Annotated in this window: 43 protein-coding genes and 3 tRNA genes (1 of these 46 running past the window's edge); 33 read left to right on the top strand and 13 right to left on the bottom strand. The window is 39.2% G+C overall.

Features of this window, described 5'->3' with window-relative positions:
* From QNI15_RS28010 to fdhD, 3 genes are all read right to left on the bottom strand, one after another.
* A protein-coding gene (locus QNI15_RS28010; protein WP_314001404.1) for an FdhF/YdeP family oxidoreductase crosses the window boundary here: on the bottom strand, positions 1-1,995 show its 5' portion. Its footprint begins 258 nt before the window's first position; the window shows 1,995 of its 2,253 coding nt (coding positions 1-1,995); the start codon lies at positions 1,993-1,995; its stop codon lies off the left edge, out of view.
* A gap of 21 nt (positions 1,996-2,016) precedes the next feature.
* The gene (locus QNI15_RS28005; protein WP_314034995.1) at positions 2,017-2,427 is read right to left on the bottom strand and encodes a DUF6368 family protein; all 411 of its coding nucleotides are present in this window, start codon (positions 2,425-2,427) and stop codon (positions 2,017-2,019) included.
* A gap of 209 nt (positions 2,428-2,636) precedes the next feature.
* A complete protein-coding gene (gene fdhD, locus QNI15_RS28000; protein ID WP_314001406.1) occupies positions 2,637-3,446 on the bottom strand; it encodes a formate dehydrogenase accessory sulfurtransferase FdhD in 810 nt (269 codons plus the stop codon).
* Positions 3,447-3,829: 383 nt separating this feature from the next.
* Between fdhD and QNI15_RS27995 the strand changes: the two genes are divergently transcribed.
* The 8 genes from QNI15_RS27995 to QNI15_RS27960 all read left to right on the top strand — a co-directional run bounded on the left by QNI15_RS27995 (position 3,830) and on the right by QNI15_RS27960 (position 12,893).
* Complete coding sequence (locus tag QNI15_RS27995; RefSeq protein WP_314001408.1) at positions 3,830-4,312, top strand: DinB family protein; 483 nt, start codon at positions 3,830-3,832, stop codon at positions 4,310-4,312.
* Positions 4,313-4,422: 110 nt separating this feature from the next.
* On the top strand, positions 4,423-6,870 hold the full coding sequence (gene thrA / locus QNI15_RS27990) for a bifunctional aspartate kinase/homoserine dehydrogenase I (protein WP_314001410.1): 2,448 nt from the start codon (positions 4,423-4,425) through the stop codon (positions 6,868-6,870).
* Between the two features lie 140 nt (positions 6,871-7,010).
* The gene (locus tag QNI15_RS27985; RefSeq protein WP_314001412.1) at positions 7,011-7,370 is read left to right on the top strand and encodes an endonuclease domain-containing protein; all 360 of its coding nucleotides are present in this window, start codon (positions 7,011-7,013) and stop codon (positions 7,368-7,370) included.
* Positions 7,370-7,828: a hypothetical protein gene (locus QNI15_RS27980; RefSeq protein ID WP_313982589.1), complete on the top strand. Its 459-nt coding sequence runs from the start codon at positions 7,370-7,372 to the stop codon at positions 7,826-7,828. The genes QNI15_RS27985 and QNI15_RS27980 overlap by 1 nt, the downstream gene beginning before the upstream one ends.
* A gap of 51 nt (positions 7,829-7,879) precedes the next feature.
* Complete coding sequence (locus QNI15_RS27975) at positions 7,880-8,806, top strand: homoserine kinase (protein WP_314001414.1); 927 nt, start codon at positions 7,880-7,882, stop codon at positions 8,804-8,806.
* 76 nt (positions 8,807-8,882) lie between these two features.
* Positions 8,883-9,950, top strand: coding sequence for a hypothetical protein (locus QNI15_RS27970; protein WP_314001416.1), 1,068 nt, complete (start codon positions 8,883-8,885; stop codon positions 9,948-9,950).
* Positions 9,951-10,065: 115 nt separating this feature from the next.
* Complete coding sequence (locus QNI15_RS27965) at positions 10,066-11,859, top strand: DUF885 domain-containing protein (RefSeq protein ID WP_314034937.1); 1,794 nt, start codon at positions 10,066-10,068, stop codon at positions 11,857-11,859.
* Between the two features lie 167 nt (positions 11,860-12,026).
* On the top strand, positions 12,027-12,893 hold the full coding sequence (locus QNI15_RS27960) for a hypothetical protein (protein WP_314034935.1): 867 nt from the start codon (positions 12,027-12,029) through the stop codon (positions 12,891-12,893).
* A 110-nt stretch (positions 12,894-13,003) separates the two neighbouring features.
* On the opposite strand, the gene QNI15_RS27955 is transcribed toward QNI15_RS27960, so the two are convergent.
* The 3 genes from QNI15_RS27955 to QNI15_RS27945 all read right to left on the bottom strand — a co-directional run bounded on the left by QNI15_RS27955 (position 13,004) and on the right by QNI15_RS27945 (position 19,246).
* Entirely contained in the window at positions 13,004-16,453 is a 3,450-nt protein-coding gene (locus tag QNI15_RS27955; RefSeq protein WP_314034933.1) for a PQQ-dependent sugar dehydrogenase, read from the bottom strand.
* Positions 16,454-16,749: 296 nt separating this feature from the next.
* On the bottom strand, positions 16,750-18,630 hold the full coding sequence (locus QNI15_RS27950) for a CocE/NonD family hydrolase (RefSeq protein WP_314034931.1): 1,881 nt from the start codon (positions 18,628-18,630) through the stop codon (positions 16,750-16,752).
* Positions 18,631-18,715: 85 nt separating this feature from the next.
* Positions 18,716-19,246 (bottom strand): class I SAM-dependent methyltransferase, encoded by a 531-nt coding sequence (locus tag QNI15_RS27945; protein WP_314034929.1) that lies wholly within the window; start codon positions 19,244-19,246, stop codon positions 18,716-18,718.
* Between the two features lie 120 nt (positions 19,247-19,366).
* On the opposite strand from QNI15_RS27945, the gene QNI15_RS27940 reads away from it, so the two are divergent.
* The 11 genes from QNI15_RS27940 to QNI15_RS27890 all read left to right on the top strand — a co-directional run bounded on the left by QNI15_RS27940 (position 19,367) and on the right by QNI15_RS27890 (position 31,109).
* A complete protein-coding gene (locus QNI15_RS27940; protein WP_314034927.1) occupies positions 19,367-20,224 on the top strand; it encodes a helix-turn-helix domain-containing protein in 858 nt (285 codons plus the stop codon).
* A 586-nt stretch (positions 20,225-20,810) separates the two neighbouring features.
* Entirely contained in the window at positions 20,811-22,061 is a 1,251-nt protein-coding gene (gene fabF / locus QNI15_RS27935) for a beta-ketoacyl-ACP synthase II (RefSeq protein WP_314001429.1), read from the top strand.
* Positions 22,062-22,100: 39 nt separating this feature from the next.
* Positions 22,101-22,703 carry a TetR/AcrR family transcriptional regulator gene (locus tag QNI15_RS27930; RefSeq protein ID WP_314034925.1) on the top strand — a complete coding sequence of 201 codons (603 nt, stop codon included), beginning with the start codon at positions 22,101-22,103 and terminating at the stop codon, positions 22,701-22,703.
* A 441-nt stretch (positions 22,704-23,144) separates the two neighbouring features.
* Complete coding sequence (locus tag QNI15_RS27925) at positions 23,145-23,897, top strand: SDR family NAD(P)-dependent oxidoreductase (RefSeq protein ID WP_314001433.1); 753 nt, start codon at positions 23,145-23,147, stop codon at positions 23,895-23,897.
* Between the two features lie 61 nt (positions 23,898-23,958).
* Positions 23,959-24,567: a TetR/AcrR family transcriptional regulator gene (locus QNI15_RS27920; RefSeq protein WP_314034923.1), complete on the top strand. Its 609-nt coding sequence runs from the start codon at positions 23,959-23,961 to the stop codon at positions 24,565-24,567.
* A gap of 443 nt (positions 24,568-25,010) precedes the next feature.
* The gene (locus tag QNI15_RS27915; RefSeq protein WP_314034921.1) at positions 25,011-27,662 is read left to right on the top strand and encodes an ABC transporter permease; all 2,652 of its coding nucleotides are present in this window, start codon (positions 25,011-25,013) and stop codon (positions 27,660-27,662) included.
* Positions 27,663-27,998: 336 nt separating this feature from the next.
* Positions 27,999-28,071: transfer RNA gene (locus tag QNI15_RS27910), tRNA-Gly, on the top strand.
* Positions 28,072-28,141: 70 nt separating this feature from the next.
* Positions 28,142-28,227, top strand: a tRNA-Leu gene (locus QNI15_RS27905).
* A 188-nt stretch (positions 28,228-28,415) separates the two neighbouring features.
* Positions 28,416-29,861, top strand: coding sequence for an MBOAT family O-acyltransferase (locus QNI15_RS27900; protein WP_314034919.1), 1,446 nt, complete (start codon positions 28,416-28,418; stop codon positions 29,859-29,861).
* Between the two features lie 107 nt (positions 29,862-29,968).
* A complete protein-coding gene (locus QNI15_RS27895) occupies positions 29,969-31,015 on the top strand; it encodes a hypothetical protein (RefSeq protein WP_314034917.1) in 1,047 nt (348 codons plus the stop codon).
* Positions 31,016-31,023: 8 nt separating this feature from the next.
* Positions 31,024-31,109 (top strand) — tRNA-Leu (locus tag QNI15_RS27890).
* 173 nt (positions 31,110-31,282) lie between these two features.
* Here QNI15_RS27890 and QNI15_RS27885 read toward each other — a convergent pair.
* Positions 31,283-31,756 (bottom strand): hypothetical protein, encoded by a 474-nt coding sequence (locus tag QNI15_RS27885; RefSeq protein WP_314001489.1) that lies wholly within the window; start codon positions 31,754-31,756, stop codon positions 31,283-31,285.
* 143 nt (positions 31,757-31,899) lie between these two features.
* The gene (locus tag QNI15_RS27880; protein WP_314034915.1) at positions 31,900-32,244 is read right to left on the bottom strand and encodes a hypothetical protein; all 345 of its coding nucleotides are present in this window, start codon (positions 32,242-32,244) and stop codon (positions 31,900-31,902) included.
* A 129-nt stretch (positions 32,245-32,373) separates the two neighbouring features.
* Here QNI15_RS27880 and QNI15_RS27875 point away from each other — a divergent pair, with 129 nt between their 5' ends.
* Positions 32,374-33,264 (top strand): PhzF family phenazine biosynthesis protein, encoded by an 891-nt coding sequence (locus QNI15_RS27875; RefSeq protein ID WP_314034913.1) that lies wholly within the window; start codon positions 32,374-32,376, stop codon positions 33,262-33,264.
* A gap of 60 nt (positions 33,265-33,324) precedes the next feature.
* Positions 33,325-33,909 carry a GrpB family protein gene (locus QNI15_RS27870; RefSeq protein ID WP_314034912.1) on the top strand — a complete coding sequence of 195 codons (585 nt, stop codon included), beginning with the start codon at positions 33,325-33,327 and terminating at the stop codon, positions 33,907-33,909.
* 574 nt (positions 33,910-34,483) lie between these two features.
* Here the strand turns inward: QNI15_RS27870 and QNI15_RS27865 are convergent.
* The gene (locus tag QNI15_RS27865) at positions 34,484-35,089 is read right to left on the bottom strand and encodes a TetR family transcriptional regulator (RefSeq protein ID WP_313982624.1); all 606 of its coding nucleotides are present in this window, start codon (positions 35,087-35,089) and stop codon (positions 34,484-34,486) included.
* Positions 35,090-35,513: 424 nt separating this feature from the next.
* On the opposite strand from QNI15_RS27865, the gene QNI15_RS27860 reads away from it, so the two are divergent.
* From QNI15_RS27860 to QNI15_RS27840, 5 genes are all read left to right on the top strand, one after another.
* A complete protein-coding gene (locus QNI15_RS27860) occupies positions 35,514-38,741 on the top strand; it encodes a SusC/RagA family TonB-linked outer membrane protein (RefSeq protein WP_314034911.1) in 3,228 nt (1,075 codons plus the stop codon).
* Between the two features lie 12 nt (positions 38,742-38,753).
* Positions 38,754-40,553, top strand: a complete 1,800-nt coding sequence (locus tag QNI15_RS27855; protein ID WP_314001503.1) for a RagB/SusD family nutrient uptake outer membrane protein — start codon at positions 38,754-38,756, stop codon at positions 40,551-40,553.
* 37 nt (positions 40,554-40,590) lie between these two features.
* Positions 40,591-41,823 carry an alkaline phosphatase family protein gene (locus QNI15_RS27850; protein WP_314001505.1) on the top strand — a complete coding sequence of 411 codons (1,233 nt, stop codon included), beginning with the start codon at positions 40,591-40,593 and terminating at the stop codon, positions 41,821-41,823.
* A gap of 17 nt (positions 41,824-41,840) precedes the next feature.
* A complete protein-coding gene (locus QNI15_RS27845; RefSeq protein ID WP_314001506.1) occupies positions 41,841-42,119 on the top strand; it encodes a CBU_0592 family membrane protein in 279 nt (92 codons plus the stop codon).
* A gap of 262 nt (positions 42,120-42,381) precedes the next feature.
* Positions 42,382-44,751, top strand: coding sequence for a TonB-dependent receptor (locus QNI15_RS27840; protein ID WP_314034909.1), 2,370 nt, complete (start codon positions 42,382-42,384; stop codon positions 44,749-44,751).
* A 169-nt stretch (positions 44,752-44,920) separates the two neighbouring features.
* Here QNI15_RS27840 and QNI15_RS27835 read toward each other — a convergent pair whose 3' ends face one another.
* Together QNI15_RS27835 and QNI15_RS27830 are read right to left on the bottom strand one after the other, a co-directional pair.
* On the bottom strand, positions 44,921-45,448 hold the full coding sequence (locus QNI15_RS27835; RefSeq protein ID WP_314034907.1) for a hypothetical protein: 528 nt from the start codon (positions 45,446-45,448) through the stop codon (positions 44,921-44,923).
* A 146-nt stretch (positions 45,449-45,594) separates the two neighbouring features.
* The gene (locus tag QNI15_RS27830) at positions 45,595-45,996 is read right to left on the bottom strand and encodes a hypothetical protein (protein ID WP_314034905.1); all 402 of its coding nucleotides are present in this window, start codon (positions 45,994-45,996) and stop codon (positions 45,595-45,597) included.
* A 346-nt stretch (positions 45,997-46,342) separates the two neighbouring features.
* Here QNI15_RS27830 and QNI15_RS27825 point away from each other — a divergent pair, with 346 nt between their 5' ends.
* The 5 genes from QNI15_RS27825 to QNI15_RS27805 all read left to right on the top strand — a co-directional run bounded on the left by QNI15_RS27825 (position 46,343) and on the right by QNI15_RS27805 (position 54,589).
* Entirely contained in the window at positions 46,343-46,942 is a 600-nt protein-coding gene (locus QNI15_RS27825; RefSeq protein WP_314001511.1) for an RNA polymerase sigma factor, read from the top strand.
* A 261-nt stretch (positions 46,943-47,203) separates the two neighbouring features.
* Entirely contained in the window at positions 47,204-48,313 is a 1,110-nt protein-coding gene (locus QNI15_RS27820) for a FecR family protein (RefSeq protein WP_314034903.1), read from the top strand.
* Between the two features lie 251 nt (positions 48,314-48,564).
* On the top strand, positions 48,565-51,846 hold the full coding sequence (locus QNI15_RS27815) for a SusC/RagA family TonB-linked outer membrane protein (RefSeq protein WP_314034901.1): 3,282 nt from the start codon (positions 48,565-48,567) through the stop codon (positions 51,844-51,846).
* Positions 51,847-51,875: 29 nt separating this feature from the next.
* A complete protein-coding gene (locus QNI15_RS27810; RefSeq protein ID WP_314034898.1) occupies positions 51,876-53,558 on the top strand; it encodes a RagB/SusD family nutrient uptake outer membrane protein in 1,683 nt (560 codons plus the stop codon).
* A gap of 194 nt (positions 53,559-53,752) precedes the next feature.
* Complete coding sequence (locus tag QNI15_RS27805) at positions 53,753-54,589, top strand: DUF5694 domain-containing protein (RefSeq protein WP_314034896.1); 837 nt, start codon at positions 53,753-53,755, stop codon at positions 54,587-54,589.
* A gap of 72 nt (positions 54,590-54,661) precedes the next feature.
* On the opposite strand, the gene QNI15_RS27800 is transcribed toward QNI15_RS27805, so the two are convergent.
* Positions 54,662-55,129 carry a zinc-ribbon domain containing protein gene (locus tag QNI15_RS27800; RefSeq protein ID WP_314034894.1) on the bottom strand — a complete coding sequence of 156 codons (468 nt, stop codon included), beginning with the start codon at positions 55,127-55,129 and terminating at the stop codon, positions 54,662-54,664.
* Between the two features lie 396 nt (positions 55,130-55,525).
* Here QNI15_RS27800 and QNI15_RS27795 point away from each other — a divergent pair, with 396 nt between their 5' ends.
* Together QNI15_RS27795 and QNI15_RS27790 are read left to right on the top strand one after the other, a co-directional pair.
* A complete protein-coding gene (locus QNI15_RS27795) occupies positions 55,526-56,089 on the top strand; it encodes an SMI1/KNR4 family protein (RefSeq protein ID WP_314034892.1) in 564 nt (187 codons plus the stop codon).
* Complete coding sequence (locus QNI15_RS27790; RefSeq protein WP_314034890.1) at positions 56,086-56,544, top strand: hypothetical protein; 459 nt, start codon at positions 56,086-56,088, stop codon at positions 56,542-56,544. The genes QNI15_RS27795 and QNI15_RS27790 overlap by 4 nt, the downstream gene beginning before the upstream one ends.
* 53 nt (positions 56,545-56,597) lie before the next feature.
* Here the strand turns inward: QNI15_RS27790 and QNI15_RS27785 are convergent, their stop codons facing one another.
* Entirely contained in the window at positions 56,598-57,485 is an 888-nt protein-coding gene (locus QNI15_RS27785; RefSeq protein WP_314034888.1) for an MBL fold metallo-hydrolase, read from the bottom strand.
* Positions 57,486-57,671 lie beyond the last annotated feature (186 nt).

Below are 57,671 nucleotides of genomic sequence, written 5' to 3'. Positions count from 1 at the left end.
CCGCTCTCCATGAATATTCCGGTAGCGATCCTCCAGTCCATAAATCGTTGTATTAAACTGATCATGTGATCGGATGGTTGCCATAGTTAGTTGACCAGGCTGCAATTGCAGATTGGGTAGCGCACCTGAAGTGAACTGAGCTTTTCCTGACTTTGTATTCCAGACGCGTTTGGATGAGGCCGGACGCAAATAAAACCCACCTGGTTGCTGAATCAATTGATTGTAGTTGGTAAACTCTGGCAATACCTCTGCAATTTTGGTTCGGATCAGGCTATAGTCCTTCACCAGAGTATCCCAGGAAACTTTTGATTGAGGAAGGGTTGCTTGTGCCATACCTGCAATGATCGCACATTCTGATTTCAGGTGTTCAGAGGCAGGTTTATTGTGTCCTTCACTGGCATGGACCATACAATTGGAATCTTCAACAGTAATCTGTTGTGGTGTACCATTTTGAATATCAATTTCTGTTCTGCCAAGGCACGGAAGAATCAAAGCTTCCTTACCTGTCACAAAATGGCTATGGTTGGGTTTTGTGCTGATATGAACAGTCAGATCACATTTACGCATACCTGCTTCTGAATAGGCCGTGTCTGGTGTGGCAGAGATAAAATTACCTGCTAAACCAATAAAAACACCCGCTTTACCTTCATACATAGCATTCATAGCTTCTACTGTATTGTAGCCCTTCTGCGCAGGAGGAGTAAATCCAAAGACTTTTTGAATACCCTCCAGTAATTTTTTAGGAGGATTGTCTGTAATACCAACGGTTCTGTTGCCCTGCACATTGCTATGACCGCGAACAGGTGCAAGTCCCGCACCCGGACGTCCTATATTGCCTTTCAGCAACGCCAGATTAACAAGATACTGAATCGTAAGCACCGCATGTTTGTTTTGAGTGACTCCCATGCACCAGCAGAAGATTGTATTCTTTGAGTTGAGATAAGTCTGAGCCGCTTTTACAATTTCTTCTCTGGATATACCTGATTGAGACAGAATCTCTCCCCAGGATGTATTCTCAATATCCTCTTTCAATGCTTCAAAACCGACTGTATGCTGCTCGATAAATTCTTTGTCGATCTGACCGGGTTGCTTGGCTTCTGCTTCTAACACATATTTAATCAGGCCTTTGAGCAATGCCAGATCACCACCAATATGTACCTGCATATATTGAGTAGCAATCTTTGAAGATCGCTGCAGCAATAGTTCAGTTACGTGTTGAGGGTGAATGAACGATTCCAGTGCTGCTTCTTTGAGCGGGTTTACCGCAATGATATTACATCCCCGTTGATTGGCCTTTTCCAGGTCTGTAAGCATACGTGGATGATTAGTACCAGGATTTTGACCAAAAATAAAGATGGTATCCGCTTTTTCATAGTCTTCCAGCTCAATAGTACTCTTACCAACTCCTACCACATCTGCCAATGCTACACTGGTAGCCTCATGACACATATTGGAACAGTCCGGCATGTTGTTGGTGCCATACTCGCGGGCAAACAACTGGAATAGGAAGGCAGATTCATTACTAGCTCGCCCGGAAGTATAGAATAGTGCCTGATTGGGATCTGGTAATTTATTCAAATGCTGGGCAATTTTTTGAAAAGCATTTTGCCAGCTAATAGGTTCATAATGGTCTGTGGCTGCATTATACCACATAGGTTCAGTAAGCCGACCTTGTTGTTCAAGCCAGTATCCATCTTTTTTGTAAAGTTCAGATACTGTATACTTCCGAAAGAAATCTGCATTGGCTCGGATTTTCGTTGTCTCAGAAGCTATGGCTTTGGCTCCATTCTCACAAAACTCAGCAAAGTGAGTCTTCTTCGGATCTGGCCATGCACAGCTAGGACAATCTACACCTCCATGTTTATTTAGCTTTGCCAATACCGGAGTAGCTGTCAACAAAGATTTATTCTCTGACAGTCTTTTCAAAACTGTCGTTAATGCGGCAAAATTTCCTGCTGGATGTTTATACGGATGAGGTTTATTTGTGGCTGACATAATTTATTGCTCTTTAAAATCTTATTTAATTAATTGAAATTCTGGATGATTTACCCAGTTTTTCATAAAAAGGACATCACATATATTGTAAACCAAGTGACGGTTGTTCTCAGTCTGATAGTGAATACAGGTTATAGTACCTGGTATGTCTCTAATCATGTCAGTATAGTAGTGCTCAACTTCCTCCCAATTTGCTTTTTCAATAATCCACCAGAAATCATTTTCCTTGTAGGCTTTCTCTGGTAATAATGCTCCTCTAAAGTCAATGATACCATTTAACTTGTCAGCAATGTATAACACAATTTCACCAAGCATCCTTAAGTTTGTTCTGTTGGTTGTTGCAGAGAAATCTATTGCAGTTACAGGTATACTATGAAACACTTCATTAATCTGATTGCATTCATCTGAAGAATAACTTGCCTCGTCATTGATGTTGAAAATAGTATATGTAAAGGATTGGTATTCTTCGTGTTGTTTTCCTCCAATAGCAAAGGTGTTATTAACAACAAATAGTTGTTATCCTCTATAATTATTGCTGTTTTACTAAGCATATCATCCAATATCTTTTGTTCAGAAGATGTCCATTCTCGATCAATAAGTATTGTCGCACTTGCACCTGCCATCGTGATCTTTTTCTAATTCTAAATGAGAGTACTTGTTTTAACTCTTTCTGTATGTGTATACACTGTAGCTCGGTCATTCCTGCAAAAGGCAATCAACGTTATTCCTTTTTGCTGACAGGTTTCTACTGCTAGTGACGAAGGCGCCGACACAGAAAGCAGAAAGGGGATACCTGCCTGCACACATTTGGCTACAATCTCATACGAAATACGTCCACTCACACACAAGATTCTGGCCTGTTCCAATGTTTGTTGAGTAAGCAGTTCTCCAATGGCTTTATCAACCGCATTGTGTCTTCCAATATCCTCCTGAGCAGATAGTAGTAGTCCCTCTGAGTTAAAAATACCTGCTGCATGAGAACCTCCTGTCTGATCAAAAAGGATCTGATGGGTGCGTAGTTGCTCAAATAAGGACGGGATCAAATCCATAGTCAATTCACCTGTTGCCAAAACGCCTGTTGGAATTTCAATGTCACAGAGTTCTGTTTTACCACAGATGCCACAGGACGAACTGGAAGCAATACTACGGTTAAAAATATGCTTCTTTGTTACGATTTCTTCCGGGAGACCTATATCTATAGATTGAACCAGCCCATTGGCTCCCATAGTCTCCTGAAGAGACAAAATATCATTCATTCCTGTAATGATTCCTTCTGTAAAGAGTAAGCCAGTTGTTAACCAGGCTTCACTTCCTGGTGTCCGCATGGTAACAGTATATGGCCTGTGATTAATCTTAATTTGCAAAGCAGCCTCTGTTAGCAGTTTTTCTTCTGTTTCCTGATATTTTCCTGCTTCAAATCGATAGGCTGGTATAGATGGATATAGTGTCATGTCTTACTCAGTTGGTTGCTTGTTATACTGTAAAGCTACTTTTTTGGTAAAATGTTTGAACGATTGTCTTATAATATTTTGTAATTTGGAAAGATAGACCAAATTTTCTCTTAACAATTGTTTGATTTTTAGAATCAGGTTTCGTAATCTTGCGCCATGAAAAATTGTTCTGGCAACATATCTTCATTTACTGGCATTTTTTCAATAGCAATAACCATTGCTATCACTACTATTATTACTACAATCCGCCCCTAGGCGGAACTATACTACATATTGCCCCTTCCTTTATCTGCTTAATCTAAGCAAAGATTTACTGATTAAATCGGATTGTCTACATAGTATATATCTGATCTGTATTCTTTCCATCTTATTAACTCACTAATATGCAAAATGTTGCAGATGATCTGTTGACTATTGTGCAACAGGCAATACCTTTACTTCTGGCTGTTTCAGCGGAACAGGCTTCGTATAAGCCATCACCTGAAAAATGGTCGAAGAAAGAAATTCTGGGTCATTTGATCGATTCAGCTTGCAATAACCAGCAAAAGTTTGTCCGGACAATGGCACAAGAGCATCTGGATTTTGTAGGTTATAAACAAAATTTCTGGGTAAGTGCCCAACAGTATAATAAGGCGGAATGGAATAGTTTGGTGACATTCTGGAAAGAATACAATCACCACATTGCTCATATTATTGCATTTGTAGATCCAGGTGTTTTATCTCATACTATTTCGATTGAAGGCACCGGGCCATTCACACTGGAGTTTATTATGAAAGACTATGTGGAACATCTGAAACATCATTTAAAGCAGATTTTACCTGAAGGAGATTGGAAGAGTGGCTTTATAAATGTATACAACGCTTGATCACAGACTAAAAATTAAAATAGTTAACAGAAATTAACGTGGTATATGGATGAAGTGTAACTACAATAGCTAAACCATCCATAAATTATTTCACTCACTCATTGAATTTTATGAAAGTTCTCAAATTTGGTGGTACCTCAGTAAAGTCGGCTGAAATGATGAAGCAGGTCGGCGAGATTGTTAAAAATGCGCGTGCAGAAGGTCAGGTGACAGTAGTGGTTTCGGCTATGTCTGGCATTACAGATCAACTGATCAATGTCAGTACACTGGCTTCTCAGGGAAATGATACATATCAGCAGACACTAAAGGAGATTGAGAAGAAGCACTTACAGTGTATTCAGGAATTGCTGCCCCCTCAGCACCAGACACGTACTGTGGCAACCATCAAAATGACATTGAATGAACTGGAAGATGTATTACAGGGATTATTTCTTCTAAAAGAAATTTCTCCCAAAAGCCGTGACTTTGTCATGAGTTTTGGTGAACGTATGTCATCGGCTATTATTACTGAATACTTTAAAACGATCGGGTTAGACGCATTATTGGCAGATGGCCGTGAGTTGATTGTTACAGATGATAACTTTGGCAATGCGGTTGTTGATTTTGAAGAAACAGACAAACGCATCCGCAAGTATTTCTCCCGTACAGATAAATTGATTGTGATGGGAGGATTTATTGGTGCTACTGTCAATAATGAAACTACTACATTGGGTCGGGGTGGCTCTGATTATACCGGATCTATTATTGCAGCAGCTTTACAAGCTAAAATGCTGGAAATATGGACAGATGTAGACGGAATGATGACCGCTGACCCACGGAAGGTACGTAGAACCATGGTATTGAAACAGTTGTCATACATTGAAGCACTGGAACTGTCTCATTTTGGGGCTAAAGTATTGTATCCACCTTCAGTACAACCTGTCCTTGCCAAAAATATTCCGTTAAAGATCAAAAATACATTTAATCCTGCTGCTGAGGGAACACTTGTAGCACGAGAGAGTGTAGACAACGGTTCACCGATCAAAGGTATATCCTCAATTGATACCGTTGCCTTGATCTCCCTGAATGGTAGTGGTATGGTGGGTGTATCCGGATTTGCTAAACGTTTGTTTAGTGCTCTGGCTTCTGGACGTATCAACGTAATTCTGATTACACAGGCATCATCAGAGCATTCTATCACTGTAGCTATCAATGCCAGTGATGCTGCTAAAGCCAAGACCTTAATTGAAAGCGAATTTGTACAGGAACTAAAAAGCAATGCATTGGAACCTGTAGTTGTTGAGCAGGATCTAAGTATTCTGGCTATTGTAGGTGAAAACATGCGCAATACCCCTAACGTATCAGGAAAGCTGTTTTCATCACTAGGCCGGAATGGGGTGAACGTTCGTGCCATTGCACAGGGTAGTTCTGAGAATAATATTTCGTTTGTAACACAAAATGCAGATTCCCGCAAAGCACTGAATATTGTACATGAGGCCTTCTTCCTGTCAGACACACGAGTGCTTAATATTTTCCTGGTTGGAGTAGGTACAGTGGGAGGGACGTTACTACGTCAGATGCGTGAGCAACAGGAATATTTCCTGCATGAGTATAATCTGGAACTCAGAGTAACTGGTGTCGCCAACAGCCGGAAAATGTGGTTTGATGAAAATGGTATTCACCTTCCTGACTGGAAAAATGTACTGGATAATAATGGAGAGGCTATGTCTCTGGGTGGCTTCGCAGGCAAGATGCATGAAATGAATCTACGTAACTCTATTCTGGTAGATTGTACCGCCAGTGAAGATGTAGTAGATCTTTACGAAGAATCACTACAACGAGGTATTTCTATTGTCACTCCCAATAAGGTAGCTTGTTCCGGAAGATATGATTTGTACAAACGTCTGAAACAAACTGCTACGCAGCGTGGAGCTAAGTTCTTGTTTGAAACAAACGTAGGGGCAGGCTTACCCGTAATCAAAACCCTGAATGACTTGACTCAAAGTGGTGACAAAATTCTGAAAATTGAGGCCATTTTATCAGGTACACTAAACTTCCTGTTTAATGAGCATAAAGCAGGTGTTTCATTTAGTTCCGTAGTAAAGCAAGCAAAAGATTTAGGTTATTCTGAACCAGATCCACGGATTGATATGAATGGACTGGATGTTGCCCGTAAAATATTAATTCTGAGCCGCGAGGCAGGGGCAAAGAAAGAAGCAAAAGATGTAGTGAGTGAAAACTTCCTTCCAGAGGAATGTCAGAAAGCTACTTCTATCGAAGAATTCTTTACTGTTCTGCCTAAATATGATGACCATTTTGAGAAGATTCGTTCGGATGTAGAGAAAGCAGGAAACCGTCAACGATATGTCGCTGTCTATGAAAATGGAAATCTGAGTACAGGATTACGTGTAGTAGGGCCAGATAGTCCGTTCTATCAAGTAGAAGGTAATGACAATCTGGTATTGTTCTGGACAGAAAGGTACAGAGTACGACCTTTGATTGTAAAAGGGGCTGGTGCAGGAGCGGAAGTAACTGCTGCCGGGATCTTTGCCGACATTATTCGTATTGCTAATTTCTAATAATCTATACATTTTGTAGACTTAGTAAAGCCCGAATAAGAGTAAATAGTATCTTTGGCAATAGATAGTTCTCTGGAAGCTTGATTTTCAGGCTTCCAGAGATTGTTTAGATACCAGGACGCTATAAATACATAATCTATATGGATGAAAGCAATAAACTTCCCTTTAATCCGGCTTTACAGGAATTGACTCAATACCTGCGTGATTTCAGTTCAAATCCTGAGATTGTGCTTTGGAATCGTATCAAAGATAAGCAGCTGGGTGTTGACTTTTCCTGGCAGCATCCCATCGGCGATTTTGTCTTTACCTTCTTTTGTGAAGAGAAAAGGCTGGCAATTGAAATTGAATCCGATGCTCATACACATCCGGATGCTTATTTCTCCTCAGTACAGAAGCAGGAAGCTCTGAAAGATTATAATATTCGAGTGATACAGCTTAGAGAAGAGGACATTGTGAAAGATGTGGAAAAAGCAGTTGAGTCTATTAAGAAAGAATTATAATGATAGGAAATCGTTCTGGTTCTTTATTGGAAAAAGTAGTAGGAATTGTTTTACTACTAATTGGTATATCCCGTCTGGCTTTTTTACTATACTCTTATACTGGTTATACCCTTGCTCAATTGAGTTTTTTGAATCAAGCAAAAGGTTTTATAGTGCATCTGATTCATATAATTGCAGGTGTGCTACTCTATAAAGAACGAAAAACAGGTTATTGGCAGGCTGTGGTGATTATATTTTATATGATATTGAATGTGTTAGGATGGATATTTATTATGCTGGTCAAAAAGTGGTTTGCCATACCTGTTTTGATAGTATATATATTTTTGATAAGTGTTTTACTTTTGCCTTCTATTCGTCGAAAGTATGCCTTCACTGTGTCTGGAATTGCGATTTGCTTCGGCATTAGTTTTCTCTTTACAATCTCAAACCTTATAGTTTCTTTCATTCAGAAACTATAAGCAGTGCTTTTATAAAATAGATTATTCTGTTTATCACTTACTCATTTACCATTGGATAGCTTACATATTTTTGCCCCTGCAACTGTAGCCAACGTCGCTGCCGGATTTGATATTCTGGGTTTTGCCCTTAATGCCCCTGGCGATGAAATTACCATTCGTAAAACAGACACTCCAGGTATTACGATCCATAACAAAACTGAATTTGCCAGCATGCCGTTGGCACCTGAAAAAAATACAGCAGGGGTTGCATTACAGGCATATCTGCAACATCTGGGTAGTGAACAAGGATTTGAAATTACCTTTCTCAAGAAAATAAAACCAGGTAGTGGCATTGGAAGTAGTGCTGCCAGTTCAGCTGCGGCTGTTTTCGGAGCTAATGAATTGTTGGGACGTCCGTTAGAACGGAAAGATCTGGTGCAATTTGCTATGCAGGGAGAGAAGCTAGCCAGTGGCTCTGCCCATGCTGATAACGTAGCACCTGCCCTGATGGGTGGATTTGTATTGGTTCGCAGCTACAATCCACTGGATCTGGTGACTATACCTGTACCAGAAAATCTGTATGCCAGTGTGATTCATCCTCAGATTGAATTAAAAACAGAAGATTCTCGTCGGGTATTGCGTAAACAGATTTTACTGAAAGATGCCGTAGTACAATGGGGAAATACGGCAGGGCTTATTGCTGGTTTGTTTAAAGGTGATTATGAACTGATCGGTCGGTCACTACAGGATGTGATTATAGAGCCCATTCGTTCGTTATTGATTCCAGGGTTTGAATCTATTAAGACAGCCGCTTTACAGGCGGGTGCTTTGGGGTGTAGCATCTCTGGTTCAGGACCCTCTATCTTTACATTAAGTACATCAGAAGCTACAGCCCAGACTGTCGCAAAAGCCATGCAGCAGATGTGTAGCCAGCAAGGCATTGAAAGCGAAATTCACGTTTCGCCTATTAATACACAAGGGCCGAGGATTGTACAATAATTCAGGCACTGGATTATTTGTCTGACTCAGCTTTTGTATATTCTTTAGAACTAGCAATAATCCTTTAGTAAGACCTATGCCTCTGGAAAAATATCTTATCTGTATTACGTGGTTATTTCTTCAACTAAATAATAGTTTTGCCCAGGTTCCAAACGATAATATTGAAAATCGTTTGGAACTTACTCTGAATCAGTGGCATTCTTCCCGAACAGATAAATGTACTGTACAGTGGAAATGTGTAGATGAAGCTTTAACAGGAAAATGTATTGACTATCATAATGATCAGTGGTTTTATTTTACTACTTCACAGGTCAAAGGTCCTGTTTTTGTCAATATTTCAAAGCAGGCATGTGAAGATATCCGGGGGGTGCAGCTTGTAGTAATAGATGGTACACCTTGCGAAACCAAAACGTATCAGATATTGGCTTGTGCCTCTATGGCTAATCAAGATGATATCTATGTTCAATTAGATTCCTTAAAACCTAATCATACGTACCTGCTCAATGTGGACGGGTATCTTCACGATTATTGTAAGTTTGACATTCAGGTAAGTGATCATTCCATTGGAATTCCTATGAATCACAAAGCAATGGGAACTGCGAAGGGGGAGGTCCAGGGTAAAGTCGTCAATCTATCGTGGACCGTAGATGAAGATATCGCTGCTCAGGTAAATGAGTTTCATATTCTCCGGCGTCGACAGGCAGATGTACGCTCCCAGATTGTCCAAAAGATACCTCTAACAAAAAATGCTGCAGGTGGTTTTGTTGATCATTACGAAACACAGGATACCCTAACTAAAGCAGGTACCTATGCCTATAAGATTCTCGGCCTGACTACAGAGGGAAATACAGTATTGATTGGTTCATCGCAACAGCAGATTGATCAACGGAGTGTCAGTAATACCTATGTATCTATTCCTCTTCCGTTTAAGAAAAACAGCAATGTTACCCTCCTTATTTACAATGCTGTCAATCATGTGCTGCTAGATAAGACGGGGCTAACCTTGTCTGAAAACAATCAGACTGTTCGTTACTTTGCTGGTTATCTGACTGAAAAAGGCATCCATAAGATACAAGTGAGAGCCGTTGATAGCAAAACCGGGCAGGCTCAGGATTTTTCTTTTGACATTACTTCTTCTCAATAGTATATTTCCAGAATAAAGGTGCTCAATAGAAGTTTGCAGGATTACTTTGTATTTCTGTTTCGCTCCAAATATCATTGCCTAAACTAAAAACCAATCCAACCTCAATCTATCCTGTATGAAAAAACGTTATCTGATCTGGTTCGCTGCCCTTACATTGGCAGCCTGTACCTCTAAATCGACTGATACCAGCCAAACCACTGCTATGACAGAAACAAATCCCAAGTTAACCAAGCTGTTTGACGAGTATTACGAAGAACGGCTCAAGTTTTTCCCTCTGGAAGCTACTTCTCAGGGTGATAATCGCTACAACGATCAGCTTCCTAATGATATATCACAGGAGTTTATCGGACAGACCAAAAGCTTTTATGAAAAGTATCTGAGTCAGCTACAAGCAATCTCCCGCGATTCGCTGAGTGACCAGGATAAGATTGGCTATGATGTATTAGAACGTGATCTGAAAATTCAACTGGAAGGCATTCCATTTCATACAGAAGAAATTCCTTTCCAGCAGTTCTGGGGACTTCCTCTGCAAATGGGTATGCTGGGTAGTGGAGATGGGTCACATCCTTTTCATTCTGTGAAAGATTATGATGACTGGTTAAAGCGGGCTGCCTCGTTTACTGTGTGGGCAGATACGGCTATTGGTAACTTCAAAAAAGGAATGGCTGACGGTGTGGTGTTACCTAAGTCACTGGTTGTAAAAATGATTCCTCAGATGAATGATCTGGTAGTAGCTGATCCTACCAAAAGCATTTTTTATGGACCTGTCAATAAATTTCCGGAAGATTTCAGCGACGCAGATAAAACGCGTTTGACAGAAGCCTTTAAGAAAGCCATCACGACTCAGATTGTACCTGCATATAAAAAGATGGGTGATTTTCTCAAGAACGAATATCTTCCCAAAGCCCGTACTACATCCGGTATTGGAGTATTACCTAAGGGCAAAGAGTTGTATGCCTATTATGTACGCTTCTGGACTACTACTAATAAGACACCAGAAGAAATATTTGAGTTAGGAGAAAAAGAAGTTGCCCGAATTAAGGGAGAGATGGAAGCTGTAAAGAATCAGGTTGGTTTCAAAGGTGACCTGAAAGCTTTCTTTGACCATCTGAAAGATGATCCCAAGTTTTATCCATATAAAACACCTGAAGATGTACTAAAGGCTTTTCAGAACATTCATGACAGAATCAAACCTAATGTGGCAAAGATATTCAACAAGACTCCTAAAACCCCTTTTGAGATCCGTCGTACAGAAGCGTTTCGTGAAGCTTCTGCCAGTGCAGAATATCAGCCTGGCTCAGCAGATGGTAGCCGTCCGGGTATCTTCTATGTACCTATTCCGGATGCAAAGAAGTTTAATATAACCTCAGGTATGGAGTCATTATTCCTGCATGAGGCCATTCCCGGACACCATTATCAGATGTCTTTACAACAGGAGAATACAGCCCTTCCTAAGTTTATGCGTTTTATGTTTAACAGTGCCTATGGGGAAGGCTGGGCATTGTATACAGAATCTTTGGGGAAAGAACTGGGAGTATACACAGATCCGTATCAGTACATGGGTGCGCTGGGAGATGAAATGCACCGGGCTATTCGTCTGGTAGTGGATGTGGCTATTCATACCAAAGGCTGGACACGTGAACAAGCCATCAAATACATGATGGACAACGAACCTATTGCTGAACAAGGCGCTGTTGCCGAGATTGAACGCTACATGGCTGTTCCCGGACAGGCATTATCCTATAAGATTGGTGCATTGAAAATTCGTGAGTTGCGCGCGAAATACGAAAAAGAACTTGGCAATAAGTTTAGTCTGGCAGCCTTCCACGATGAGTTTCTGAAAGATGGCTGTCTGCCACTGGATGTACTGGAACGAAAGATGGATGCTTGGGCTGCTGCTCAGAAATAATTTTGATCTTATTTGATTAGAAGAGCCTCAGTTTTGCTTAAGCAGAACGGGGCTTTTTTATTTGCAAAATAACCTATAGATTCTGGCATGTTTTAACTTGATCTACTATGAGATATATATGTATGGTTTGCTTGTGCTTGATGTACGGGGCACTGTCTGCTCAAACAATGGAAACAATATATCGTACATCAAAAGATACTACCCAGAACTATTACCTGGTTCTAAAACCTTTGGTTCCTGTTAAGGGGCTTTTGGTAATTCTGCCAGGGTTTGGGACAATTCCCAAAGAAGTATTACAGGAAACAAAGTTACCTGAGAAAGCTGCCAAAGCAGGATTTGTAGTAGTGATTCCTTTATTGGTAGATTATTTTGTGGTTGATACTACTAATTTGTTTGAAAAGAGATTAGCAACCTTGATTCCTGAAGTTGTTAAAAAATATGCTATCCCCATCAATGCATTTATCATTGGTGGGCATTCACTGGGCGGCCATCAGGCTTTACGTTATGCTGAAAAAGCCTATGAGTCAAAACTTGGTGTACTTATAAGGCCAAAATCTGTTTTTGGTGTAGACCCACCACTAAATATGAAAAGGCTATGGAATAGCTTTGCTTATAATGTCAGGATTAATTTCTCAAAGGTAAGTGTAGAGGAAAGTAAATTCATGTTGCAACGGTTTCAGGTGTTGTATGGAGGATCGCCTAGCCAGAAGCCTGTAGTCTATGAATCTGTATCATCCTATTATCCGGAAGCTCCAGATGGAGGAAATATATGCTATCTGAAAGATATCCCTGTTCGGTTGTATTGTGACCCGGATATTAACTGGGTTATCGCAAATCGTAGAGGAAGCTATGAGTATATGAATGCATCAGATTTATCCGGATGTATTTCGCAGCTTAAGAATTTAGGAAATAACAAGGCTGAATTTATCAATTGTCTTGGCAAAGGATATCTGCCAGATGGCAGACGTCATCCTCACGCCTTCTCTATCCTTGATCCAGATGAGTTTATTGAATGGGCAATACAATGTCTTTAGAATTGGTTAGGAAATTCCTTTCTAGGAATGAAAAAAAGAACACCTCGTTTTAGCAACTACTGCTAAAGCGAGGTGTTTTCATGACCAAGCAAATATATTTTGTTACTCGGTTAATTCTTAATCAGCTTCTGAGTAGTAACCCGACCACCTGATTCCAACTGGATAAAGTATATACCAGTTGCATGTTTACTCAAATCATAGCCTACTGTGTATTGGCCTTTTGTCATATTTTTATGTAATAGTACAGTTCGGTTTCCCTGCACGGAATACAATGCCAGGGTTACTGGACCTGATTGATTTATCGTGTACTGTATAGTGACCTGTCCAGAAGAAGGATTAGGATAAAGTGTTACAAGATTATTGGTATTACCTTCATTCATGGCTATTCGGGCCGAACTGCTGGTTCCATATACTTCAAGTTCATATATAGAGTAGCCATACTGAGTAGATCGTTTGGTGCCATATATCCGGATGTACCGGCCAGTACCATTCAAGCCTGTATGATCATTGATCAGCTGTGTATTACCCACAATAGGTGCTTTCAACGATTGCCAGTTTATGGTATCATTAGAGATTTGAAGTCCATAATCCACTGCACGGGCATTTTCCCAGGTTATCTTTACGCGATTGATCGAATAGACCGCTCCCAGATCTACATAGATCCATTGCGGGTCACTAAACGCGCTGGACCATCGGGTACCTGTGTTTCCATCTACGGCTTTTGCTCCTAACAATGAGCCATTCTCTGTAGAAGAGGTCGTTGTTTTTTTATTGAGTGCCAGATTGCTCGCTCCGTTACTTACAATTGTGAGAGTCACTGGTGATGAGGTAGAAGTAGACCCTGTGTTATCAGTAGCCTGAGCTGTAAGTGTATACGTACCTGCACTGATATTGGTCCATGTATAGGTATAAGGTGCGGAGGTAATAGTTGTTAGTGGCGTTGTACCATTGTAGAAAACAACTTTTGTTATACTTCCATCTGTATCAGATGCTGTTGCTGTCAGGGTTGCACTTCCTGGTGCTACTACTATAGTATTTGTAGTCGCCAGACTTACAGATGGTAAGTTGTTTCCAGAAGCTGATGTAAATGCTATATAATTCAGGTTTATATCATTGCTTTCAAAAACAACCCGAAGCACTTTTGTACCAACTGTAAGGGCAGGCGTGGTAACAGATACAGTTTGCCAGCTTTGAAATCCGCCTGTATTGGGAACATTGATTGTACCAGATATATTCTGTCCATCCAGTTCAATGTGCATAGTTTTTCCAGCTGCTGTAGTGGCTATACGTGTCTGTAGTGTATAAACACCTGCCGACGTTATATTTACGGTATATTCCAGCCATTCGCCAGTTGCTACCCAGCCAATATTGAAACCACCTTCAGAGCAACCTTCTATATCTACATCTTCAGTTGTTCGATATCCATTGCCCGAATTACCTGTACTTAGGTCATTATAGGCAATAGATTGTCCTCCTGTATCAAAGTCTTCAGCTTCGATCTTACCGGGAACAGACCAGGGTAACCCTCCATATGGATTTTGAATAGAAGAAGTGACAGCATAGTTGGCCGTATAGGTTGTATTTACTGCTGGAACACGAATTGTCTGACTGGCCTGACCTCCATGTGTCCAGCTCGAGAATGCATAATTATTATTGCCAAGAACCTGAGGTGTGATGGCTTGTAAATTGATTAGGCTATTGACAACCAGTGTTTTGGTAAATGGCGTAGTGCCTTGAGCTGCTAGCACAACCTGTAATCCTGGAATATTGGCTACAGCAGTTATATCTACCTTATTCGGATAGACATCTACGGAGTCCTGTCCTTTACGTCCGTTAGCATCTGTTGCTGTCAGGATAATTCTGAGCCAGATATTAGGGGATGTTTCACCACCATTGTCAGCAACAAATGATCCGGATGTTACACCTGATGGGACTACAGGCCCAGGATGCCAGTGTTCGCTGGTAGGACTGTCTTTATGAAAGAAACGAACTTCCCAGGAAAGGGCTGATGCAGGCAAGTTTCCATCTTCCTGATCTGTGGCAGTACCTGCATAATTGATTACATCCCCCACACTCCATTTGGTGGTTGTTAATGGCAGAGTAATGTCTGCAACAGGTTTGGCATTGAAAGGTTGTATAGTTAAGGTGGCATTGTTACTAGTTGCGCTACCATTGGCATTGGTCACAATACATCGATAGGAAGCTGCATCCGCCAGTGTTGTTACTGAAATGGTATAGCTGGCAGAGGTTGCACCGGCAATATTTACTGCATTTTTTTGCCATTGATAGGTGAAAGGTGTAGCTCCAGAGGCACTTACAGTAAAGGTTACCGGGTCACCAGCGGTAATAGTCTGACTGGTGGGCTGGTTAACAATAACAGGTACTTGTGTATTATCATATTCCAGCCGCCATAGACTACCTGTGTTACCATATTTAAAATAATAGATATTGCCATCTATACCTACACTAGTGCCCAGTATAGATCCAAAGCCTGATGGTGCAAATTCTTGCCATTGGCCTTGTACTGGATTAGCTGCATCAATGCTACGCATCCAGCCAGAACACCAGTCTGTAAAGTAAAATCTATTCCTGTACTGGGCCGGATAATTTGTGGATGTAGGATTGAAAAATGTTCCGGATGTAATAGCACATCCCCAGTTTGAGTGGCCGTAATAAAAGGCAGCTGTGATCGTATTAGCTGGTTGCTCTGGTCCTGAGCGTCCATTCTGATCCCACCCATAATTATAGTTTTTGGCTGGATCCGGATTCGTCACATCATCAATCTCTTCATAGTTGCCACCCACATTCATGACAAATATTTTTTGAGAAAGCGGGTCCAGACTCATTCTCCAGGGGTTTCGCATCCCAATGGCCCAGATACTTTTTTTTTGTCGGCTGGCTCCTGCTTCGTTGTAATAAGGATTTCCGGGAGCTGGCTGACCATCTTCTGTTAGGCGAAGAATTTTACCTCTGTAAGTATCCAGTTTGGCAGATTCTGCGGAAGAGTTACTTTCTCCTATCGCTATATAAAGTAGTCCGTTTTTAAATAACAGAGCACCACCATTATGGAAACCATTAATGATTGGATCAAACTCCATGACTCTGTTTACAGAGGTCACTTGATTGGATGCATTAATGACAATAACATCCAGATAGTGGAGGGTCATGGCAGCATTAGTGTAGAATATATAACACTTGCCATTCTGAGTAAAGTTGGGGTGTAAGGTAATGCCTAACAGACCTTGTTCGGAGGCTGTGGTTGTCGAAACGGTATGAACCGTACTTACTGTATTATTCTGAAAAACCTTGACAATACCTGCCCGTTCTGCAATAAAAATCCGTCCGTCTGGTGCGTGTGCCATGGCAGTTGCTTCCCGGATATTATCAGCAGTCAATTTCTTCGCTGCAAAACCTGTTGGTAATTGAGCAAATGTGTGATGATTATACAGTATTGAGAGCACAATCAGTAGGTAAATACTTTTCCTGAAAACATGTGTTGTTGAAAAAAGTTGTCTTGGGGTATGACGTGAGCATCCCATGACTTTGTAAAAAAGACTCATAGATTTTACTGTTAAAAAATGAAAAGATAGAATGAGGATACCACCCTGTTTCCAGAGAGTTCATATTCCTTTTTAAAAAATGAAAAATGGAACAGCTAAATGAAAAAAATGTAACTTCTTCTACGGGGATATAAGTACAAAAGTTTAACCCAAAGACTTTATGTAGAAAAATAATAGTGAGTAGTTTCTAACTATCTTATGCATATCAGATAGTTACACAGATTGATAGATATAAAAATACCTCTGCTACTTTACTGGTAACAGAGGTACATGCAAGATTGTGATTATGGATTGTTTTACTTTCCTACTACATTCAACTCTATATAGGTAGCCTTATCAGGTGAATGATAAATCCGTTGTGTAGCTTTCTGATAGTCTGAATCTTTAGCATCATAGATATTATCTACATATTTCTGTGGATTGCGATCTACCAGCGGGAACCATGTACTTTGAATCTGAACCATAATGCGATGCCCTTTCTTAAAGGTATGATTGATGTCAGGCATCACAAAGCTTACTTCTGTAGGTTGATTGGCTGTGAGAGCTTCTGGTTTCTCGTATGAGTTACGGAAACGGGCACGGAATGGCTCACCACGGACCAGCATCTGATAACCAGCCGTAGGGATTTTGGACTCTTTAAACTGGGCTGCTGTGTCCGGATATACATCAATTATCTTTACAATGAAGTCAGAATCTGTTCCGGAAGTAGATACGTGCAGACTAGGCTTTACCTGACCTGCTATGGTAATATCTTCTGTCAAAGCATCTGTTGTATATACTACTACATCCGGGCGACGGGTGGCAAACCGTTGATCATCTGTCATGTATTCGCGTGTCATACCTGTTTTAATTTCTTCAATAAATGGAACAGGATGAGCCGGATCACTTACATATTCGTCATAACCACCATCACCGTCGGCTGTTGGGGTAGCAAAGGCTAGCTTATGATCTCCCTGTAAATACAGCCGTTTAGCTTGTGTATTTTTAGGAGGCCACTGATCATAGGTACGCCACTGATTGGAGCCTGTTTCAAATACATATGCTTCTGGTAGTTTTGGATCAGTCTTTCCTTTGAGATGGTATTGAAAGAATTTGAATTCAATGTTTTCACGATAGAAAGGAGATGTCTTTTGTACAAACGATGCATTACCTAAGAAAGAACCATCTGAACGAGCCCAACCGCCATGAAACCAAGGACCCATTACCAGCATATTGTTAGCTCCCGGATTATTCTTTTCAATTGTTTTATAGATTTCCAGTGCACCAAACAAATTTTCTGCATCAAACCAACCTCCTACAGTCATCACAGCTGGCTTTACATTTTTCAGATGCGGACGTACATTTCGTGCCTGCCAGAATGGATCGTAATTGGGATGTTGCCTGAATTCGTTCCAGAATGCTACACTATCTTTGTAAAAGACAGAATTGATATGACTCAGCGATCCCAGGTTCAGGAAAAACTGATACCCATCCGGTGTACCATGATTGAACCGGTAAGGGCTAGTTGGACGGGGTTGTGGACGAGGCTTTCCAAAGTTAGCCATGAAATTGAAAAAGTGAGGCAAAAAGAAAGCGCCATTGTGGTGAAAGTCATCTCCAATGAACCAGTCTGTAACAGGTGCCTGTGGCGACGCAGCCTTCAACGCCGGGTGATTACTTAGCACCCCCATGGTGGTATAAAACCCAGGATAGGAAATACCCCACTGACCAAACTTTCCATTATTATTTTTTACATTTTTCAACAGCCATTCAATAGTATCATAGGTGTCCGAACTTTCATCAATATCCTTCTTACCCTTCTTGGCAGGATTGTGGGGGCGAACATCCATAAACTCGCCTTCTGACATGTATTTCCCCCGTACGTCCTGATAGGCAAAGATGTACCCATCTTTTACAAAGAAGTCAGAAGGTCCCATAGATGTTTTATATTCATTTTCTCCATAAGGCCCCACACTGTAAGGTGTACGATTCAGCATGATGGGATATTTTTGTGACGCATCCTTAGGACTGTAAACAATGGTGCACAGCTTTATCCCATCCCGCATGGGAATGTAGTAGATTGCCTTTGTGTAGTTGTTTTTTATATAGGCCGCTATATCTTCCTGTGCATACACATCAGATGGTATACATAAGATACTTACAAGAAGAGCAATAAGTAAGTAGTAGGTTTTTTTCATATGCAGTTAGTGGTGTATGGTTGTTTGCAAGCCACAATATACACTTTTGTGTGAAAAATATCCTAATCCACAATAAGACGCTGACTTACTTTGTTATTAACGCTCCATACAGATTTGCTCTGCCATATAAAGATGCCTTGGTACCTAATTTCTCAATTGTAGTATATCCTGCTTTTGTAGCCAGTTTTTGGAGAGATTGAAAGCTGACAGGATAAGGAACCCAGGGATTGGCTTTGTCCGTATCATATTCAACAAGTAATAGCTTATGAGAAGGTTGCAGAAGAGAAGACTGAATGGTGTGGAGAAATGATAAATGATCCCCTACATAGTGTAATGAGTTAGCCATGAGTATGCCATCCAGTAGGGATGGAAGAAAGAATGACTGAGTAAAGTCTTTTACCAGCTTTTTTACCAGAATATTCTGGTAGTTATCAGGGATTGTATCTAAAGCCATCGCATCTTTATCAATGGCATAAATGGTGCTTTGGGGAGGTAGTAGATGAGTCAAGGCTTTGGTAAACAATCCTGTTCCACATCCCAGATCAGCCCATATTTGAGGTTCTGTTTGACGAATAGCTGTTGTATGAATCAGGTCAATGGCTTCGGAAAGTTCCATAGGAATTAGTAGTTTGATTAAAGCTAGTCTTGCCAGTATATATACAATTCTGATGTATATATACTGGCAAGACTAAAAGTAATAAAGGAAACGAATACACCTATATCATATTTTATACCTTTGTCAGATACCTTATTATTATCTTTGAAACCACAGGAATATATACCTATTTATCAATTGGACAGAGATACAATCTTTGTCTATACCTCTGATGACCCTGCATTTCATGGGTTTGGAGGGAGCCACCGGAATGACTTTTTTGAAATAATCTGGTTTACTTCAAACGCTGATGTTCACTATATTGATTTCACACCTCATCCAATTCTAAAAGATACTGTATATCTTTTGGGTCGCAATCAGGTCCATGCTATTCCAGGCAGTAAGCCAGCTGCACGGGTTATTGCTTTTTCTCGTGAGTTGATGTATGCTATTGAAGAAGATCATCTGCGTTATCTGTTTTTGCCATTTACCAATGACGGAATTACTATTCCTCCGGATATGGTTGAGCCAATGGCACATCTGTTTGACCTGATGTATCTCGAATGTAAAACGAAAGCAGATGTTGGTGTACTACACCTGTATTTGCGACTCTTTTTGATCCATCTGTATCGTTTTAGTCAGACGTTGTCTTCATCCATTGCACTACATGATGAACGGGTGAAGAAAATTTATATCCTGATAAGTGATCATTACAAAGAAGAACGGAATGTAACGTTTTATGCCAATGCAGTAAATCTTACGCCTAAGCGACTCAATGAAGTATTAAAGGAGCGATTAGGTGTAACTGTAACTCAGATTATTCATACATATCTGGTTATTGAGGCCAAGCGGCAAATATTAATTGGTAAAAGAACATTCAAGGAAATTGCTTTCGAATTGGGTTTTAGTGAGCAAGCCTATTTTAGCCGGTTCTTTAAAAAACAAACCGGCATCACCCCTGAAACCTTCCAGCAGGTAGCCTTAGGGATATTCCGATAAGCAAAGAGTGCCACACATGCATATACCTTATCTTATTCTATAATTTTTCCGGAAAAGAGGTTTAGGAATCAAGAAAAAAAGCCTCCTCTTTGTACTCTTGGAAGGATCTCTTGACAAATAGAGCTGTCTGTGATTTCTGAGAGAAAGAATACGCTCCTGTTGGAACGGTCATCGGTCTAATCATGCCTGTCTGTATAGAGGCTTAAAGTTCCTTTCAGGAGGGTAAGAAAGGGTGAGAGGGTACAAAAAAGAGATTTTTCTTTAAAATCCTAAAACTATAAAAGTATCAGACAAAATAAGTATATACTTAGCTTTAATAGATTTGTTGTATACTGATCGGTTTGTGTTTTTATCGGTGTTAATTATTTGATTATTAAGAAAATATTTTCATTTTTTTGTTTGAGTACTGTAATGAGATTCTCTCGCCGTTTGATTTTGTTTTCCTTTGTTGAAACTATTTTGATCCAGTTTTTATTTGTATTATAAGATACCGAATGGTATTATTGTGCCGATTTAGAGTGAGGCTACATGCTACTATCCAATTAATAAATAAAATCAGTACAGTGTTATCCGATAAACATATACTATGAAACGAGTTGTAATAACAGGATTAGGAGCGATTACTCCCCTGGGTAATTCCGTAAGCGAGTTCTGGCACAATATTGTGGCTGGTGAGAGTGGAGCAGATTATATTACCCATTTTGACGCATCACGATTCAAGACTCATTTTGCCTGTGAGGTTAAAGGCTTTGAACCAACAGATTATATAGAGAAAAAAGAAATAAAGAAGTATGATCTGTTTACTCAGTATGCCATTGCTGCTTCAGATCAGGCAATTCAAGATGCAGGTTTTGATTTTGCAGCCATGTCAGATGAAGAGAAATATCAGATAGGGGTAATCTGGGCTTCTGGTAATGGGGGTATAGGTACATTTGAAGATCAGGTGCGTGAATATTATCAGGGTGATGGGACGCCACGTTTCAATCCTTACTTTATTCCCAAAATGATTGCAGACATTGCCGCAGGAGTTATCTCTATTCGTCATAAGTTGTATGGTCCCAATTATTGTACAGTTTCTGCCTGTGCTTCTTCCAATACAGCTATTATCAATGCCTTTGATACAATTCGTCTGGGAAAGGCCACTGTTATGATTGCTGGCGGATCTGAGGCACCGATAACTCCCGCATCGGTAGGCGGTTTTAACGCCGCTCAGGCATTATCTAAACGAAATGACTCTCCACAAACTGCTTCGAGGCCGTTTGATCAGGATCGGGACGGATTTGTAATCGGAGAAGGGGCAGGAGCATTGGTGCTGGAAGAGTATGAACATGCCAAAGCCAGAGGTGCTACTATCTATGCGGAAATTGTTGGAGGGGGAATGGCCGCTGATGCATATCATCTTACAGGCACATCACCAGAAGGATTAGGCGCTGCCTTAGGTATTTCCAAAGCTTTACAGGATGCAGGGCTTTCTCCAGCAGATATAGATAACATCAATACCCATGCTACCTCAACGGGTATTGGCGATGTGAGTGAACTTGTAGGAATCAAGCGTATATTTGGGGAACATAAAGTAAGTATCTCTGCAACCAAATCGATGACAGGCCATTTGCTGGGGGCTGCGGGAGCTATTGAAAGTATTATCAGTGTATTGTCTGTAAAGCATGATATAATCCCTCCAACTATAAATACAGAAAATGTAGATCCAGAACTGCCAGAGGGATTAGATATTGTGATAGGAACAGCAAGACATACACCAGTCAATCATGTACTTAACAATACATTTGGATTTGGAGGACACACGGCCACTTCTATTTTTAAAAAATATCATCCATAATGAGTTATTTCAGGAAGAGTGTTATAAATCAGTAAGGTCATGTCGAAAGCAGAACAGACAAAGGCGTTTATCATAGAAAAGACTGCGCCTATTTTTAATTCAAAGGGCTTCTGGGGAACCTCTCTGAGTGATCTGACAGAGGCAACCGGACTTACCAAAGGGAGTATATATGGCAATTTTGAGAATAAGGAAGATGTTGCTATCGCTGCCTTTGAGTATAATGTAAATAAGTTATCTAAAAATATGGATGTGGCTATCCATAATGCACAATCTGCTATAGACAAAATGCAGGCCTTTACGGATTTTTACAGATCTATCTGGAAAGGGGTCTCTACCAGTGGAGGATGTCCCATACTGAATACGGCTGTAGAAGCAGATGATAATCTTCCTTTCCTGAAAAAACGTGTGCAAAATAGTATCAAAGGTATTGCTACCCGATTGATACGTATTCTGGATGCAGGCAAGGCAAACGGAGAATTCCGTAATGAAATAGACTCATCTACCTATGCGTATACCTTTATTGCCATGGTAGAGGGAGGGATTATGCTGTCTAAAATTACTGGTCAGCAAGTGCATTTGTTCACAGTGCTGGACAAGATTATGAGTATTGTACAGGAAGAATTAAAGGTTAAAACTCCTTAGTAAAGAAAGCTTATAATAGTTTCTGGAGAAATAAGATTGAATAAGAAGGGGAGAATAGTGCTAGATAAATCTATATCGTTTATAGCCCATCTACTGGCTGATTTTGTAATCCGCTGGTAGATGGGCTACTTTTTTGTCACTAAATGCTTGTTGTATATAGGATTACATTTTTGTTTGGTTGTATTATTCTATTAAATGGATTGCTCCTAGTGGATTTTTTGTGAGTGCTAGCTCTCCAGCTAGTTATAGCTTTCTGGAGTTAGTATGAAAAGGAGATACGAGGGAATGTTCAAATTGTCCAAGGAATCCGGCAAAAAGTATTCGTTCTGCTGCAATTGTCAGACGTACATTTGTCTTGTTAGTACGGCTTAGCTGTACTAGATAACTAAAGAAAATCTATTTTTCTTTTTATCACTGTTCACAATTAAACAATCAAAACGTATGAAAATCCTTGAAAATAAAGTTGCTATTGTAACTGGTGCGGGTTCTGGAATAGGCAAGGAAATTGCCATTAAATATGCTGAAGAAGGAGCAAAGGTAGTGGTGAGTGATATCAGCGAAAAAGGTGCAAATGCTGTTGTGGAAGAAATTAAAAAGAAGGGGGGAGAAGCCATCTTTATAAAAGCAGATACCAGCAAGCCAGAAGATAATGAAGTCTTGGTAAAACAAACTGTAGTGAAATATGGCGCCTTGCATATTGCCTGTAACAATGCAGGTATTGGCGGTCCGGCGTCTCCTGTAGGTGAGTATCCATTGGATGGTTGGGAAAAAGTAATTGGCGTCAATCTGAATGGCGTATTTTATGGGATGCGCTATCAGATTCCTGCTCTGCTGGCAAGTGGTGGCGGAGCAATTGTAAATGTTGCTTCTATCTTAGGACAGGTTGGTTTCCGTAATTCTGCAGCGTATGTAGCTGCCAAACATGGGGTAGTAGGCTTAACACAAACTGCCGCTTTGGAGTATGCTCCTCAAAATATTCGTATTAATGCCATTGGACCAGGATTTATCAAAACTCCTTTACTGGATGCTAATTTGTCTCCTGAAGCAATGAATGCGTTAGTTGGCTTACATCCCATAGGACGTTTGGGTGAGTCGGCAGAAGTAGCGGAACTAGCCCTGTGGCTAAGCTCATCCAAAGCATCTTTTGTGACTGGTTCTTACTACAATATAGATGGTGGATATCTGGCTCAGTAACATTTTATAGACGAGCCTGGATACTTTTATTCAGGCTCTTATCAGATTGACAGAGGGTATTATGACAAAGGAACTAATCATTGAAGGTTCACATCGGCTTTTCCTGCAATACGGAGTTAAAAGTGTGACAATGAGTGATATTGCCAGCAAGCTAGGTTTATCAAAAAAAACATTATATACCTACTTTGATAACAAGGATAGTCTACTGAATGCTTGTATGGAAACCTGGATTACTTCTCTCGAAGAAAAGATCCAGCTTCTTAAACAAACATCTGATGATTCGCTTATTGTTGTGTTCCGGATATTGACAGTTGTACTGGCTGCTCTGGCAGAGTACAAAAGTCCCTATCTCTTCGATGTGCGAAAAATTCCAAGTGCCAAAGAAAGACAAGAGAAGTACAGAACTTATTTCTGGATGCAACATGTCATGCCGCTGTTACAGGATGCCCAACAGCATAAAATTCTATCCAACTCTGTTGATCTGAGTTTTCTGTGCTCTGTATATCAGACAATCATAGAGAAATTTATTGCTGACAATGCACAGATTCATGCTCGTTGGGATTTACTCGAACAATACCAGACAGTTCTGTTGCTAAGCCTTAATGGTTTTCTTACTGTACCCAGATCAGGACAATGGATTCGCGACCTGGACATTCTGCCTGAATCCTGACAGTCACTACTGACTTTCTCAAGGATAAAACTAATTCTAATGAAACGATAGAAAATAAAACCGTTGTAATTACCGGGGCCAATACAGAATCATAGCAAATGGCTGATAGGATAGCTTTCTGCCTTTATAGCACCTAACTATAGATGTACTTCTGAGAGCAAAGTATATAAAATAGAAATAAAAAATAGCATGACTTCATTCAGGAGTCATGCTATTTTTTTACAAGTAATCTCCCGTTTTATTTAGATAGTGTCTTGTTCGTTTTTGAATTGGAAATGTCCGTAAATGAACAATTTATTTTCCGATAGTTTGCTAAAAGCTGCTTTTAATGCCCTTCTAACCAAATAATTTGTTTTGGCAGAGGATTTGTACGAGAAAATGTAAAGTAATAGAGATTCAGGACTACACTAATCAGCCTTCATACGTCACTTACATTTATAGGTATGAATTCTTTCAATAACCCTTTACCCGAAACACCCAAGCCGCCACAATGGATCAAACAACTCTTAGGTTGGTTCCATCCTGACGAAACACTGGAAGAAGTAGAAGGTGATCTGGATGAATTATATAAGTATTGTTATACTCGCTCTGGGAAGTTCTCAGCCAATGTGCATTATTTTATAGATGTAGTTTCTGTATTGCCTCCATTTGTTCGCCGACGTTCAACTAAACATGCCTATTCTACACCTTTACTATCTCAGACTATGCTAAGAAATTATTTCAAAATTGCATTTCGGAATTTGACCCGTAACAGGGGATATTCCTTTATCAATATTTTTGGATTGGCTACAGGGATGGCTGTGGCTATGCTTATCGGACTATGGGTTTATGATGAACTGACTTACAATACATACTACCAGAATCATAAACGCATTGCGAAGGTGATGCAAAGCTTTACATTTAATGGAGAGTCTGGCGCAGGTGAATATATGCCTGCTCCTTTGATTGAAGAACTTCGGACAGTATATAAAGATGACTTTACCTATGTAGTCCCCTCCTCATGGACAGGAGAACATATCCTGGCTTATAAAGACAATAAGTTTATGAAGACAGGGAATTACATAGGCCCACAAGCTCCAGAGATGCTGAGTCTGAAAATGCTCTCAGGAACTCATGCAGGGTTAAAAGATCCCTCTTCCATTCTTCTTTCAGAATCAGTTGCAAAAGCATTATTTGGAGAGGAAGATCCAATGGGTAAAATTGTAAAACTTGACAATCGGCTGAATGTAAAAGTTACAGGAGTTTATGAGGATATGCCTTTCAATACAGAGTTTAAAGACATTACCTTTATGGCTCCCTGGGATTTATATGTTTCTACACAGGGTTGGGTAAAACAAGCTATAGATAACACTGAATGGGAAAACAACTCCTGGCAATTGCTTGCGCAAATAGCTCCTAAAGCAGATTTCAATAAAGTATCTGAAAAGATTAAGGATATCAAAATTAGACATAATCCTGAGTTGGCTAATTTCAAAATAAAAGTCTTTTTACATCCCATGAGTGACTGGCATCTGTATTCAGAATGGGATAAAAAAACAGGTAAGCAGGGTGGACGGATTCAGTTTGTATGGCTTTTTAGTATCATAGGCATATTTGTATTGCTGCTGGCCTGTATCAACTTTATGAATCTGGCTACTGCCAGAAGTGAAAAAAGAGCCAAAGAAGTGGGTATTCGAAAATCCATAGGTTCTATGCGATCACAATTGATTGGGCAGTTTTTTGGTGAATCTCTATTGGTAACACTGGTTGCTTTTGCCATATGTGTTCTATTGCTTGCTCTTGTCTTACCTATATTCAATACTATTGCAGACAAACAGATGACGATGCCCTGGTTCAATCCTGTATTCTGGTTAGCAGGTATTGCATTCAGCGTATTTACCGGATTGATAGCAGGAAGCTATCCTGCCTTGTATCTTTCTTCTTTTGATCCGGTAAGTGTATTGAAGGGAACCTTTCGGGCAGGAAAGCTAGCCAGTATGCCGAGAAAAGTACTGGTGGTTGTGCAGTTTACAGTTTCTATTACCTTGATTATCGGAACGCTTATTGTGTTTCTGCAAATTCAATATGCCAAAAACCGACCTGTCGGATATGATCGGAGTGGACTGATTACTGTTACCATGAACACTCCAGAGTTGTACAATAACTATAATGCATTACGGGATGAATTACTAAAAACCGGAGCTGTGATTGACATGTCAACTTCTTCGGCTCCTGCCACTGATCTGAATTCCCAGAATGGGGGATTTGAATGGGAAGGCAAAGACCCGAATTTTAGGGAAGCTTTGGGAACTATTGGTGTCTCTCATGATTTTGGAAAAACAGTAGGTTGGCAGTTTGTAGCAGGGCGGGATTTCTCAAGACAATTTGCCAGTGACTCATCTGGTATGGTCCTCAATGAGACCGCCATCCGGTATATGGGATTAAAAGACCCAGTTGGAAAAACAATCAAATGGAGAGATAGGCCTTTTATTGTGGTTGGAGTGATCAAAGATATGGTGATGGAATCTCCTTTTTCTCCTATTTCTCCCACTAGTTTTATGCTTAATTACGGCTGGGCAAATGTGATTAATATAAAGCTGAATCCAACATACAGTGCCAGAGAATCATTAGCTAAAATAGAAACAGTATTTCACAAGTTTAATCCAGGTAGTCCTTTTGATTTTAAGTTTACGGATCAGCAATATGCACTGAAGTTTGCAGCAGAAGAGCGAATTGGTACACTGGCATCTATTTTTGCTGGCTTGGCCATATTCATTTCTTGCTTGGGATTATTTGGAATGGCCTCATTTGTAGCCGAGCAACGTACCAAAGAAATAGGCATTCGGAAAGTATTGGGTGCTTCTGTTTTAAATCTATGGAAACTGCTTTCCCAGGATTTTGTAGTATTGGTATTGATTGCCTTCTGTATCGCAACACCTATCGCCTGGTATTTCCTTACTAACTGGCTGACAAAGTATGAATATCGGATCGAAATCTCTTGGTGGGTATTTGCCATAACAGGTCTAGGAGCTTTGCTTATTACTTTGCTTACTGTAAGTTTTCAAAGTATTAAAGCCGCTTTGACTAATCCTGTAAAGAGTTTGAGAACAGAATAAACTTTTAGACAATAGCATTGAAAGCTATGTATAGGCAGGCTGAAAAATCTCCAGCCTGCTTTATTTCGTATCCTGACCCAATGATTTTATCTAATTGGTTTTTTCAGACTACAACAAATGCAATGTAAAAACGAAAAGTAGCCCTGCTAAAAATTTTTAAAGAACAATCTCTATTCTTAGATGAAGGGTTAAAAGCAGAGGGATAAAAAATATTAAAAAATATTTTATTGACTTTCAATGTGTTGTGGTGCTTTTGTGAAAAAAAAGCGATTTTTTTTGTGTCAGGTATTGCATTGTGAATTACGACCGCTATATTTGCAGTCCCAATCGCAACAAGCGGGAGTAGCTCAGCTGGTAGAGCGCGACCTTGCCAAGGTCGAGGTCGCGGGTTCGAACCCCGTCTCCCGCTCACTGAATGTCGAGTCCCGGATCTTTTTCGGGACTTTTTCTTTCAGCAGTTATGCTTAGGCGTAATTGAAGCCGGGGTGGTGGAACTGGTAGACACGCAGGACTTAAAATCCTGTGAACGTAAAAGTTCGTACGGGTTCGATTCCCGTCCCCGGTACAAAGAAAAAGCCACTTTACCTTTAAAGTAAAGTGGCTTTTTCTTTGTATATGAACCATCTTATGTTTTTATCTGCACTTTATCGTCTTAAACTAAAAAATCAGACTTTAAGATATAGATGAATTACATTTGCTTTGTAAGTTTGTCCTTCAAGTGTAGTTTAAGAAAAACCTGAAAAATAAAGAGGTATGTTATTTAACTCTATTGAGTTTATTATTTTCTTTACAATAGTTACAAGTCTCTATTTTTTTTTAGAACATCGCTATCGTTGGTTTATGTTATTGATAGCGAGTTGTATCTTTTATATGTGGTTTGTTCCTGTTTATATTCTTATACTTTTTCTAACAATTGTTGTCGATTATTACGCAGGAATAAAGATTGAAGATTCTGTTGGGAAGAAGAGGAAATACTATTTGATTTTTTCCATACTGTCTACCTGTCTTATCCTCTTTGTATTTAAATATTTTAATTTTTTTAATGATACTTTCCAGTCTATTGCACAGGTATTTCATTGGAACTACCCTGTCAATAATATGAGTATATTACTTCCTATAGGCCTTTCTTTCCATACATTTCAGAGTTTATCTTATGTTGTAGAAGTGTATCGTGGTAATCAGACTGCGGAGAGAAACTTTGGCATATATTCCCTTTATGTTATGTTTTATCCTCAACTGGTTGCAGGACCTATTGAAAGACCACAGAATTTGTTATGGCAATTCTATGAAGAACATCATTTCGAATATAATCGAGTAGTTAATGGTTTAAAGTTAATGGCTTGGGGATTATTTAAGAAAGTGGTGATTGCAGATCGCTTAAGTGAATTTGTTAATACTGTTTATAATGATCCTACTAGTTATGAAGGTATTTCTCTTGTAATAGCCACAATTTTCTTTGCTTTTCAAATATACTGTGATTTTTCCGGGTATTCTGACATAGCTATTGGCGCTGCCCAGGTAATGGGGTTTAAGCTTATGACTAATTTCAATCGCCCTTATTTTTCCAAAACTATTTCTGAGTTTTGGAAAAGATGGCATATCTCTCTATCAACCTGGTTTAAAGATTATCTTTATATTCCTTTAGGTGGTAATAAGGTTCCAAAATGGCGTTGGCAATTTAATTTATTTATTACGTTTCTAGTTAGTGGTCTATGGCATGGGGCAAGCTGGAACTTTGTAATATGGGGTGCCTTAAATGGTTTTTATTTAGTAGTTGCTCTTAATACATTAAAAGTTAGAAATAAGCTTGCCAAGCTAATAGGAATTACATCTTTTCCTCAATTAAATAAGTGGTTGAACATTGGCTCTACCTTTCTACTTATCAATTTTGCCTGGATATTTTTTAGGGCAAACACTTTTGACGACTCCTTGTATATAGTGAAACATTTATTTTCAGGTTGGCAGAATGTTCGATTCCGAAATATATTGTTGGGACAACCTTTGTCTGAGTTTATAATTGCGATTCTGGTCATAATCGGTATGGAAGTGGTTCATTTATTGCAAAGGCGTGAGAGTGTAAGAGCATTTGTAACTAAACGACCTGTATGGGTAAGATGGTCGTTTTACTATCTTATTATATTAGGGATTCTGTTTTTAGGAAAATTTGATAATGCTGAATTTATATATTTTCAGTTTTAAAGAGCTTCATAATGAAATCAAGTAAAAGCGACATTTTTTTATTTATAAAGAAGTCTTCATTTATAGTTCTACCAATATTGGTATTTATAGGTCTTCCCACATATGTTATGGTAACATTGGGAGAGTTAGTCTCTATTGATAAGGTTATAGACCTACAAAAAGACAGTAAGAGAAATGTATTGCTTGGTCTGGCCTATAGTAATTCTGATGTATACTATAAGTTAACATCGGTTATTAAACGTCAGCCGGATATAATTGCTTTGGGAAGTTCAAGAGTATTGTGTTTTTCCCCATCTTTTTTTACAAAGAAAGTTCAGTTCTTTAACGCTGGTCTTGGAGTAAGTAAGCTTCATCACTTTTCTGAATTTTTAGAGAAAATTCCAGATACTAAAGAGCCTAAAGTGATATTAATGGGGGTAGATCAGTACTATTTTAACGATAACTTTAATAAAAACTTCAGAAGTCAGGACAACTATGAGCAAAGTTATTATAATGGAGGGAGTTATGTAGCTAAATTTAAAAAAGGATACACTGCGGTCTATGATGATTTTTTGAACGGGAAACTACTTTTCCGTGATATAAACAGACAAGATAATAGTTTTGAAACTTTTGGCCTCAATGCGAGAATACATGCATTTGGATTTCGTAATGATGGTTGTATACAGTCAAGTGATCCTTATAATAAAAACGATCACTTGTTTCAGGATACGTTTCGTCGCATTGAAAAAGGTGTACAACGGTTTGAGTATGGAAAAGAGCTGTCTGAGAAGTCTTTACATGAGTTAGACAAATTTTTATCAGAGTGCAAGAAGCGAAATATTTATGTTGTAGGATTTCTACCTCCTTTTGCCAATTCAGTAGTTAACAAAATACATAGTATGAAAGATAAGTACAGTTACTTGTCTTTACTTTCTCCTGAAATACAACCTATATTCTTTAAATATAATTTTAACTTTTTTGACTACACTGATATTTCTTCGCTTGGGGCTCAGGATATTGAATTTATTGATGGATTTCATGGATGTGAAAAAGCATACCTGAGGCTATTCATTAATATGGTGGAAAATGACACACATCTACAAAAAATTGCAGATGTTTCTGCCTTGAAGCTTGCTTTAAAACAAGCCAAGAATGATTGTAAAGTTTTTGAATAATAAATAATGCCGGGGTGGTGGAACTGGTAGACACGCAGGACTTAAAATCCTGTGAACGTAAAAGTTCGTACGGGTTCGATTCCCGTCCCCGGTACAACATAATGTATAATTAGTTGTGGAAACCCCTCTATTCTTTGAAAGAGGGGTTTTTTATTCCTCGTGTATCTATTTTATCTTCTATTCTGAAGGACTTTACTTTGTTCCTGATTTGTCTTCTAATGTTTGTTCCATTGAGCAAGCCTACAAAAGAAAAACAGAATCTGTATCTTAACTGGGAGCTATAAGTGTAAATATAAATTTGCTTTTAGGTGCAAAATGAATCTCTACTGTTTGACCAACACGGATTTGTTGCCACTTATCAAAGGATGTATCAAATTCTGTTTGTAGTATGGTGAAATAATAAGAACTATTGTATCCGGATGAATCTTCTCTTTTACTGGTTATTGGCCCTTTGTAAACAATTTTTTGATTACTTCTCAGGTCTTTGTCAATAGTTATTCTGCGTTTAAGGATACTATATGAGAATACAGAGAAGAAGATAAGATCTATGAGAATTGAAAAAATCCTGGCGATAATATGGTCTACATAGAAACCAAACCAGACAAAGGAACCTAAGAAAATTAGAAGGAAAATGTAAAAGAAAAGAGGTATTTTTCTGCTCTCTTTTAATCTTTCTATCTCATTCTCATTCAAAGGCTGGTGATATTTTTCCAGATTAATTTGATAGTCTGATTCACTCATAAATATTATTTCTAAAGACAAATGTATCTGAACTAGACAGACGCTTTGTGTAGATTGCGTCATCTGATTTCCAGCACAATACTAGTGATGATATAAATGGATACAATGATAACTAGGATAGTTATATTCTAGTCGTTATTTCTTTAGAAGTTTCTGTAAGGAATAATAGGTTTCTGATTGCCTTGCACTCCATTAGCTAAAAAGGAGCATATTTCTGTTATAAGTTTAGTTTCATTTACTGCTCTGCCTTCTTTTATAATCTGAGATTTAGGAGTGTTTGTATTAATCAGTAACTCCAAATCAAAATCATATCGCATGTTATCATTATTAAGGTAGTTATATGTGGAGATATAGATAAGGCGATTTTCTTTTCTCAAACCTATTGCGCAAAGATCTGCTTTCCAATAGTCAACTATTTTTAAAGAGTTGGCTTTAAGGTGGGAATCTAATTTTTTCATTAACTCAAGTATACTTTTATCTTTTTGCATTTTCGAAAACTTTTGTTCATCTAGTAAAGTATGCTCATTCAAATGCAAGTAAAGTTTATCTACTCTACCTAGAAATAGATAAAAAAGAGTAGACTTGCATTTAACCATACAATTTTAATACATTTTGGCATGGAAGTAAGAAACTCATTAGACTACTACGTATTGGACGTATTTACCCAAGAAAGTTATAAAGGAAATCCTTTGTCTGTTGTATTTACGAATGGAGATTTAAGTCTGACCGAATATGAAAATATTTCACGGGAATTTGGCTACTCCGAAACTTCATTCGTGTACTATTCTATAGAGCAAAAGATGCTGCATGTTCGTTCGTTTACTCCGATTGGAGTAGAAGTAGGAGGGGCCGGACATAACTTATTGGGAGCTGTCAGTGGAGCTTTGTTAAAAGGACTCATTAGTGAACATACTCTCTCGTTAACGGTTCTGATGGAGAACACACCTATTGCGATCACTATAGATAATCCGACCCAAGGATTACCTGTTGTGAAAATGAGGCAAAAGCCTGTACAGAATGGGCAGGAGCTAGCTTTTGATCTTCTTGCGAAAGCGTTGGGGTTAAGTGAGAAAGATCTTATTGTTCGTCAACTTATCCCAACCATAGCACAAACAGAAGTTGCACATGCGATGATACCTGTTTCAAGTATTAACCTGCTAAATAGCATTAAACCAAATGCCAATGCATTAATTGAACTCTCAAAACAATTTGATTTTGAAGGATTTTACTGTTTTGCTTTTCCTGAGTCAACAGAAAGTTATATTGTACAGTCCCGTTTCTTTAATCCATTGATTGGGATTGATGAAGATGCTGCAACAGGTACTGCTGCCGGACCATTAGCTGGTTTCCTGTGTAATAGCAAAGTCATCCAGCAAGGTCAGGAATCTCAGATTTTACAGGGAGTAAAGTTAAATCAACCTTCTTTAATCAATGTCGTTGTGAAAGAGGACGGAATTTATGTGGGTGGATCTTCTGTGGTTACTATGCAGGGAGTAGTCTATTTGTAGTATATGTGGCAGCTTTAGTCACTCTTTATAGTTGAAATGTTTTTATCGTACAAAAATAGAATGGAAAGAAAATCAGGTATCATTCTGGAAGAATATAATCCTGCCTGGCATACTACATTTGAACAACTTAAATCTGTTTACCAGGAATGTCTGCAGGATTTAGTAGTGTCTGTTGAGCATGTTGGCAGTACTTCAGTAGTGGGGTTAGCAGCAAAACCGATTATTGATATTGACTTGGTTATTGAGAGTAAAGAGACAATGAACAAGGTTATTGAAAAACTGATTCACTTAGGATATCGGCATCAGGGAGACCTTGGCATTACAGGACGGGAATCTTTCAAAAGATTGTCTGACACTACCCCACTGGTAGCAAATAGGCGGACATGGCCGCCACACCATTTATATGCTTGCCTGCAAGGGAACACCGGTTTGAGTAATCACTTGCAATTCAGAAACTATCTGAGACAACATCCTGAAAAGATCTCTGAATATGCCAGATTAAAGAAGCAACTGGCAACTCTATATCCATTTGATATGGATCAGTATGTAGCTGGAAAAACAGGTTTTATTACTGAAATCCTAAAGCAAACGGGTATTAGCCAAACCGAGATAGACCAGATTGTAGAGCAGAATAAAGTAAAATAAAGTTTGCCTTGACATAATAATCGATAATTTCAGTAAGTTACCTTCCTATTATCAATATATGGAATCCAAAATATCCAAAGGCAAAATTCAACTAGTCGTGTTATTTGCGGCAGATATAATTCTTTCATTTGAAATTATTCTGGCCTCTTACTTTCAGGATGGACATCCAAATTTAATTTCAAAAATCATTCGGACAGCAGTTGCTATTTTTATGATGGTACTGACGTATGAAGGATTTCGTTTTGCAAAATGGATCTTGACAGGAATGTATCTCTTTGGAGCTGTCTTCTTATATAATTCTCAGTTTGCTAATCTTGATTTATTTCACAAGGTTTTTTCTATGACTTTCTTTTTTATTGCCTTTTACTGTTTTTCTGCTTTTTACCTACAGTTCTCTTCTAGTATAAGTGAGTTCCTGTACAATCAGAGTCAAAAAAGAAAAGACTCTTGATTAGCAAAGTTGATACATTCAAAATCTGAGGCAAGCTTGTATAGTATCTATTTCAGCTTAGCAGAGTACAGTATTTGTTGAAGTAACCCATTTTTATATGTGTCAAAGGAAGAGGGTAGCTAGCTATTGTAATGCATTTTCCAGATGCAGCAACTTAAAGGCTGCTTCCTTGTATCGTTCCATATGTTCCTGATATAGATCAGGGTCTTCAATCATACTGAGGAAATAATATGCACCATCTGAAATCACAAAGATCAGATCAGCCGTTTGAGCGGGGTTTTCACAGACAATTAATTGTTGGTCTACACAAGCCTGGATAAGGTTTTCCAGCCATTGGCGTAGTAACAAATGTAATTCCTGAAATTGTTGTTTGATGAGTTTGTTGCGGAATATAAGAGCAAAGCAATTATAGAAAATACTGTCGTCAATGTAATTGTTCCATTTTCGGGAAAAGATATTATTTAACACATCAATCAATCTGTTTAGGCTATCTACATGTTCCGGTTCAGCCAGATAAATATTCTGATACCCGGCAATGATAAAATCAATCAGCCCCAGCAGCAATTCTTCCTTTGTCGAAAAATAGTGAACTACGAGACTTGGATGCATGTCCAGTTCTTTGGCAATTTTTCCGAAAGAAATATTTTCGATTCCCTCTCTTTTGGCGATTTCATAAAATGCCTCAATGATTTTTTTCTGCTGATCCTCTTTTAAGCTTTTTCTTCCCATTGATCGGTAGTGTTTTCAGATAGACAGTGTCTGGATGCTATGTGGTATATATACGAATGCTGTGAATGCTCAAAAATAGTTACAAATAGTAAGACAGCCAATCTTCCTGTCTCTGCATAATCTTGTCTGAATATACGTAAAGTTGACGTAACAATAGACAAAAATGCCTGCTCTTGCATCTCATTTGAATAATGATATGGAAATATATAACAGGAGGTAAACTTGTAAATAAACAATTTTCAGACATAGGAATGTCTGAGTATGACTTAATCCAAATGTATGATACTTTTCTGCTATTGATGTATGTAAAAGTTTTGCTTAACTAAAATATAAAAATAAATTGACTGAATGTTCAGTTTATTAATAGATGGGTAATCAAGGGGTAATATTGCCGAACTACTTTTGCGCAAACCCAAAAACAAACATGAAAACACTTTACCTATCTTTATTGGCATTCTTGCTGTGTCATGTGCTGATGGCGCAACAGAAGATTTCAGGAACAGTCAAAGACGACCAGGGAGAAGCTCTAATTGGAGTTTCTGTTCAGGTAAAAGGAACCACAACCGGAACCCAGACTGATGCAAATGGACATTACAGCATCAATATTCCCGGAACAGAATCCGTATTAGTATTTTCCTACATTGGGTTTGTGAAGCAGGAAGTAGCAGTAGGGGATCGAAAATCCATTGATGTATTATTGAAAAATGATGCTTCTGAACTGTCAGAAATCGTTGTAGTTGGGTATGGAACACAGAAGAAAGTAAATCTTTCTGGTGCAGTCGATCAGGTTAGTGCCAAAGCACTGGCGAGTCGTCCTATCTCAAATACAGCTCAGGGGCTTCAGGGTATGGTGCCTAACCTGAACATTGACTTTGGTTCAGGTGCTCCTGGTGCTGCGGCTAATATTAATATTCGTGGTATTACCTCCATCAACGGTGGTAATCCATTAATCCTGATTGATGCTGTGCCTTCTGATGCTGTGGAGCTAAACCGTTTGGCTCCACAGGATGTTGAATCTATCTCTGTTATCAAAGATGCCTCAGCTGCTGCTATTTATGGTGCACGTGCTGCATTTGGTGTCATTCTGATTAAAACCAAAAGTGGTAGTCAGGAAGGCGTAAGTGTGAGTTACTCTAATAACTTGTCTTTCAACAAACCAACTGTATTACCCAACAAAATTACAGACCCTTATATTTATTCACGCCTATTGGAATTGTCAACTAACAATACTCCTTGGGATAATGTGAACTACAGTGATCAGTTCTATCAATATGCCAAAGAACGTTCTGATGATCCTTCGATTCCAGGTGTACGAATCAATCCAAGTGATAACAAGCTGTGGGAGTACATGGGTAACCGTGACTGGACCCGATATTTTCTGAGTGACTATACCTTTTCGCAGGATCATGCTGTATCAATAAGTGGTCGCTCCAGCAAAACACAATACTATATTTCTGGAAACTACAATCGTCAGAATGGTATTCTGAAAATTGCGGAAGATTATTTTGACCGTTATAGCTTGAGAAGCAAAGTGAATCATCAGATTACCTCATGGCTGTCATTTGGGAATAATACCTATCTGACTTTTACAAAACGTCAAACACCGTCCAATTACTCTATCTCCAGTATTTACAACCTGTTTCCTACTGATTATGATATCAATCCAGATGGAACCTGGGCAAATACATCGGTTGGTAGAACAGGAGCCCAACTGACAGAAGGAGGAAAGTCTTCTGGTAAATACTTCAGTTTGCAAACACAGTTCAATGGTGAAGTTTCTCTGATTAAAGACATACTGAAATTCAATGCGGACTTTACCTATAGAAGAGGAGCCAGAGATTCAAGTTATTATCAAACTCCTTATAAGATTGGTTATGGACCTAATGATGTTCGTCAGGAAGGAAATAGCTATGCCGGAAAATACAGCCAGTTTGACAATTACACAGTCCTGAACACCTACGCCACATTCACACAGAAATGGGGTAGACATGAATTTACCGCACTGGGTGGATTTAATCAGGAATATTTTCGTACAGAAGGTAACGAAACCAGACGAACCAATCTAATCTCTCCATCCTATCCTACCATAGGACTGGCAACAGGCGAACTTACAGCGGGGCAGAGTATCAGTGACTGGGCTATCCGGGGTTGGTTTTATCGTCTGAATTATATTTTTAATGATAAGTATATTGTCGAGTTTAATGGTCGTTACGATGGTAGTTCCCGATTCCCATCCAACAAACGGTATGGATTCTTCCCTTCAGCCTCTGCTGCATGGCGTGTAGATCAGGAAGCCTTTATGCAGGGGTTACAACCTGTATTAAGTAACTTCAAGTTACGTGCTTCGTATGGATCACTGGGTAATCAGTCCGTATCTAATTATGGATACATTTCTACGCTGAATCCCTCATTGTCTAACTATCTGATTGGAGGAACGCTGCCATTACAAGTATCAACTCCTGGATTAGTGAGTCCTGACTACACATGGGAAAAAGTTACTACTCTTAACTTTGGAACAGACATTGGTTTGTTTAATAACAAGATCAATGTAGCGTTTGACATCTATCAGCGTAATACCCGTGGTATGCTTACACTGGGACGTGATTTGCCAGATGTACTAGGAGCTGCTGAGCCTAAAGAAAACGCAGCCGATCTGAGAAATCGTGGATGGGAATTGTCTGTCAACTATCAGAACAGTTTCAAAACTGCTAAAGACCCAGTTACTTTCAGTGCAACATTCGTTTTGTCTGATAGCCGTTCGGTAATTACCAAGTTTGACAATCCGAACGAGAATTTTTCTCAGTATCGTAAAGGAATGCAACTGGGTGAGATTTGGGGATTGAAAAGTGATGGATTGTTTAAAACTCAGGAAGAAATTGATGCCTTAAATGAGTCATCCATCATTCCCTGGGATGCCCTGGCTATCGTTCCAGGCTGGCCTAAGTACAAAGATCTGGATGGAAACAAAGCTATTGAAACAGGTTTGACTGCCAAAGATCCTAAAGATCTGTCAATTATTGGTAATACTTCTCCACGTTACCGTTTTGGTATAGATCTGAATGCCAGCTGGAAAGGATTTGATGTACGTGCCTTCTTCCAGGGAGTAGGTAAACGGGATTATTATCCGCTTGATTATTTGTACTGGGGCTTTTACCAACAACCCTATGCTGGTGGGTATGAACACTTGCTCGATTTCTACAGACCAAACAATGATAGTGAAGTTGACATGAGCAAACACTCTCAGTCATATATCAATGCAGGCCTTGCTAACCAGAACCTGGATGCTAAATATCCAATCATGCAAGCATGGCTGGCGGATGTTAATCTGGGAACTACACCTGGTAATGCCAAAGGACTTGCCATTCCACAAACAGGTTATATGCTGAATGGAGCTTATCTGCGATTTAAAAACCTGACGGTTGGATATACACTTCCTTCTGTCCTTACAAAAAGATGGCATCTGGCTAATGTACGCTTCTATGTGAGTGGAGAAAACCTCTATGAGTGGTCTGCTCTGAAGAAATTCTATGATCCGGAGGCAATCAATGCCAATGCCGGTATTGATCCTTCCAGCAATACGAATCGGAATGGCAACGGATATGCATATCCTTGGCAAAGAAGATACTCCTTCGGCTTGAATGTGACTTTCTAACTAAATCAAACCATGAAACGAATACATACATATATAATAGGGATGGGTTTAGCAGCACTTAGCTTCTCTGCCTGTAACAATGATTTTCTGGACCGTCAACCCTCAACTTCCATTGGTAGTGATAATTTCTTCAATGGAGAGCAGGATCTTAAGTTGTATATCAATAACATGTACAATTTTCCTGGTTGGGGCATCTATAATGATGACCAATCCACTGACAATGCAGCTACAACAGGAGCAACTGAGATTAAACTGGTGATGGGTGGTAACCCTACTGCATCTGCATTTCCAAATGGCTGGAATTGGGAACAGCTTCGAAGTGTAAACTATTTTCTGGCAAATTTTAGAAAAGCACCCTTATCAGAAGATGTACTGAACCATTATGAAGGATTAGCTCGCTTTTTCAGAGCTCAATTTTATGTAAATAAAGTAAAACGGTATTCTGACGTTCCCTGGTATGATCAGGTGATCAATACCAATGATACCGAACTGCTGATGAAGGAACGAGACCCTCGTTCTCTGGTCGTAGAGAAAATTATGGAAGATTATGCATTTGCAGCAGAACATGTAAACGAAACATCAGAATCTGGTGCTGTTAATCGCTGGATTGTGAAAGCCTATCAGGCAAAGTTTGCCTTATATGAAGGCACCTATCGGAGATATCATTCTGAGTTAGCTCTGGAAAGCACTGCATCACAGTTCCTGCAACTGGCAGCCGATGTATCTAAAAATATTATGGATGGAGGTAAGTTCAGACTCTACACAACCGGAAGCCCGACACAGGATTACATGAATCTGTTTGTTCAGCAAAACCTGAATGGCAATCCTGAAGTACTACTGGCTACCTATAGTGAGAATGGCATCCGTAATAGTGGCTGGAATGAGACTGTATTTGGAAATTATGAAGTGTCTCCTACCAAAGATCTTTTACAGGATTATCTCATGGCAGATGGATCATATTACAGCAGCCAGTCAGGGTATACCACATTTCCGTTTGTCAAAGAATTTGAAAATCGTGACCCACGGTTAAGTCAGACGTATGCGTATCCTGGTTTTAACCTCTTAAACGTAGATACCTACTCGCAGGGAGGTGGTTTGTATGTACAGCAACTGGCTAAAAACTTCACAGGATATCATCAGATCAAAGGATTTGTGAATGATCCAAGTACTGTGGTACAAAACAATCTGGATATTCCGGTATTGCGTTATGCTGAAATACTATTAACCTATGCAGAAGCAAAAGCTGAACTAGGTACCCTGACACAGGGTGATCTGGATCAAAGTATCAATCTGCTACGCAACCGGGTAGGTATGCCTCAACTTTCCCTTACTCCGGCTGTTGATCCGGTACAGGATGCAAAGTATCCAAACACAAGTACAGCACAGCGACCTGTTTTGTTGGAAATCCGCAGAGAACGTCGTATCGAAATGGCACTGGAAGGTTATCGTTACGATGATTTGATGCGTTGGAATGCAGGAAAACTTCTGGAAAAAGAACAGGAAGGGATCTATTTTTCTGGCCTGGGCAAACATGACCTCACAGGCGATGGTGTTCCGGATATTATTTTGCTGAACAACAGTGAATCAATCCCTGCTGTAAAAGAAAAGAATGCATTAGGAAAAGATTTCATCTATTACCGGACTGGATCTATCGGACAGGATGCTGGGGTGTTCCTGAAGAATGGTACTTCAGGAACTGTCCAAACGTCATCGGATAATGGTACATTTCAGGAGCCGAAGTCTTACTATCGTCCAGTTCCCCAGAATCAGGTATTGCTTAATCCTAATCTGAAACAGATCTTTGGCTGGTAAATGAAAGTTATACACTAGAAAAACAAACCTAATGAAAATGAGGAAGAAATATATCCCTATTGTTATGCTGGTCTTTATGGCCAATATAGCAATGGCGCAGAAGAAAAAGGCTGTATTTGTAATAATTGACGGTGTTTCCCGTGACATCCTGGATAAGGTGCCAACGCCTTATCTGCATGAGATTGCCAAAGAAGGAGGCTTGATCAATGCCAACCAAGGTGGTGAACTGAATAGTTACACGCAAACGCCTACTATTTCAGCACCCGGATACACCAATGTGTTAACCGGAGTGTGGTTCAACAAACACAATGTACCTGACAATGACATCAAGGCTCCTAACTATCACTATCCAACCATCTTCCGCTTGTTTGAAAATCAGTATCCTGACAAACAAACAGCCGTATTTTCAAGCTGGGAAGATAACCGAACCAAACTGGTAGGAGAGGGGTTATCTCAGACCAATGGTATCAAGCTGGACTATCACTTTGACGGTCTGGAGCTGGATACGGTAAAGTACCCACATGATAAACAGAGAAAGTTTATGTCTGATATTGATCAGGCTGTTACCGATGAGGCTGCCCGTTATATCAAAGAGAAAGGCCCCGATTTGTCATGGGTATATCTGGAGTTTACGGATGACATGGGACATATGTATGGTGACAGTGAAAAATACAATGATGCCGTAAAAGCTGCTGATAAACGCATTGGCCAACTCTGGGATGCTATCAAACTCAGACAAAAGGAGAATAAAGAAGAATGGGTAATCATGGTGACTACCGATCATGGACGTGACGCCAAAACCGGAAGAAACCACGGCGGTCAATCTGAACGGGAACGTGCTTCCTGGATTGTGACCAATGCAAAGCCATTGAACACCTATGCAAAAGGATCACCTGTGAGTGTAGTGGATATTCTACCAACTCTTGCGCGTTTTCTGGATGTATCCTTGTCTGCTGATGAACTTCGTGAACTGGATGGTGTGCCTCTGGTAGGTAAAGTATCGCTGGTTCAGCCTAAAGCCATCAAAACTGCTAAAGCGCTGGAAGTAAGTTGGAAACCGATAGATACGGAAGGAAAAGTGAAAGTATGGATTACTACCAGCAATGGCTATAAAGAAACTGGGAAGTTTGACACTTATACACTCTTAGGTGAGGTACCAGTAAAAGATGGAAAATTTGCAGTAGATTTGAGCAAGATACCTGCTTCAGACTTTTACAAGGTAGTGCTGGAAGGCAAGTACAACACAGTAAATCGCTGGATCACTAAATAAGAACTTACAGTTATTCTATGCACCAGACCAACCTCAAACTTATCTTTGACATACTCGGTTGGTTTGGTGCATTCCTTTTTCTGATCTCCTATTTTTTACTCATTAGTAAGAGATGGACCTCTACCTCTTATCCTTTCCATCTCTGCAATATTCTGGGTGGCATTTTGGTTGGCGTGAGCGCTATCTATGACATCTCATATCCTTCTGCATTTATTAACATCACCTGGACCCTGATCGCTTTGTATGGTTTATATCAGGATCAGATCAAAAACAGTAGCAGTCGTTTCAGGAAATAAAATAAATTCTGCTATTCTTACAGTTACTGCTCTATTACTTGTTTAAATAGCTGAATTTGATCTGTTTGTGTTTAATTTATATAGGGATCTGATGTTTTCTTCCTCCCATTTTGGGAAATAGTAACTTTCCTCTTCTCGTCAAAGCTGTATCTATACTGCTTCAGAAAAATTTACAAATGCTTGTGTATATGCAAAGCTCTCCCTTACTTTGCTCTGTTTATAATTAATCTAAATAATAATAAGTCTCTAATTTTTCTAGTACATGAGCAAAACAAACCATTACCCATTTTATTATAAAGTAATAGCCAGTCTTTTAATTGTAATTCTGACAATCATTATCACCCTTCAGGCTCAGACCGGAAAGGGCACTATTACAGGTACTATTCGATCTGGTAAAGGAGAGCCTTTATCTGGTATTAATGTTGGATTGGAAGGAACTACACTTGGTGAAGCTACGGATACACAAGGCAAGTTCACAATCCGGAATGTTGAAGAAGGCAGTTATACTCTTGTTGCTTCTGGTGTTGGCTACACGGCCAGTAAACAAAATGTAACAGTGCAGGCTGGCAAAACAACCCGGTTAAGCTTACAGATTGATGAAAGCACTCATCAGTTAAATGAGATTGTTGTTACTGAAACCAATGCCTTTGCGAGAAAAGAGACAGAATATGTAGCTCGGATGCCTTTAAAGAATATGGAGAATCCTCAGGTATATACTGTAGTAACCAAAGACATTATGAAAGAACAGGTAGTTACTGAACGAACTGACATTTACCTGAATGTTCCCGGTGCAGTTCCTAACTTCCTGGCTGGTGGTTCTCAAGGCATGAGTATGAGAGGCTTCGCCTCTACTGTTGGTATGCGTAATGGTATGGTAACCAGTGCCGTTGTTCCTCTCAACCCCATTATCCTTCAACGTCTGGAAGTTCTCAAAGGACCAACAGGAACATTATTTGGCGGAAATCGCAATGTAACCTTTGGAGGCGTCTACAATTATGTTACCAAACAACCTTTCGAAGAATTTGCAGGTGAGGTGAGCTATACAACAGGTAGCTTTAATCTTTCCCGTATAACAGCAGATGTTAATACACCACTTACCAAAGACAAAGCAGTGCTGTTTCGTCTAAATGCCGGCTGGCAGTCAGAAGGCTCTTTTCAGGATCAGGGGTATTCTAAAAACTATACGTTTGCCCCCAGCTTTTCATACCAGGCCAGCAAGCGGTTAAAGTTTCTGGTAGATATGGATTTTACAAGAGGAACATTTACTACCACAGCTATTTCCATCGGATCTTTGAGCAGAGTTACTGCCAGAAGTTTCAAAGACCTACCTCTTCAATATAACCGGTCTTATATTAACGATGGCATTGATATCAACAATGGAATCAATAATATCCAGGCCCGCATAGAGTATAAGATAAGCGACCAATGGACATCCCAGACCAATTACCTGTACTCAGAAGGCTTCTATAAGAACTTCCTGTGGACTACACTAAGCATGCAAACCGATTCTACGTTTCTACGTACAGTACGAAACCAAAAACCGGAAACGTTTGGCAATACACAGTTTCAACAGAACTTCATAGGAGATTTTATGATTGGTTCTTTCCGGAATCGGATTGTTGCAGGGTTTGATTATAACAACAACTACAATAAGTTAAACCGGGTAACCCTAACCTACGATACCGTAAACCTGAACCGGCCATTGCCTAATATCAATGCTGATAAACTGGATGAATTGGCTTATAAGAGAGGATTTACCAGCACGGCTACTCAGACAAACAGCTATGGTTTATATGCATCTGATGTATTTTCAATTTCTTCCCAATTGATGATCATGCTAAGTTTACGTGTCGACAGATTTGCTACAGATGGAACGTATACAGTTACAACTGATCAACGAAGTGGTGCTTACAAACAAACTTCCTTGTCTCCTAAGCTGGGTATTGTTTACCAACCAGTAAAAGATCGGGTTGCTGTATTTGCAAACTATATGAATGGATTTAACAACCTGGCGCCTGTTTTACAACCCGACTCTACCTTACTAATTCTCAAACCTCAGTATGGAAACCAGTTTGAAGGAGGGGTAAAGCTGGATATGGTACAAAACAGACTGAATGCCACAATCAGTTACTATAATATCAGTGTAACGAACTCTACCCGTACCGGAGATGTCAATGGCAGAACGTTTATGTATCAGGATGGCACACAAAGAAGCAAAGGGGTGGAAGTCGAAGTGATTGCCAATCCGGTGAATGGCCTGAACATTATTGCCGGATATGCCTATAATGAAAATGAATATACCAAGTCAGTTGCTTCTTTGGAAGGAAAGTCATTGGTAGCAAGTCCTAAACATGTTGGTAACATATGGGCGAGTTACCATATGACAAAAGGGACTGTACAAGGACTTGGACTGGGTATTGGTGCTAACTATGTAAGTGATGCCTGGCTGGAAGCTACCAATACATTTAAACTTCCTGGCTATACACTTGTTAATGCAACGCTCTTTTATGACCAACCCAGATACCGTCTGGCTATCAAAGCAAACAACCTTCTGGATCAGCAGTACTGGAACTCGAACGGTACACCTCAGAAACCATTTAACATTCTGGCAAACGTTGCCTTCCGCTTCTGATTATACTACTAATTCATTACCCAACAGCCAGTCTAAACTGGCTGTTGGGTAACATACTTTTGTTAGTTCTCTTCCACTGTTTGTTGTTTGAAGTACCAAAATTCTGATTATAGCGAGAAAATGTACTTTACCATTCAACTCGTATGAGTACTTCCAAGGTAAGCTCCTTCTAACGTCGTTTTCGGGTAAGTCTATTTTTCTTCAACTGATAATCCCACTTGGTGTTTACAAATAGTAAAAAATCAGTTGTATAATCTCTTACATTTGAACTCGCAAATAGCAAGAATTCTTTCCCAACCAGATCTGTTAACTTATAGAAAATGGCAAATTCGTGGGCTTCTTTCTGAATGAGACAGTTTAAACTATCCATTTTGGATTTGTAGCTTTCCTCTAGTTCAAGTTGTGCCCTTTTCTGAACAGCCTGAATCTCCTCTTGTAATTTTACCTGCCTTCTATTTTCTGAAGCAGTGTCAGAAGAATCTCTATGCATTCCTCTAGGCATAAGATCATTGGCAAGACGTTGGAGCGTGTCGTCATAGAATGTAGCTTCTTTTCGGATTTGCCTGTTGATAACATATGTTTGAGGATGATACTTTAAGACCGTATCCAGATTGATAACACCTCTTTGCGCAGTTGTTTCAAGAATGGCAAGCATCCATATTCCCGGAACAACAACCAGATAAAAGTAGACTTTCATATACTACCTTTTGTCAGTTTCTGAATCACAGATACCATACTTCTCCTTTATACAACTCAATAGCTCTGCTGTATAATCTTTCATAGGTTTCTGACAATATAATACTGCATTGGCTGGAACAAGAACAATCAGTTGATGATGGCTGATTAATAAACATGCTTCTTCTTTAATCGTTGATTCTGGATATGACGAAAGAACTTCTCATAAAGTGTTATAGAATCAGATCGTTGTGCCTCTAGTGTATGTACACAATGCTGAATATATTCCAGATCTTCATGCAGCATATCCCAAGCCTTTTTAGTAGGGCAAAACCCAGGATTCTCCAGTCGATTCATAATTTCCTCAAACTGACAGAGTAAGGTATCTAAAGGATAATTGTATTGATTGTATACGGCTGTCAACTTCTCATTAAAATAAGCAGGTCGGGGACAGTAATATTCAATTGTATCTGGCTCATAAGTCCCAATTTGCCCATAGATAGTTCCCTCTGTTGCACAACTTAGATACAACCATATGAAAAATGATAATCTGGTTAAAAATGAATTCATGCTTGAAACAGCGCTTTTTCTAAAGGTAAAAAATGTCTGTTTGTATAGTAGGAATTTAATATACTTTAACAAAAGTAGTTAGTTTGATTTCAATTTAAATAGCTTTTGGTTCTTAGAAAGATACTATACTGTTTCAGCACTTATCTTTTATGAAAATTCATTTTTGAATGTGGGATCTGCACCTTTTATCTAAATTTTAGATAGAATAAGTGTAATGAGAACAATTATTTTATCGAGAAAATATTTGTTAATAATAGGATTTATCAGAAAAAATATTGCATTGTAGTGTTCAATAGTTTAATTTTATCTTTTGGATATTTTTCTGGCCTGTCTGTGTGAAAAATATATGTCTACGCAACCTGAATATTTTTCCAACGAAGATCACATTTACTGGATGCAGTTTCGACAGGGCGATGCAACGGCCTTGGGAGCATTAGCTCAAAAATACTATTCTACCCTTTTTCATTATGCAACGCGTTTCTCCAAGGATTCTGCGTTTATCGAAGATTGTATACAGGATGTATTACTTCGGTTATGGGATCGACGTATGTATTTGAGAGAAACTCCTTCCGTAAAGTTTTATCTGTTGAAAGCCCTGCGACATCAATTGGTTAAGTCTCTTCAGAAAAAGTCATTGGAGAACTATTCATTGGATGAAGAACAGCTAAATAATAATGAAGAGTCTCTTGAAAGCCAGATTATCTCTCAGGAAGATTGGCAATCAACCTCTCTTTTACTGCAAACTCATATTTCAGGACTTTCCAAACGTCAACAGGAAGCTTTGTACCTGCGCTATTATGAGAATCTTAGTTACGAAGAAATCGGACAGATGATGGGAATTGCTCCTCAATCAGTTGCTAATTTGTTACAGTATTCTCTCAAAAAACTTCGTGATTGCTGGCCTGTTATGTTGTGGGCTACCTTCTGTTATCTTATAGAATTTTAAGATAATCTAACCGAAAGATTTAGTTTATTAAATTCTTTTTATCATAACTACACATAGGCACGTATGTGTAGCTTTCCTGTTTTGTATCCAGAATGCTCACCATATCTTATGTTGGATCGGGCATAACGTCTGACGACATCCAGAAATCTGGTGCTATATCTTCTGCATTAAAAAAAAATAAAAAATTTTTTTCAATACATGAGTATAAACCTTCACATAAAGGATAATCGTAATAGATAGTACACAAAGTTGGCCTTTTTTATGAAGGATTATAAATTTTATAAGGAAGAAGATTTTATCGAAGATGAAGATTTTCGATCCTGGGTATACTTTACTACTCCAGAGAAGGAATCTTTCTGGCAGGAGTGGATAAATCTGAATCCAGAGCAACAGGAAACGATAACAACAGCTCGCCAATGGCTGCTGGATATTCGGGGAGAGCAATTACCCCTGCCAGAAAAATATGTGCATACTAAAGTAACACAGTTGCTGGATGCTATAGAACAACGTTCCGAGCAGGATTCAAAACCTGTCAGACAGATAGGTAAAACTTGGTGGATTGCTGCAGCTTCTGCTATATTTCTCATTGGAGTAAGTGTGTGGTTATATCTATATGAATCCGGAAATAGGCAGCAACCTATACTAGGAACATTATTTGACGCAATACATACTTTTGATCGTCAGGAAGAACGTGTTGTTATTAACACTGAGAAAAGGCCTAAGGTAATCATTCTAAGTGATAGCAGTCGTGTTACACTTTATCCTGATAGCCGTCTGGTTTATCGTACTCTATTTGATGAAAAGAAAAGAGAAGTTAAATTAAGTGGAGAAGCCTTTTTTGAGATTACCAAAGATCCTAACAAGCCTTTTCTGGTATATGCCAATGAAGTGGTTACAAAAGTACTTGGGACTAGTTTTCATATTAAAGCTCATGAAAACGATAAACTGGTAATTGTTAGTGTCCATACTGGAAAAGTATCTGTCTTTCAAAATACAACTACTCCTATAAACTTGCCAGAAGGGAAAACGGCTGCATTGTTATTAAAACCCAATCAGCAGGCTACTTTTTTCAGAAAAGAAGCTCGTCTGATACGTACACTCATTGACAAGCCTATGATTCTGGATTCACTGGTATTGCCTCCAAACTTTACATTTAAACATACTCCTATTGCAAAGGTGTTTTCTACATTAGAAAAAGCATATCATGTAACGATTGTCTATGATAAAGACAAGATGGCAACCTGTACCTTAACAGCTCGCCTCAGTGATGAATCATTGTATCAGAAACTGGATTGGATATGTGCAGGAACTAATTCTACATATCAGATTGTAGACGGACAAATAGTGGTTCAAAGCCAAGGTTGTCAGTAACTAGTTGGTAATAGTTATTTTATAGATTAACCATAAAATCAATCAACACTTTACCTGTCATTATCTCACTTATTTAATCACAAAGACTGCCTATGATGTAAGCCTACCGTTTCTACACTAAAAACCGCTGATGCTACCAACATCAGCGGCCATCAATTTGCCCGTCCGATGTCGCCAAACAATCGTCCTTTTTAAGGATGACGGGATTCTTTTTGCCAATTCTTAAGAACTAACAAAATGCACGAAAAATTATGAAAAACAAACGACACTTATGTGATTCCGTCTTAAAAATTATGCAAATCAGTATTTTACATGTCTTTACAATTGTTGCCTTTGCTGGAATTGCATTGGCTAGTGAAGGTCAGGGACAGAATCTGCTGGATCGACGTATTACGATGAACAGTCAGAATGAGAAAATGGAAAAGATACTGGATCAACTGGAACAAGTAGCAGGTGTACGCTTTCTATATAGTCCGGAGTTGATTCAGGCAGACCGCAAGGTAACTGTAAAAGCCCGTAATGAAAAACTGATGGATGTACTCGATCATATGCTTACACCGTTACAGCTTTCTTATCGGCTATCAGGACAACAGATTATTATTAAGCCAGTAGAAGAGGGTGGTTCTTCTGAAAGCCGTTCTGCTATAGAGGAAAATAGTGAAAGTGTTGCCGTTACGATATCAGGTACAGTTACAGAAACAGATAAGGGTGATCCTTTACCAGGGGTAAGTGTAAGTGTAAAAGGTTCTACAACAGGTACGGTGACCAATGCTGATGGGAAGTATACATTAAATGTTGCCGATGGTAATGTAACACTGGTATTTAGCTTTATCGGATACCTGACAGAAGAAGTAGCTGCTGGTGGACGTACAACAGTTGACATCTCTCTTAGTCCGGATATTACCTCTCTGAACGAAGTAGTCGTAGTGGGATACGGTACACAGGAAAAGAGAGAATTAACTAGTTCAGTAGTGACAGTAACAAGCAAGAACTTTGTTCCGGGAGCTTTTAACAGTCCACTACAAATGATTGATGGTAAAGTGCCTGGTGTAGTTCTATCTACACCTGCGGCGGCTGACCCTAATGCAAGCCCTGATATTCAGGTGCGTGGTGCTTCCTCTCTTGAAGCAGGTAATGGCCCTCTGATTATTATAGACGGAATGCCTGGTGGTAATCTGCGTAACATAGCCCAACAGGATATTGAGTCTATTACCGTGTTAAAAGATGGTGGCGCTGCTGCTATTTATGGTTCACGTGGTGCTAATGGGGTAATTCTGGTGACGACTAAAAGAGGTAAAGCTGGTAAAGTCTCTGTGAGTTATGACAGTTTTATTGATCATGATGTAGTAGCTGTCAAACCAGATATACTTTCTCCAGAAGAGTTTATTGAAAAAGGAAGGGATCAGGATCGTGGTGCTCGTACCAATTGGTATGATGCCTTGATCAGAAAGAACAACTTTGGACAAAACCATTCTCTTTCTATAGGTGGAGGTAGTGAAAACTCAGTATTTCGTATTTCTGGTAACTATCGTACTAAGTCAGGGATTGATATTGCGTCTGATCGTAAAGAGTATGGTATACGTGCTAACTTTCAGCAAAAAGCATTAGATAATTTGTTAGAAATCAATGGAAACTTCTCTTATCGCGTAGCCAACGAGGAGTATACCAACTATGACGTTTTCCAACAAGCTGTCAAGTTAAATCCAACTTTGCCTATCATGGATACACTTAATCCGATGCGATTTCTCCGTTTGAATGGATTTAATACCTTTAACCCGGTACAAAATCTGAAAACACGAGAGAATGGTGCGGATCAAACTTATTCTATTGTAGATTTTACAGCGATCTTGAAGCCATTCAAAAGCTTCAATACACAATTAAAACTGGCTCGTCAGGCTCAGGATGAAGATCGGCGTGAGTACTATACTTCTCAATCTGTCGAATCTATAGATAATAAACGGACAGGAAGAGCAAGACTACAAAATCAGAAATGGACAGACTGGACACTAGAGTGGACAGGAAACTATTTTGCGAACTTTGGTTTGCATGACATAAAAGTATTGGGTGGATATTCCTATCAGGAATTTAACAGAAAGCTGTTCTGGGCAGAAAATGCTAATTTTCCATCCGATGCATTTGGATATAATAATCTGGATGGAGGTAAATGGAATCTGGTAGAAGGTCGTTTAGGAATGGACTCAGAGAGAAGCAAAGAAAAAGTTATTGCATTCTTTGGTAGAGTGAACTATGATTTTAATGATACTTACCTATTCTCTGGAACATTACGTTATGAAGGGAATACAAAGTTTGGTGCCAATAACAAATGGGGGCTTTTCCCTGCTGCCTCTGCTGCCTGGCGTCTTTCTAAATTGCCTTTTATCCAAAGCATTCCAGCTATCAATGATCTGAAGGTACGTGCTTCGTATGGAGTTACTGGTCGATCTGGCTTTCCACGGTATTCTGCACTAGCAAAGTATACGGGTTTTGGTCGCTGGCAAAATGATGCAGGTGAATGGATTCAAGTATATGGTCCTCAAAATAACCCTAATTTCGATTTGCGTTGGGAGAGACAAAGCTCATACAATGTAGGAATTGACTTTACCTTGTTCAACAATCGCTTAAGTGGTAACTTGGATGCGTTTATTCGTAAAGCTACAGACGTTATATCTAACTATGATACTCCTGTTCCTCCCTATCTACATGATCAGATATTTACAAACGTAGGCTCTACCAGTGCCAGAGGTATAGAATTGGGTATTACCTGGAATGCAGTAAAAACAGATAACTTCAACTATACTACCAATTTGACAGCTTTCTACATTAAGTCAAAGTTGGATAAGTTTTCTAATGGAACCTTCGTCAAAGGATTCATGGACCGATATGATTTACCTTCGCCTGGTAATCCTGGACGTGCTCAACGACTAGAAGATGGAACTGAAGTAGGAAGTTTTTATGGCTACAAATATGCTGGTGTGAATGAAACGGGTGATATCCTCATCTGGAAAAATGGAAAGCCTGGAACAGAAGCTATTTTATCTTCTGAAGGTACATCAACAGACAAGACCTATCTAGGACATGGGGCTCCTCATTATGAACTAACCTGGGGTAATACGTTAACTTATAAAGGATTTGATTTGACCTTGTATTTCCGTGGACGTTTTGACTACAAAATTCTCAACTTATATCAGATGTACTATGGCCTTGTAAAGGAAGAAGGTGTCAATCTGCTTAAAGATGCCTATGGCCGTAATGGACAGATTAAATCTGGTAAAGTTATGACAGATTACTTCCTGGAAAAAGGTGACTTCTTTAAACTGGATAACATAACATTGGGCTGGTCTCCAAAGATCCAGAGTAAGTACCTGAACCAGTTTCGTATCTATGCTACTATCCGTAATGTATTTACGCTAACTAAATATACAGGTCTTGATCCGACTACTGTGTCGATTGCAGGCCTGGAACCAGGTATTGGTTCTCTCAATGTATACCCGGTTACTCGTAATTTCTCATTGGGTGCACAAGTTACTTTCTAAAACGACCTAACTTTAAAAATACGAACAATATGCATAAACGTATTCTTCTTTGTGTGTTTTTGCTGCTGGCTGGCGCAGCCCCTTCCTGTACCAATCTGGATGAGGAAGTATTTGATACACTGACAACAGACATTTATTATCAGGATAAAAACTCTGTTATTGCTGCTCTGGTTCGCCCTTATGAACATGGACACTGGGTAGGCTGGGATGGAGACCGCTGGATTCTACAGGAATTGACCGCCGATCATTTTGTATGGACACAAAAAGGAAAACATGGATATGATGGTGGCGACTGGATACGGTTGCATGGACACAACTGGAATGCTGATGACGATCATATATATAGAAGTTGGGTCGGTCCATTCCAGGGAATAGGACAATGTAATGTGTTTTTACAGGACTTTAAAGGTCTTGATTACAGTAAGTTAGACTTAACGGATGCAGATAAAGCTCAGCATCTGGCAGAATTACGCACTCTCAGAGCCTGGTTTTATTTGTTTCTGATTGACTTTTTCCGTAGCATTCCTATTGTAGAAGATAATGTAACCCTGAAACCACAATCTACTCCGCAGGAGGTATTTGCATTCATTGAAAAAGAATTAAAAGAATCACTTCCTGGACTACCTCTGAATGGACGTGCAGGAAGATGGGATCAAGGTGGTGCTGCCTCCTTATTGGTACGCCTATACATGAATGCAGAGAAGTGGACAGGAACAGCCCGCTTTACCGATGCCGCTCAGATAGCTCAGGAAATCATTGATGGAAAGTATGGTAACTACAGCATTGACCCTGATTACAAAGGACCTTTCCGTTCAGGTATTAAAGGATATCGTTCTCCAGAAAATATCATGGAGTTTCCTCATGCTAAAAACATCTACGAATTTGGATGGATGTATAATGCAATGATGCACTACCAGACTCGTTATGCATTGGACAATGACTGGGGTGGATGGAATGGTATTCATCTTACACCTTCTCGTGATCTTACAGGAAGTCTATACAACCATAAACTGGGTATGCCTTACGAAAAGTATGCAGATGGCGACAAACGTAAACAGCCTTTCCATACCACTGGAACCGGAGGAGAATATGAAGGGTTCTTTCTGATTGGTCAGTTATACGAGTTTAATAAAGACCAGAAATTTGGGTATGATAGCACTAAAATGGTTAATGGGACCGAGGAATGGAATAGTAAGCCTCTCCGATTTGTAGACCAAGTTGGTCGCTTCTCAGAAGGAGCTGCTGGGCTTACCAAAGGATCGCATGTAAATACAGGTGAGGAAAATTCAGGTGTACGAATGTTGAAATTCCCTTGGTTGCCTCTTTCTGAAAATCTGTTTCATTTTAACTCTGCTACTGAAATTCGCCTTGCAGAAATTTACTATTCATTGGCAGAATGCAAATACCGTAACGGAGATAAAGCTGCAGCAGCGAAGCTACTGGATGCCGTACGTAAGCGTAACTTCGAGCCAAGTGCATGGCCTGCCCAAAGTTACGAAGCGAATCTGACCAAACTCACAGATGATGAATTTGTAGATGAGTTGGGTCGGGAGTTTTTGGGTGAACGCCACCGCAGAACAGATTTGGTTCGCTGGAATCGTTTTGGTGAAGAGTGGTGGGATAAACCTAAAGATCCTAAGGATCTGTCTTTCTTCCCAATACCAAACCGGGCTCTAAACGCCAATCCATTGCTAAAACCTAATGATCAATAACACCAATTTTTTGAGTAAGTAATCTTAGTACTCTAGGGGTTAATTAAAAGTAAAAGCGTCTTCTTTATTGGAAGGCGCTTTTTTTTATGAATTTACATCAAGTCTGTCTACTTCTTTCAAAAATAAGATAGTAACAGGTTAATATATTTGGATAATTTTTTATCTTCCTTTCAACTTTCCATTACTTCCTTACAATGAAATCTTTCTTTGTTCCGATTAGTTACTTCTTGCCTTTATGCTTTCTACCTGTTTTTGCTTCTGCTCAAACTAACACAAATAAGATAAAGGTGTATCTTTTAGGTACGTTCCATTTTGGTAAAACCTCCGACAAACACTCTACCTCCTTTCCTGACTTAAATTCTCCCAAACGTCAGAAGGAACTGGATCAGATTGCTGACGCAATCAATCGGGCCGGGATATCCAAAATTTTTGTAGAGCGCTCCTATTTTCTGCAAACAGCCTTAGATTCATTAGGTGAACTCTACATAAACAATAAACCAATGGATAGCCTGGAGAAACGAAACGAGATTTATCAGGTCGCCTATCGGGCCAAGCGTAAAAACAGGGCAATTCAGGTAGTTGCTACCGATCGAAAGATGGAATTACCATATGCAGATCTGGATGAATATGAATCCATGAATCCGGATAGTAAGTTTGGCGGGGCATTTTTCAAAGAATCCTATATCGTAAAGCAGAAAAGACTAAAACTGAATGAGTCAACACTACAGGAGTACTACCTAAGTATCAATAGCGAAGCAAGTCGAAAATCAAGCCAGGCCGATTTTCTTCATTATGCTCTTTCGTATGGTGATAAATCTGATTTTACAGGAACGAAGTTTACCACCAGTTGGTATGAACGTAATCTGATCATATTTACCAATATTTTACGTCACTTGGATCCAAAGACAGACACTAGCATTTTGGTATTATATGGCTCATCCCATACAGCAGTGCTTCGTCAATTTTTCGAAAATCATGACCGGTTTCAGATTGTAGAGCTAGATAAACTTTTCGGAGATACACTTAAATAAGCTTAGCCTCATACTGCATAATTCGGCTATGAAAGTACAAGCTGACCTGAAAGTTAGCCAAAGGGAATGCCATCAGGACGCGGATATGTTCCCTTTCTCTATCTGCTTGATTTCATTTATCCAGCTATCTAAGTTGATGTACTCCAGACTATCTCTTTGCCTTAGCTTTTTACCGCGTGTCAGGTGGTATTTGGCTTTTTCATAATTACCTTGTGTCAGATACAAGGCTACAACTTCCTTAAGTTTGTCAATATCCAGATAATCTAAGTTGTTTAGTAACTGCGAGATACGATCTTTTTGTTTCTTTGTATACTGACATTTAGGGCAGTATACTCTTGTTGCCTGTACCCAGAAATTCAAGTGATCATACCAGTACTCTTGTTCGGATTTAGTAAAGACAAAGGTTTCTTTACATACTCTGCATTCTTTTTCCTTATCAAAGTAAGCAAAATGTGGGGGAGCGTGACAAAACAACTGTTTCGTTGGATCTCCTTTGATTGCTTTTCCGTTTTGTAGACATTCGTCACAGGCCCAATCCATACTATCAGATTGTGTTGAATCCCAATAGTAATTACCAAGCACCTCACCTTTACTACTTTGTATTTTATTTGGGTAATTTCGAATTAAGTGCCGAAGTTGTTCTGAAAAAATACGACATTCAGTAATATGCCTGCTTTGTTGACAAGAGGGGCATTGTAGTATTGACCTTGATCTGTTCATTATCGCTATATATAAATACTAATTAGGAAGAATAGATAAAATTACAAACAAGGCATGAATAAGAATATTTACTCTAATTAGAAAATGAGAATAGATATAATATATACAAAAAAGACTTTTGAACTCCCTTCCATACATTCATAAAGCGTATTCAAACATAATGAATTGATCACTCAAAAATTTTTATCCTACTATCAAACTAATGTAATTGCATCTATGTCCCAATCAAAAAGAAGGCCTTCCAAAATCAAAGAAACATATCCCAAAGGACATTATAAGTACATGGGATTTCTGATTGAGTATAAACAGGACAGTGGGATGGGAAATTTTCCGCCTTGCCCAAAAAGTAAACTAAACGGGCTTGAAGCTCAACTTGGCATTACTCTTCCGCTTAGCTATCGGGAGTTATATTTAATACTCGGATGCCAATGGGCATTTAATATTATGGGTGTAAATGATTACAGATTTCCTGAGTTTGAACAGATGAGAACCTATGCAGAATCCTATTTTGAAGTATGTGAGCAGGATAGTGAGATCAAATCAGATCTGGTTTTTACGGATAACTTGTTCGTGTTTTCCGTTTTTAAACAAAACGGCTTTTTTAACTTCTTTTATCTGGATGAAGGTGAGAACCCTGCTATATATGAATATGAAGGAGGAAATGGATATTATAAGATAGCAGAAGACATGGCAGACTTTATTATTAATAAGGTAGGCTGGTATGAGGGATATCTTATTGGAAAGAGATGGGAAGAAGAGAAAAATAAGAAAAGAATATGAATTCGCTAGACAACTCTTGGTGGTATAAAAAACACAAGGAATACATTTCAGTTAGTTCTTTTGAACGAAAGTTACTAATTGAACACATTGAACATCAGTCCAATTTAAAGAAGAATAGATATACTGACTCAAAGCTAGTATTCAACTGGAATCTTGCTCAGGAAAAATATGCATTCTTTTTTGACTATCAGGGTGGAGATGATGAGATAGCCACGTGGTTACTAAATAGTCGGTTCGTAGAATCAAAATCTGTACTTATGGACATTGATCATAAACTTGTGATTGAAGTAGAAACAATGTACTATATCCGTAACTGGTATGATTTCTATGCAGCTACAGCTTTTATGGGTCAACTCCTCTGTAATGGGACTTTCAATCTGGTGATGGAACTTAAAGAAGATGATGGAATGCTATTTAGCAATTTTGAAATTAAGACTTCTAGTGCTTGTATATAGCTATAAACCGTTCTTGGTGCTTAGCATCACCCATTTACATTATAGGATCTCTGTTAAGGTAAGTCAATACTACTCCCTACACCTGCATACAGATAGTTTTTTCCAAACTGTTGCTGTAAAGCTGAAAAGGTTACTTCACCAGTACAATGTCCGGGGGCAATATGTTTTATCTTCCATTTCTCAAGCAGTGACTGGGCTAACCGATTGGCTTCTTTCTCATCTGCATTTACCATATGTAAACCACCAATCACTGCATGTACAGGCTTCTCAGGTATACCTGCTGAGGCAAGGATAGTTTCGATTCCCGGATGTGAACATCCTACCAATAACACCTGCCCTTGTGGGGTATCAATAGCTAAGGAAAGTTCGGGAGTTTCGCTGAAAAGTTTGGTTTGTGAAATGTTACGTACCAGTCGAATGCCCGGCATCAGTTCTGTGACACTGTCAACTCTGACCAGGTTTGCCGACTTCCATGGGCTACCATGTGGTATTTGTTTAGGAACCTTGCCTTTAAAATAACGCATGTGAACTGGCAGGCTGTCCACAGGTCGCCGGAAGAACGCGGGAGGAGTAGGCCCTCCGAAGTATTCATCATTAGGAGTATAAATCTTAACTTTTGGATTTATTTTTAATAAATAATGCAAGCCATCTGTATGATCTCCATGACGATGCGAAATAACTACCAGGTCGAGCCGTTTTAGATCCACATTCAGTGCTTTTACATTGTAAGCAAACGATTCTGCATCGTTGCCTGTGTCAAAAAGAATGCGTTTACCATTGTATTCAACGAGGGCCGCAAATCCCCAGTCCTGTTTAAGTGCATCAGATTTGCCAAATGCATCAACCAGAATAGTAACACGGTTTTTAGTCTGTCCCCAACCTATACCACATACTAGTATCAGAAAAAAAGTATACACATAGATTTTGTATAACTGTCTCATAAGCAGTAGGTTTTTATAAAGATAGTGAGTGGTGATACTAAGTAAAATTGCTAAAAGTTCTGACTGCTGGACAAATATTAATCAGGTAGGTTTAGGTTTAGTTGTGATGCCTACATTTAAAAATAGCCATTGCAGCAAAAGTACTACTTTCTGAGAGTGTATACACAGTAGACTATATCCTTTCCT

Source organism: Xanthocytophaga flava (assembly GCF_030068545.1).
Classification (GTDB): Bacteria; Bacteroidota; Bacteroidia; order Cytophagales; family 172606-1; genus Xanthocytophaga; species Xanthocytophaga flava.
This window is presented reverse-complemented; position numbering and strand designations above follow the sequence as displayed.

Excerpts from the sequence above, each read along its gene's own strand:
- QNI15_RS27850 (WP_314001505.1), top strand. The coding sequence starts at position 40,591 with ATGAGGAAGAAATATATCCCTATTGTTATGCTGGTCTTTATGGCCAAT.
- QNI15_RS27970 (WP_314001416.1), top strand. The coding sequence starts at position 8,883 with ATGCCTCTGGAAAAATATCTTATCTGTATTACGTGGTTATTTCTTCAA.
- QNI15_RS27985 (WP_314001412.1), top strand. The coding sequence starts at position 7,011 with ATGGATGAAAGCAATAAACTTCCCTTTAATCCGGCTTTACAGGAATTG.
- fabF (WP_314001429.1), top strand. The coding sequence starts at position 20,811 with ATGAAACGAGTTGTAATAACAGGATTAGGAGCGATTACTCCCCTGGGT.
- QNI15_RS27920 (WP_314034923.1), top strand. The coding sequence starts at position 23,959 with ATGACAAAGGAACTAATCATTGAAGGTTCACATCGGCTTTTCCTGCAA.
- QNI15_RS27810 (WP_314034898.1), top strand. The coding sequence starts at position 51,876 with ATGCATAAACGTATTCTTCTTTGTGTGTTTTTGCTGCTGGCTGGCGCA.
- QNI15_RS27880 (WP_314034915.1), bottom strand. The coding sequence starts at position 32,244 with ATGCAAAAAGATAAAAGTATACTTGAGTTAATGAAAAAATTAGATTCC.
- QNI15_RS27915 (WP_314034921.1), top strand. The coding sequence starts at position 25,011 with ATGAATTCTTTCAATAACCCTTTACCCGAAACACCCAAGCCGCCACAA.
- QNI15_RS27855 (WP_314001503.1), top strand. The coding sequence starts at position 38,754 with ATGAAACGAATACATACATATATAATAGGGATGGGTTTAGCAGCACTT.
- QNI15_RS27930 (WP_314034925.1), top strand. The coding sequence starts at position 22,101 with ATGTCGAAAGCAGAACAGACAAAGGCGTTTATCATAGAAAAGACTGCG.
- QNI15_RS27830 (WP_314034905.1), bottom strand. The coding sequence starts at position 45,996 with ATGAATTCATTTTTAACCAGATTATCATTTTTCATATGGTTGTATCTA.
- QNI15_RS27870 (WP_314034912.1), top strand. The coding sequence starts at position 33,325 with ATGGAAAGAAAATCAGGTATCATTCTGGAAGAATATAATCCTGCCTGG.
- QNI15_RS27790 (WP_314034890.1), top strand. The coding sequence starts at position 56,086 with ATGAATTCGCTAGACAACTCTTGGTGGTATAAAAAACACAAGGAATAC.
- QNI15_RS27815 (WP_314034901.1), top strand. The coding sequence starts at position 48,565 with ATGAAAAACAAACGACACTTATGTGATTCCGTCTTAAAAATTATGCAA.
- QNI15_RS27820 (WP_314034903.1), top strand. The coding sequence starts at position 47,204 with ATGAAGGATTATAAATTTTATAAGGAAGAAGATTTTATCGAAGATGAA.
- QNI15_RS27860 (WP_314034911.1), top strand. The coding sequence starts at position 35,514 with ATGAAAACACTTTACCTATCTTTATTGGCATTCTTGCTGTGTCATGTG.
- QNI15_RS27795 (WP_314034892.1), top strand. The coding sequence starts at position 55,526 with ATGTCCCAATCAAAAAGAAGGCCTTCCAAAATCAAAGAAACATATCCC.
- QNI15_RS27825 (WP_314001511.1), top strand. The coding sequence starts at position 46,343 with ATGTCTACGCAACCTGAATATTTTTCCAACGAAGATCACATTTACTGG.
- QNI15_RS27785 (WP_314034888.1), bottom strand. The coding sequence starts at position 57,485 with ATGAGACAGTTATACAAAATCTATGTGTATACTTTTTTTCTGATACTA.
- QNI15_RS27950 (WP_314034931.1), bottom strand. The coding sequence starts at position 18,630 with ATGAAAAAAACCTACTACTTACTTATTGCTCTTCTTGTAAGTATCTTA.
- QNI15_RS27835 (WP_314034907.1), bottom strand. The coding sequence starts at position 45,448 with ATGAAAGTCTACTTTTATCTGGTTGTTGTTCCGGGAATATGGATGCTT.
- QNI15_RS27805 (WP_314034896.1), top strand. The coding sequence starts at position 53,753 with ATGAAATCTTTCTTTGTTCCGATTAGTTACTTCTTGCCTTTATGCTTT.
- QNI15_RS27945 (WP_314034929.1), bottom strand. The coding sequence starts at position 19,246 with ATGGAACTTTCCGAAGCCATTGACCTGATTCATACAACAGCTATTCGT.
- QNI15_RS27980 (WP_313982589.1), top strand. The coding sequence starts at position 7,370 with ATGATAGGAAATCGTTCTGGTTCTTTATTGGAAAAAGTAGTAGGAATT.
- QNI15_RS27800 (WP_314034894.1), bottom strand. The coding sequence starts at position 55,129 with ATGGATTGGGCCTGTGACGAATGTCTACAAAACGGAAAAGCAATCAAA.
- QNI15_RS27965 (WP_314034937.1), top strand. The coding sequence starts at position 10,066 with ATGAAAAAACGTTATCTGATCTGGTTCGCTGCCCTTACATTGGCAGCC.
- QNI15_RS27955 (WP_314034933.1), bottom strand. The coding sequence starts at position 16,453 with ATGAGTCTTTTTTACAAAGTCATGGGATGCTCACGTCATACCCCAAGA.
- QNI15_RS27995 (WP_314001408.1), top strand. The coding sequence starts at position 3,830 with ATGCAAAATGTTGCAGATGATCTGTTGACTATTGTGCAACAGGCAATA.
- QNI15_RS27960 (WP_314034935.1), top strand. The coding sequence starts at position 12,027 with ATGGAAACAATATATCGTACATCAAAAGATACTACCCAGAACTATTAC.
- QNI15_RS27875 (WP_314034913.1), top strand. The coding sequence starts at position 32,374 with ATGGAAGTAAGAAACTCATTAGACTACTACGTATTGGACGTATTTACC.
- fdhD (WP_314001406.1), bottom strand. The coding sequence starts at position 3,446 with ATGACACTATATCCATCTATACCAGCCTATCGATTTGAAGCAGGAAAA.
- QNI15_RS27885 (WP_314001489.1), bottom strand. The coding sequence starts at position 31,756 with ATGAGTGAATCAGACTATCAAATTAATCTGGAAAAATATCACCAGCCT.
- QNI15_RS27865 (WP_313982624.1), bottom strand. The coding sequence starts at position 35,089 with ATGGGAAGAAAAAGCTTAAAAGAGGATCAGCAGAAAAAAATCATTGAG.
- QNI15_RS27845 (WP_314001506.1), top strand. The coding sequence starts at position 41,841 with ATGCACCAGACCAACCTCAAACTTATCTTTGACATACTCGGTTGGTTT.
- QNI15_RS27840 (WP_314034909.1), top strand. The coding sequence starts at position 42,382 with ATGAGCAAAACAAACCATTACCCATTTTATTATAAAGTAATAGCCAGT.
- QNI15_RS27895 (WP_314034917.1), top strand. The coding sequence starts at position 29,969 with ATGGTAACATTGGGAGAGTTAGTCTCTATTGATAAGGTTATAGACCTA.
- QNI15_RS27925 (WP_314001433.1), top strand. The coding sequence starts at position 23,145 with ATGAAAATCCTTGAAAATAAAGTTGCTATTGTAACTGGTGCGGGTTCT.
- thrA (WP_314001410.1), top strand. The coding sequence starts at position 4,423 with ATGAAAGTTCTCAAATTTGGTGGTACCTCAGTAAAGTCGGCTGAAATG.
- QNI15_RS27900 (WP_314034919.1), top strand. The coding sequence starts at position 28,416 with ATGTTATTTAACTCTATTGAGTTTATTATTTTCTTTACAATAGTTACA.